Annotated in this window: 53 protein-coding genes (2 of these 53 running past the window's edge); 30 read left to right on the forward strand and 23 right to left on the reverse strand. The window is 69.5% G+C overall.

The window, feature by feature from the left end; all coding sequences use genetic code 11:
* On the forward strand, positions 1–858 hold the 3' portion of the coding sequence (locus tag EDF69_RS12125; RefSeq protein ID WP_132881863.1) for an NAD(P)H-dependent flavin oxidoreductase. The gene continues 231 nt to the left of window position 1, outside the view; the window shows 858 of its 1,089 coding nt (coding positions 232–1,089); the start codon falls outside the window, past its left edge; its stop codon occupies positions 856–858.
* A gap of 77 nt (positions 859–935) precedes the next feature.
* On the opposite strand, the gene EDF69_RS12130 is transcribed toward EDF69_RS12125, so the two are convergent.
* Positions 936–1,871, reverse strand: a complete 936-nt coding sequence (locus tag EDF69_RS12130) for a threonine ammonia-lyase (protein WP_132882056.1) — start codon at positions 1,869–1,871, stop codon at positions 936–938.
* Between the two features lie 177 nt (positions 1,872–2,048).
* Between EDF69_RS12130 and EDF69_RS12135 the strand changes: the two genes are divergently transcribed.
* The 4 genes from EDF69_RS12135 (at position 2,049) to EDF69_RS12150 (ending at position 5,920) form a co-directional block, all read left to right on the forward strand.
* A complete protein-coding gene (locus tag EDF69_RS12135) occupies positions 2,049–3,278 on the forward strand; it encodes a type III PLP-dependent enzyme (protein ID WP_132881862.1) in 1,230 nt (409 codons plus the stop codon).
* A 109-nt stretch (positions 3,279–3,387) separates the two neighbouring features.
* A complete protein-coding gene (locus tag EDF69_RS12140; protein ID WP_132881861.1) occupies positions 3,388–4,446 on the forward strand; it encodes a 1,9-bis(guanidino)-5-aza-nonane synthase in 1,059 nt (352 codons plus the stop codon).
* A 104-nt stretch (positions 4,447–4,550) separates the two neighbouring features.
* A complete protein-coding gene (locus EDF69_RS12145; protein WP_132881860.1) occupies positions 4,551–5,534 on the forward strand; it encodes an alpha/beta hydrolase in 984 nt (327 codons plus the stop codon).
* 116 nt (positions 5,535–5,650) lie between these two features.
* Positions 5,651–5,920, forward strand: coding sequence for a PEP-CTERM sorting domain-containing protein (locus tag EDF69_RS12150; protein ID WP_132881859.1), 270 nt, complete (start codon positions 5,651–5,653; stop codon positions 5,918–5,920).
* Positions 5,921–5,950: 30 nt separating this feature from the next.
* On the opposite strand, the gene EDF69_RS12155 is transcribed toward EDF69_RS12150, so the two are convergent.
* The 12 genes from EDF69_RS12155 to EDF69_RS12210 all read right to left on the reverse strand — a co-directional run bounded on the left by EDF69_RS12155 (position 5,951) and on the right by EDF69_RS12210 (position 21,220).
* Positions 5,951–7,837 carry an XrtA/PEP-CTERM system amidotransferase gene (locus EDF69_RS12155; RefSeq protein ID WP_132881858.1) on the reverse strand — a complete coding sequence of 629 codons (1,887 nt, stop codon included), beginning with the start codon at positions 7,835–7,837 and terminating at the stop codon, positions 5,951–5,953.
* Positions 7,837–9,366, reverse strand: a complete 1,530-nt coding sequence (gene xrtA / locus EDF69_RS12160) for an exosortase A (protein WP_132881857.1) — start codon at positions 9,364–9,366, stop codon at positions 7,837–7,839. The genes EDF69_RS12155 and xrtA overlap by 1 nt, the downstream gene beginning before the upstream one ends.
* Positions 9,363–10,547 carry a TIGR03087 family PEP-CTERM/XrtA system glycosyltransferase gene (locus EDF69_RS12165; protein ID WP_132881856.1) on the reverse strand — a complete coding sequence of 395 codons (1,185 nt, stop codon included), beginning with the start codon at positions 10,545–10,547 and terminating at the stop codon, positions 9,363–9,365. The genes xrtA and EDF69_RS12165 overlap by 4 nt, the downstream gene beginning before the upstream one ends.
* Positions 10,547–11,617: a FemAB family XrtA/PEP-CTERM system-associated protein gene (locus EDF69_RS12170; RefSeq protein ID WP_132881855.1), complete on the reverse strand. Its 1,071-nt coding sequence runs from the start codon at positions 11,615–11,617 to the stop codon at positions 10,547–10,549. Before EDF69_RS12170 ends, EDF69_RS12165 begins: the two co-directional genes overlap by 1 nt.
* A complete protein-coding gene (locus tag EDF69_RS12175) occupies positions 11,614–12,453 on the reverse strand; it encodes an XrtA system polysaccharide deacetylase (protein WP_132881854.1) in 840 nt (279 codons plus the stop codon). The genes EDF69_RS12170 and EDF69_RS12175 overlap by 4 nt, the downstream gene beginning before the upstream one ends.
* Before the next feature lie 10 nt (positions 12,454–12,463).
* Positions 12,464–13,549, reverse strand: coding sequence for an AAA family ATPase (locus EDF69_RS12180; protein WP_132881853.1), 1,086 nt, complete (start codon positions 13,547–13,549; stop codon positions 12,464–12,466).
* A 13-nt stretch (positions 13,550–13,562) separates the two neighbouring features.
* Positions 13,563–15,182 carry a hypothetical protein gene (locus tag EDF69_RS12185; RefSeq protein WP_339538429.1) on the reverse strand — a complete coding sequence of 540 codons (1,620 nt, stop codon included), beginning with the start codon at positions 15,180–15,182 and terminating at the stop codon, positions 13,563–13,565.
* Positions 15,179–16,081 (reverse strand): AAA family ATPase, encoded by a 903-nt coding sequence (locus EDF69_RS12190; RefSeq protein ID WP_132881852.1) that lies wholly within the window; start codon positions 16,079–16,081, stop codon positions 15,179–15,181. The genes EDF69_RS12185 and EDF69_RS12190 overlap by 4 nt, the downstream gene beginning before the upstream one ends.
* Positions 16,078–17,607 carry an XrtA system polysaccharide chain length determinant gene (locus EDF69_RS12195; RefSeq protein ID WP_132881851.1) on the reverse strand — a complete coding sequence of 510 codons (1,530 nt, stop codon included), beginning with the start codon at positions 17,605–17,607 and terminating at the stop codon, positions 16,078–16,080. The genes EDF69_RS12190 and EDF69_RS12195 overlap by 4 nt, the downstream gene beginning before the upstream one ends.
* Before the next feature lie 10 nt (positions 17,608–17,617).
* Positions 17,618–18,256 carry an XrtA/PEP-CTERM system exopolysaccharide export protein gene (locus EDF69_RS12200; RefSeq protein ID WP_132881850.1) on the reverse strand — a complete coding sequence of 213 codons (639 nt, stop codon included), beginning with the start codon at positions 18,254–18,256 and terminating at the stop codon, positions 17,618–17,620.
* Positions 18,257–18,449: 193 nt separating this feature from the next.
* On the reverse strand, positions 18,450–19,688 hold the full coding sequence (locus tag EDF69_RS12205; RefSeq protein WP_132881849.1) for a pyridoxal-dependent decarboxylase, exosortase A system-associated: 1,239 nt from the start codon (positions 19,686–19,688) through the stop codon (positions 18,450–18,452).
* A complete protein-coding gene (locus tag EDF69_RS12210) occupies positions 19,685–21,220 on the reverse strand; it encodes an acyl-CoA ligase (AMP-forming), exosortase A system-associated (protein ID WP_132881848.1) in 1,536 nt (511 codons plus the stop codon). Before EDF69_RS12210 ends, EDF69_RS12205 begins: the two co-directional genes overlap by 4 nt.
* Positions 21,221–21,333: 113 nt before the next feature.
* Between EDF69_RS12210 and EDF69_RS12215 the strand changes: the two genes are divergently transcribed.
* The 3 genes from EDF69_RS12215 to EDF69_RS12225 are packed head-to-tail and all read left to right on the forward strand — an operon-like array spanning position 21,334 to position 23,203.
* On the forward strand, positions 21,334–21,606 hold the full coding sequence (locus EDF69_RS12215) for an acyl carrier protein (protein WP_132881847.1): 273 nt from the start codon (positions 21,334–21,336) through the stop codon (positions 21,604–21,606).
* A complete protein-coding gene (locus EDF69_RS12220; protein WP_132881846.1) occupies positions 21,603–22,424 on the forward strand; it encodes a hypothetical protein in 822 nt (273 codons plus the stop codon). Before EDF69_RS12215 ends, EDF69_RS12220 begins: the two co-directional genes overlap by 4 nt.
* Entirely contained in the window at positions 22,409–23,203 is a 795-nt protein-coding gene (locus EDF69_RS12225) for a hydrolase 1, exosortase A system-associated (RefSeq protein ID WP_132881845.1), read from the forward strand. Before EDF69_RS12220 ends, EDF69_RS12225 begins: the two co-directional genes overlap by 16 nt.
* 18 nt (positions 23,204–23,221) lie before the next feature.
* Here EDF69_RS12225 and trxB read toward each other — a convergent pair whose 3' ends face one another.
* Positions 23,222–24,190, reverse strand: a complete 969-nt coding sequence (trxB, locus tag EDF69_RS12230; RefSeq protein WP_132881844.1) for a thioredoxin-disulfide reductase — start codon at positions 24,188–24,190, stop codon at positions 23,222–23,224.
* A gap of 158 nt (positions 24,191–24,348) precedes the next feature.
* Between trxB and EDF69_RS12235 the strand changes: the two genes are divergently transcribed.
* The 12 genes from EDF69_RS12235 to EDF69_RS12290 all read left to right on the forward strand — a co-directional run bounded on the left by EDF69_RS12235 (position 24,349) and on the right by EDF69_RS12290 (position 38,162).
* Complete coding sequence (locus EDF69_RS12235) at positions 24,349–24,951, forward strand: peptidylprolyl isomerase (RefSeq protein WP_132881843.1); 603 nt, start codon at positions 24,349–24,351, stop codon at positions 24,949–24,951.
* A gap of 106 nt (positions 24,952–25,057) precedes the next feature.
* Positions 25,058–26,902 carry a glycosyl hydrolase family 28-related protein gene (locus EDF69_RS12240; RefSeq protein ID WP_132881842.1) on the forward strand — a complete coding sequence of 615 codons (1,845 nt, stop codon included), beginning with the start codon at positions 25,058–25,060 and terminating at the stop codon, positions 26,900–26,902.
* A 166-nt stretch (positions 26,903–27,068) separates the two neighbouring features.
* Positions 27,069–29,444, forward strand: coding sequence for a TonB-dependent receptor domain-containing protein (locus EDF69_RS12245; RefSeq protein WP_132881841.1), 2,376 nt, complete (start codon positions 27,069–27,071; stop codon positions 29,442–29,444).
* Between the two features lie 142 nt (positions 29,445–29,586).
* Positions 29,587–30,348 (forward strand): TSUP family transporter, encoded by a 762-nt coding sequence (locus tag EDF69_RS12250; protein WP_132881840.1) that lies wholly within the window; start codon positions 29,587–29,589, stop codon positions 30,346–30,348.
* A 65-nt stretch (positions 30,349–30,413) separates the two neighbouring features.
* Positions 30,414–31,136, forward strand: coding sequence for a phosphocholine cytidylyltransferase family protein (locus EDF69_RS12255; protein ID WP_132881839.1), 723 nt, complete (start codon positions 30,414–30,416; stop codon positions 31,134–31,136).
* Entirely contained in the window at positions 31,136–32,263 is a 1,128-nt protein-coding gene (locus EDF69_RS12260) for a hypothetical protein (protein WP_132881838.1), read from the forward strand. Before EDF69_RS12255 ends, EDF69_RS12260 begins: the two co-directional genes overlap by 1 nt.
* Positions 32,264–32,309: 46 nt before the next feature.
* Positions 32,310–33,440 (forward strand): CDP-alcohol phosphatidyltransferase family protein, encoded by a 1,131-nt coding sequence (locus EDF69_RS12265; RefSeq protein ID WP_132881837.1) that lies wholly within the window; start codon positions 32,310–32,312, stop codon positions 33,438–33,440.
* Positions 33,437–34,780: a lipopolysaccharide biosynthesis protein gene (locus EDF69_RS12270; protein ID WP_132881835.1), complete on the forward strand. Its 1,344-nt coding sequence runs from the start codon at positions 33,437–33,439 to the stop codon at positions 34,778–34,780. The genes EDF69_RS12265 and EDF69_RS12270 overlap by 4 nt, the downstream gene beginning before the upstream one ends.
* 70 nt (positions 34,781–34,850) lie before the next feature.
* Positions 34,851–35,324, forward strand: a complete 474-nt coding sequence (locus EDF69_RS12275) for a DUF2141 domain-containing protein (RefSeq protein WP_132881834.1) — start codon at positions 34,851–34,853, stop codon at positions 35,322–35,324.
* A gap of 215 nt (positions 35,325–35,539) precedes the next feature.
* The gene (locus tag EDF69_RS12280) at positions 35,540–36,499 is read left to right on the forward strand and encodes a diacylglycerol/lipid kinase family protein (protein WP_165889944.1); all 960 of its coding nucleotides are present in this window, start codon (positions 35,540–35,542) and stop codon (positions 36,497–36,499) included.
* Positions 36,499–37,419, forward strand: a complete 921-nt coding sequence (locus tag EDF69_RS12285; protein WP_132882054.1) for a hypothetical protein — start codon at positions 36,499–36,501, stop codon at positions 37,417–37,419. Before EDF69_RS12280 ends, EDF69_RS12285 begins: the two co-directional genes overlap by 1 nt.
* Positions 37,416–38,162 (forward strand): nucleotidyltransferase family protein, encoded by a 747-nt coding sequence (locus tag EDF69_RS12290; protein ID WP_132881832.1) that lies wholly within the window; start codon positions 37,416–37,418, stop codon positions 38,160–38,162. The genes EDF69_RS12285 and EDF69_RS12290 overlap by 4 nt, the downstream gene beginning before the upstream one ends.
* On the opposite strand, the gene EDF69_RS12295 is transcribed toward EDF69_RS12290, so the two are convergent.
* A complete protein-coding gene (locus EDF69_RS12295) occupies positions 38,159–39,196 on the reverse strand; it encodes a glycosyltransferase family 2 protein (protein ID WP_132881831.1) in 1,038 nt (345 codons plus the stop codon). The genes EDF69_RS12290 and EDF69_RS12295 overlap by 4 nt on opposite strands.
* A gap of 77 nt (positions 39,197–39,273) precedes the next feature.
* Between EDF69_RS12295 and EDF69_RS12300 the strand changes: the two genes are divergently transcribed.
* Positions 39,274–41,100 carry a cation:proton antiporter gene (locus EDF69_RS12300; protein WP_125960410.1) on the forward strand — a complete coding sequence of 609 codons (1,827 nt, stop codon included), beginning with the start codon at positions 39,274–39,276 and terminating at the stop codon, positions 41,098–41,100.
* Positions 41,097–41,714 (forward strand): OmpA family protein, encoded by a 618-nt coding sequence (locus tag EDF69_RS12305; RefSeq protein ID WP_132881830.1) that lies wholly within the window; start codon positions 41,097–41,099, stop codon positions 41,712–41,714. Before EDF69_RS12300 ends, EDF69_RS12305 begins: the two co-directional genes overlap by 4 nt.
* Positions 41,715–41,721: 7 nt before the next feature.
* Here the strand turns inward: EDF69_RS12305 and EDF69_RS12310 are convergent, their stop codons facing one another.
* From EDF69_RS12310 to EDF69_RS12320, 3 genes are read right to left on the reverse strand one after another with little or no spacing between them, the layout of a single operon-like run.
* Positions 41,722–42,210 (reverse strand): GAF domain-containing protein, encoded by a 489-nt coding sequence (locus EDF69_RS12310; RefSeq protein ID WP_132881829.1) that lies wholly within the window; start codon positions 42,208–42,210, stop codon positions 41,722–41,724.
* A gap of 30 nt (positions 42,211–42,240) precedes the next feature.
* The gene (gene arfB, locus EDF69_RS12315) at positions 42,241–42,666 is read right to left on the reverse strand and encodes an alternative ribosome rescue aminoacyl-tRNA hydrolase ArfB (protein ID WP_125960413.1); all 426 of its coding nucleotides are present in this window, start codon (positions 42,664–42,666) and stop codon (positions 42,241–42,243) included.
* A 12-nt stretch (positions 42,667–42,678) separates the two neighbouring features.
* Entirely contained in the window at positions 42,679–43,329 is a 651-nt protein-coding gene (locus EDF69_RS12320) for an RluA family pseudouridine synthase (protein WP_132881828.1), read from the reverse strand.
* A gap of 89 nt (positions 43,330–43,418) precedes the next feature.
* On the opposite strand from EDF69_RS12320, the gene EDF69_RS12325 reads away from it, so the two are divergent.
* A complete protein-coding gene (locus EDF69_RS12325) occupies positions 43,419–44,303 on the forward strand; it encodes a M15 family metallopeptidase (protein ID WP_239555457.1) in 885 nt (294 codons plus the stop codon).
* Positions 44,304–44,337: 34 nt separating this feature from the next.
* Here the strand turns inward: EDF69_RS12325 and wrbA are convergent, their stop codons facing one another.
* Together wrbA and EDF69_RS12335 are read right to left on the reverse strand one after the other, a co-directional pair.
* The gene (gene wrbA, locus EDF69_RS12330) at positions 44,338–44,940 is read right to left on the reverse strand and encodes an NAD(P)H:quinone oxidoreductase (protein ID WP_132881827.1); all 603 of its coding nucleotides are present in this window, start codon (positions 44,938–44,940) and stop codon (positions 44,338–44,340) included.
* 115 nt (positions 44,941–45,055) lie between these two features.
* Positions 45,056–45,754: a pirin family protein gene (locus tag EDF69_RS12335; protein WP_132881826.1), complete on the reverse strand. Its 699-nt coding sequence runs from the start codon at positions 45,752–45,754 to the stop codon at positions 45,056–45,058.
* Positions 45,755–45,880: 126 nt separating this feature from the next.
* Here EDF69_RS12335 and EDF69_RS12340 point away from each other — a divergent pair, with 126 nt between their 5' ends.
* From EDF69_RS12340 to ctrA, 3 genes are all read left to right on the forward strand, one after another.
* Entirely contained in the window at positions 45,881–46,789 is a 909-nt protein-coding gene (locus EDF69_RS12340; protein ID WP_125960418.1) for a LysR family transcriptional regulator, read from the forward strand.
* Positions 46,786–47,811, forward strand: coding sequence for an AI-2E family transporter (locus tag EDF69_RS12345; RefSeq protein ID WP_132881825.1), 1,026 nt, complete (start codon positions 46,786–46,788; stop codon positions 47,809–47,811). Before EDF69_RS12340 ends, EDF69_RS12345 begins: the two co-directional genes overlap by 4 nt.
* A gap of 134 nt (positions 47,812–47,945) precedes the next feature.
* Complete coding sequence (ctrA, locus tag EDF69_RS12350) at positions 47,946–48,647, forward strand: response regulator transcription factor CtrA (RefSeq protein WP_125960420.1); 702 nt, start codon at positions 47,946–47,948, stop codon at positions 48,645–48,647.
* Positions 48,648–48,727: 80 nt separating this feature from the next.
* Here the strand turns inward: ctrA and EDF69_RS12355 are convergent, their stop codons facing one another.
* The gene (locus tag EDF69_RS12355; protein ID WP_132881824.1) at positions 48,728–48,964 is read right to left on the reverse strand and encodes a hypothetical protein; all 237 of its coding nucleotides are present in this window, start codon (positions 48,962–48,964) and stop codon (positions 48,728–48,730) included.
* Positions 48,965–49,082: 118 nt separating this feature from the next.
* On the opposite strand from EDF69_RS12355, the gene EDF69_RS12360 reads away from it, so the two are divergent.
* From EDF69_RS12360 to EDF69_RS12375, 4 genes are all read left to right on the forward strand, one after another.
* Positions 49,083–50,900 carry an ABCB family ABC transporter ATP-binding protein/permease gene (locus EDF69_RS12360; protein WP_204991375.1) on the forward strand — a complete coding sequence of 606 codons (1,818 nt, stop codon included), beginning with the start codon at positions 49,083–49,085 and terminating at the stop codon, positions 50,898–50,900.
* A gap of 90 nt (positions 50,901–50,990) precedes the next feature.
* Positions 50,991–51,650: a peptidylprolyl isomerase gene (locus tag EDF69_RS12365; protein WP_132881822.1), complete on the forward strand. Its 660-nt coding sequence runs from the start codon at positions 50,991–50,993 to the stop codon at positions 51,648–51,650.
* 33 nt (positions 51,651–51,683) lie between these two features.
* Positions 51,684–52,709, forward strand: coding sequence for a tRNA preQ1(34) S-adenosylmethionine ribosyltransferase-isomerase QueA (queA, locus tag EDF69_RS12370; protein ID WP_132881821.1), 1,026 nt, complete (start codon positions 51,684–51,686; stop codon positions 52,707–52,709).
* A gap of 186 nt (positions 52,710–52,895) precedes the next feature.
* Positions 52,896–54,239, forward strand: coding sequence for a site-specific DNA-methyltransferase (locus EDF69_RS12375; protein ID WP_132881820.1), 1,344 nt, complete (start codon positions 52,896–52,898; stop codon positions 54,237–54,239).
* A 157-nt stretch (positions 54,240–54,396) separates the two neighbouring features.
* Here EDF69_RS12375 and EDF69_RS12380 read toward each other — a convergent pair whose 3' ends face one another.
* Positions 54,397–54,999 carry a plasmid pRiA4b ORF-3 family protein gene (locus EDF69_RS12380; protein ID WP_132884633.1) on the reverse strand — a complete coding sequence of 201 codons (603 nt, stop codon included), beginning with the start codon at positions 54,997–54,999 and terminating at the stop codon, positions 54,397–54,399.
* On the reverse strand, positions 54,996–56,190 hold the 3' portion of the coding sequence (gene tnpC / locus EDF69_RS12385) for an IS66 family transposase (RefSeq protein WP_425336666.1). Its footprint extends 368 nt past the window's final position; only the last 1,195 of its 1,563 coding nucleotides appear in the window; the start codon falls outside the window, past its right edge; it ends in the stop codon at positions 54,996–54,998. The genes EDF69_RS12380 and tnpC overlap by 4 nt, the downstream gene beginning before the upstream one ends.

The raw sequence follows: 56,190 nt of genomic DNA on the forward strand, positions 1-56,190 counted from the left end.
TCCTCTCGGGAGGCGACGTGGCTGAATTGGCTCGCCCCGTTGTTCGCGGAGTTCGGCGCAGAACCCCCGGCAGCCTTGCGAACCATTTACAAGAGCTTCGCCGACGATCCCGACATGCTGACGATGCTGCTCGCGCTCGCGCCGCCTGTGGTCAGCTTTCACTTCGGCTTGCCGCCCGCGGACGTGCTGGCGGCGCTGCGAGCACGGGGTGTCTACCTGATGGCGACCGCTACCAGCCTTGAAGAAGCACGCGCGATCGAGGCGGCAGGAATAGACGCCGTGGTTGCGCAAGGAATCGAGGCTGGCGGCCATCGTGGCATCTTCGATCCCAACGCGCCCGATGACGCGCTCGGCATGGTCGCGCTGACGCGGCTGCTGGTGCGGAACACGGGGCTGCCGGTTATCGCTGCCGGGGGGATGATGGACGGGGCGGGCATCGCTGCCGCGCTCGATCTGGGTGCGGCGGCAGCGCAGCTCGGGACGGCGTTCGTGCCATGCCCGGAGTCCGCCGCCGACGCTGCGTATCGGGCGGCGCTCAGCGGTCCGGGCGCATATCACACGGTTATGACATCGCTTATTTCCGGTCGCCCCGCGCGCGCGCTGGCCAATCGCTTCACCGCTTTGCGCGAGGAGGTGGGCAATCACAGGCCGCCCGACTACCCCATCGCCTATGATGCCGGAAAGGCTCTTCACGCGGCTGCTAAGGCTCGGGGCGAGCATGGTTTCGGTGCGCAATGGGCGGGGCAAGGTGCGCCGCTCGCCCGCGCAATGCCCGCCGCTGATCTGGTTCGCACCCTGCGGGAGGAACTCGCAAGTTGTAGGGCCGGAAACCGTCTGCATTCGCCGGATGCCGTTTAGAAACCGGACTGACCGGAAACCACCAGTTTCGGTCGTTCAATGCTCGCCCGAGAAGCGGTCGTGGATGGTTTCACGCCCTAGCCTTCTTCCGCCAGCACCGCCGCATAGGCGTGCGGGTCGACGTTCCCGCCCGACAGCAGCACGAGCATGCCTTCCGACGGCGCCAGCTTGCCGGCGAGCAGCGCCGCAAGCCCAACCGCGCCGCCGGGCTCCACCACCAGGCGTAGCTGGCGCGCGGCCCAGCGCTGGGCGTGGCGGACCTCGGCTTCGCTGACGGCGACGCCGGTCGCGCCGCGGCGCGCGATCACCTCGAAGGTGAGCGGCGACACCCGCTGCGTCTGGAGCGCGTCGCATGCGGTGTCCGGCGCGTCCGGCGCCACCGGTTCGATCCAGCCGGCCTCCAGCGAGGCACGCATGTCGTCCCAGCCCTCCGGCTCGACCACCGCCAGTTCCGCGTCCGGCAGGGCAAGCGCGAGGCCGGCGGCCAGGCCGCCACCGCCGCAGGGCGTCACCACGTGGCGCACGGACCCTAGACCCTGCGCCTCCATCTGCTGCGCGGCCTCGATGCCGGCGCTCCCCTGCCCCTCGATCACCCAAGGATCGTCGAAGCTCGGCACCAGCGTCGCGCCGCGCGCGGCGGCGAGTTCGCCCGCGATCCGCTCGCGGCTTTCGCTGCGGCGGTCGTAGCGCACCACCTCGGCACCGAGCGCCAGCGTCGCCTCCCGCTTCACCTCCGGCGCGTCGGCCGGCATGACGATCGTCGCCGGCATCCGCAGCCGCCGCGCCGCCCAGGCGACTCCCTGCGCGTGATTCCCCGACGAGAAGGCGACGACACCCCGCGCGCGAGCCGCTTCGTCGAGCGCGGTCAGGCGATGCCAGGCGCCACGGACCTTGAACGCACCGATCGGCTGAAGCGATTCGGCCTTGAACGCGACCCGGCGCCCGCGGATTTCGGCCATTAAAAGCGGTGTCGGGGGAAGGATTTGGGCGATCTTTGCAGCCGCGTCCCGCACTCCGGCGCGTGTGGGCTGTCGCACGATGGTCACATTTCGTCTCCGCAGCGGCCGTGATGCGAGTCAGGCGCTTTACACGCCGGTTCACCGACCCTATGTGCGCCATCCGCTGCCCCATGGGACTTCCAACCGCAAGGCAGCTCTTGTGTCGAACTACCCCGTTGGAGGTCCCTTGAATTGGCCGAACACCATAGCGCGCTGGGGCTAGCAATCGCCCACTCTGACGTCGTCCGCGGCGTCGACATCGCCCAGCGTGCCCCGGTCCAGCCGGTAACGCTCGTCCGTCCGCACGCCGCGCGTCGGGCCGCCCGATTCTTCGTCGAGAAGTTTCCGGGCCGGTCGATGTATGCGGTGAAGGCGAACCCGTCGCCGGATCTGCTGCAGATCCTGTGGGACAGCGGCATCACGCATTTCGACGTCGCCTCGATCGCCGAGGTGCGGCTCGTCTCGCGCACGCTTCCGGAAGCGACCCTGTGCTTCATGCACCCGGTCAAGGCCGAGGAAGCGATCGCCGAGGCGTATTTCACCCACGGCGTGCGCGTCTTCTCGCTCGACACGACCGAGGAGCTGGAAAAGATCGTCCGTGCGACCCGCGGCGCCGAGGACCTGACGCTGTGCGTCCGGCTGCGCGTGTCGTCGGATCACTCGAAGCTGAGCCTCGCGTCGAAGTTCGGCGCGGCGCCGCACGAGGCGAAGGAACTGCTGTTCGCGGCACGCCAGGCGGCGGACGCGCTCGGCATCTGCTTCCATGTCGGCAGCCAGGCGATGTCGCCGGAAGCCTATGCCAATGCGATGGAGCGCGTGCGCGCCGCTATCGTCGAGGCAGCCGTGACGGTGGACGTGATCGACGTGGGCGGCGGTTTCCCTTCGACCTACCCGGGCATGGAGCCGCCGCCGCTGGAGCGCTATTTCGAGACCATCCACCGCGCGTTCGAAAGCCTGCCGGTGTCCTATTCGGCCGAGCTGTGGGCCGAGCCGGGCCGGGCGCTCTGCGCCGAGTACAGCTCGCTGGTGGTGCGCGTCGAGAAGCGCCGCGGGGCCGAGCTCTACATCAACGACGGTGCCTATGGCGCGTTGTTCGATGCGGCGCACATCGGCTGGCGCTTTCCGGTGCAGCTCCTGCGCGAGCCGGAGTCGGACGCCAAGGACGTGGGCTTCAGCTTCTACGGGCCGACCTGCGACGACATGGACCACATGGCGGGTCCGTTCGAGCTGCCGGCGGACATCCGGGCGGGCGACTATGTCGAGATCGGCATGCTCGGCGCCTATGGCTGTGCGATGCGGACGGCGTTCAACGGCTTCGGTTCGGAAGAGACGGTGATCGTCACCGACGAGCCGATGGCCTCGCTCTACGTCGCGCTGGAAGCGGCCGAACGCGCGAAGCGCTCGAACGTCATCAAGCTTTAACGGCCGCAAGGCCTACCTATATGGGCGGCGGGCGCTGACGGCCTCCGCCGCCCTTGACGGGTTTCGTGCGTCCCCTTGAACGACGCCGGTCCTGACTATTGGGAACATCATGACCGACACCAAGATCAACGACAAGCGCAAGGCTGAGCTGCTCTCGTCCGTCGTCGAGCACATCGACATCAAGAGCTTCGACGCGCGTCCGATCATCGATTCGATGCAGAAGATGAGCTTCACCAGCCGCGACCTGGCGCGCGCGACCGGCATCTACAACCAGATGCTGGAAGACCCGAACTGCTCGATTTTCCTGGTGATCGCGGGCTCGACCTCGGCCGCCGGCTGCATGGACCTCTATGCCGAGCTGGTGCGCAACAACATGGTGGACGGCATCGTCGCGACCGGCGCGACCATCGTCGACATGGATTTCTTCGAGGGCCTCGGCCACAAGCACTATCAGGCGCTGGAGATCCCCGACGACGACACGCTGCGCTCGCTCTACATCGACCGCATCTACGACACCTACATCGACGAGGAAGACCTCCAGAACGTCGACCACACGATCTTCGAGATCGCCGAGACGCTGGAGCCCCGCGCCTACAGCTCGCGCGCGTTCATCCGCGAGATGGGCAAGTATCTCGTCGAGCACGGCAAGAAGGAGAACAGCCTCGTCAAGCTCGCCTACGAGCATGACGTGCCGATCTTCTGCCCGGCGTTCACCGATAGCTCGGCGGGCTTCGGCCTCGTGAAGCACCAGGTCGACGCGATGAAGGCGGGCAAGCCCTACCTCACCATCGACTCGATCGCGGACTTCCGCGAGCTGACCGACATCAAGATCGCAGCCGGCACCACCGGCCTGCTGATGATCGGCGGCGGCGTGCCGAAGAACTTCATCCAGGACACGGTCGTCTGCGCGGAAATCCTGGGCCACGACGACGTCGAAGTGCACAAGTACGCGGTGCAGATCACCGTCGCCGACGTGCGCGACGGCGCCTGCTCGTCCTCGACCCTCCAGGAGGCGGCGAGCTGGGGCAAGGTCAACACGGGCATCGAGCAGATGGTGTTCGCGGAAGCGGGCTCGGTCATGCCGCTGCTGGCGTCCGACGCCTATCACCGTGGCCACTGGAAGAACCGTGCGAAGCGCGGCTGGGCCAAGCTGTTCGGCGGCAAGTAAGCCGGTCCGACTGGAAGGAACGAACCCGCCCGGGCATGTCCCGGGCGGGTTTTTCTTTGGGCTTCGTCGCGGTACCTGTCGTTCCAAAGACAGGGAGAGGCACCATGACGATCGACCGCCGCACGCTGCTCGGCACCGCACTCGCGCTGCCGGTCGCCGCCGCCGCCAGCCAGGGCGCGCAGGCACAGACCCGCACGGGCATGACGCCGTGGCCGCCGGCGGAGCACTTCCGGCTGTGGCCCGGCAAGGCACCGGGCGCGCCGGCCAAGCTCCCTACCCCCAGGCCCGAGATGAGCGGCAACCCGGCGCAACCGGAACTGTGGATGCGCGGCACCGCCGATCCGATCGTGGCGGTGTTCCGGCCGGAGCGGCCGGATGGTCGCGCGGTGCTGTCGATCCCGGGCGGCGGCTATGGCTTCGTCTCGCTGGAGAACGAAGGAATCGACGTCGCCAGCGTGCTCAATCCGCTGGGCGTCACCGTGTTCGTGCTGAGCTATCGCCTGCCGGGGGACGGCTGGGCCAACCGCGCGGACGTGCCGCTGCAGGACGCGCAGCGCGCGATGCGGCTGATCCGCGCCAATGCCGGGCGCTATGGGATCGATCCCGCCAAGCTCGGCGTGCTCGGCTTTTCGGCGGGCGGGCACCTGGCCGCATCGCTGACCGTCGGCCATAACGACCGGATCTACACGCCGGTGGATGCGGCCGACCGCCAGTCCGCTCGCCCGGCCTATTCCGGCCTCGTCTATCCCGTGACCAGCCTCTCCAGGCCGGGGACCCATAGCGGGTCGGGCAATAACCTGCTCGGGCCGAACCCGGACGAGGCGACCCGCCGCCGCTATGACACGCCGCCGCGCATCACGGGCGCGACCCCGCCCCTGTTCCTGGTCCATGCCATCGACGACCCGCTGGTGCCGCTGGAGCAGAGCCTGGACGTGCTCGCCGCCGCCCGCGCCGCCAAGGTGCCGGTGGAGGTGCATTTCTTTGAAAAGGGCGGGCACGGCTTCGGCGCGAAGCACCTGCCGGAAACAGCGCCCGGGCGCGGCTGGCTCCGATTGTTCGACCTTTGGATGCAGCCACACCTCAGCTGAAGTGCGCGTGGGCCTGGGTCCCAAGCTGGCACAGCCGCGCCGTGCACAGCGTAAACCGCTCGTTTACTCGATTTCTTCGTCGCTGGTATTCCGCCGGAAACGACAGGGGAATCGAGATGAAGCTTTCGACCATGATCTGCGTGGCGCTGATCGCTACCGCAAGCACCCCGGCATCGGCCACCGGTTGGTGGTGGTGGGGTGGTTCCAGCGGCGGCCACACCGGTTCCAGCGGCGGCAACACCGGCTCGACCGGTGGCCACAGCTCCACCGGCGGCACTGGTTCGTCGGGCGGCACGCCGGCACCGGTCCCCGAGCCGGCCACCATGCTGCTGCTGGGCGGCGGTGCGGCAGCGCTCGCCTTCGCCCGCAAGCGCCGCGCGAAGTAATCGGTGGGGCGGCTGCGGCCGCCCTGCCCCTCAACCGAACAGGCGCCGCATCGACCGGTCGAGCATGACCAGCTGCCAGAGGGTACGGCCATGCTCCGCCCGGCCGGTACGATGATCGGCGGCGAGCCGCTCGACCGCGACCGGATCGAACCAGTTCGCCAGCACCGGTGAGCGCGCAAGCGTCGCCGCCTCGGCCGCGAGCGCGTCGCGGAACCAGGCGCTGACCGGAGTCACGAACCCCATCTTGGGCCGATAGAGGATCTCCTTCGGCAGCCAGGGTTCGAGCGCCTTCTTCATCAGCCACTTGCCCTGCCCGCCGCGCAGCCGAAGGGCTGGCGTCAGCGTGGCCGCGAACGCCACCAGCCGATGATCGAGCAGCGGCTCGCGCGCCTCCAGGCTTACCGCCATGCTGGTGCGATCGACCTTGGTGAGGATGTCGCCGGGCAGCCAGTGCTGGATGTCGGCATATTGCGCGGCGTCCAGCGCGTCGCGCGCCGGGGCTCCGCGCATCGTCGCCACATAGCGCTGCTCGCCGCGGTAGCCGCCGAGCGCCTTGCGGGTCGCCCCCGTGTAGAGCCGGTCCCGCGTTGCTGGTGTCGTGACCCCGACCGCCCGCGCGTAGGCGGTCGCGCCATCGTCGGCGAGCGCGAGCAGCGTCGTCTTGGCGCGCAGCGGCCGCGGGGCCCAATCGGCTTTTGGGTAAGCGCTGCCGAGGGCACCGAAGAGCCGCGAACGCCAGTGCGCCGGAAGCATCCCGCGCACCCGCTCCTCGGCGGAGTGGAAGCGATAGCGGCGGTAGCCGGCGAACGCCTCGTCCGCACCATCACCGGACAGCGCCACCGTCACCGTCTCCCGCGCCAGCGCGCAGACCTGGTAGGTGGCGAGCGCCGAAGCGTCGGCGAAGGGCTCGTCGAACGCATCGACCAGCGTGTCGATCAGGCCGAAGTCGTCCGAGGCGACGGCGCGGGTCCGGTGCTCGGTGGCGAAGCGGCGGGCGACCAGATCGGCATGGGTCCGCTCGTCGTGATCGGCCTCGTCGAAACCGATGGTGCAGGTCTTGACCGGCTGGCGGCTGGCCTCCGCCATCAACGCGACGACCGCCGAGCTGTCGACGCCGCCGGAGAGGAATGCGCCGAGCGGCACGTCGGCGACCATGCGCGAGCGCACGGCCTCGCGCAGGTGGTGCACCAGCTCCGCGGTCAGGTCGCGGGTCGAGCCCTTGGCGCGCTGCGAGAAATCCACGTCCCACCAGCGCACCGGCTCCGGCACCCGCCGGCCGCGCTCCAGCAGCAGGAAGTGGCCGGCAGGCAGCTTGCGCACGCCCGCGACGATGCTCGCGTCGTCGGGCACATAGCCGAGCGCCATGTAATCCTCGATCGCGCCCAGATCGGGTGCACGACGGACCAGCGGATGGGCGAGCAGGCCCTTCAATTCCGACGCGAACGCGACCGCGCCGTCCGACAGCTCGACATAGTGGAGCGGCTTCACGCCCAGCCGATCGCGGGCGAGGAACAGGCTGCGCGCCTCGGCATCGTAGAGCGCGAAGGCGAACATGCCGTTCAGCCGCGACAACAGCCCCGGTCCCCAGGCGCGCCAGCCGTGGAGCAGCACCTCGGTATCGCCATCGGTGGTGAAGCGGGCGCCGAGGCCCGCGAGTTCGGCGCGCACCTCGCGGTAGTTGTAGATCTCGCCGTTGAAGACGACGACGTGGCTTTCACCGGGCGTCGCCATCGGCTGCGGGCTTCCGGCAACGTCGATGATCGAGAGCCGCCGGTGGCCGAGCCCGACGCCGGGTGCCGTCCAGATGCCCGATCCGTCGGGACCGCGATGCGCGAGCGCGTTGGTCATGGCCGTGATCCGCGCGGGCTCGATCGGCTTGGGAAGCGCGGGATAATAGAGGCCGGCGATGCCGCACATCAGCGCGCACTCCCAGCGACCGAGGCGACTAGCCGGTCGATCGGACCTGCTGCAGCGAGGAAGTCTTCGGCCACTGCGCGTGCCGCCGGACCGCCGCCATGCGCCGACACCAGCACGGCGACGGCAAGCGGCGAGCCGCCGAGCAGCTTCACCTTGAGCGTCTCCAGCTTGACGCGGCGGGCGCTGCCGGTCGTGACGTCGCCCAGCCGGTACCAGGTGAAGGTCTGGCGTTCGACCGGACCAGGCGCGGTCATGCGCACGCCACTGCTGCCGGCGAGCGGCGGCAGGTCCTCGATGCGGACCCAACGATCGTTCTCGCGGATCGCGCCCTGGCCGAAGCCGACCAGTTCCTTGCCCTCGTGCTGGCCCGCATAGATCGCCACCGCCAGGTCGACCCGGCGGCCTTGCGCGTCGGCATAATGGCCCAGCAACAAGCGATCCGCTCCCGGATAGTTGGGCGCCCAGGCGGGTGCGTCGTCGGCCGCCACCTGGCGCCAGCCGGGCACCGCCGGCAGGGCCGAGCGGGCCGGCAACGGCGCCGCTCTGCCCTCGCCGGCCCAGCCCCAGCCGGCGAACAGCAGCGCGATGGCCAGTACCAGCGCGGTTGCGAGCGGCAGCCGTAGCGTCCAAGTGACCGGCGCCTGCAGCGCGGCGGGATCGAACCTGGGTGCGTCGGGGTCGCGATCGAACCAGTGCCAGCCGATCGCCATCACCGCCGCCATCACCAGCGCGAAGAAGACCCAGCCATAGACGATGTGGTCGAAGCCGGTGGCCGCCTCCACCGAGGTCAGGTGCGCGGCATAGATGGTGCCCGCCGCGCGCACGCCGTTCGCGAGCACCGGCACGATCAGCGCCATCGCCAGGAACGCCGCGCGCCGCTGCCAGCGGACGTAGCAGACGTTGGCGACCAGCACGCCGTACGCCGCCATCGCGATCACGAACTTCGTGCCCGAACAGGCCTCCGCCACTTCGAAATAGCCGTTCGGGATGGTGATCAGCACGCCATCGACGACGGCGGGCACGTTCAGCAGGTGGAGCAGCCCCATGGTCTGGCGGACGGTCAGCGCCTGGAGCGGCATCTCCAGGAAGTCGCCGAACGGCACCAGGAACGCCATGTAGCCGAGCGGAAAGGCGAGCCCTCGCGCGACGTTCGGGCCGAGCAGCGCCACCACCGCGCCCGCGAGCATCGTCACCAACCCGGCGTGGCGGAACAGCGCGACGGCCGCTGCGTCGCCGACGAGCCAGACGAAGGCGCCGACCGCCACCGCCAGCAGGCCGGGTCCCCACGCCTGGGGGTGCAGCTGCGCCAGCTCCCGCCGTCGCTGCCACACCAGCCAGGCGAGGATCGGCGGCACGAACAGGCAATGGCCATAGGTGGTGGAGTTCCACCAGATGCCCAGCATGTGCGCGACGTCGCGGCGGAAGATCAGCAGCAACGCGGCCCAGGTGCCGGCGAGACAGGCCAGCGAGGTGAGCCATCGCGAGGCGAGGCCAGCGGTGAGTGGCGGCGATGCGATCGTCCCGCTCATGCCGCCTGCCGCTCCAGCAGCGCATCGAGCGGTGCCAGCTGCGCGTCCCAACCATAGCGGCGCTGCACCTGCGTGCGCGCCCGGGCACCGATTTTGGACGCCTCGGCGGGATCGGCGAACAAGTTCGAAATGGCGTGTGCGAAGTCTGTCGGCGCGCGGGCCACGGAAAGGCAGCCGTCGTGGTCAATCCCCTCCGCCGCTTCCGACGAGGCGACCACCGGACGCGCCATGGCCATTGCCTCTAGCACCTTGTTCTGGACACCGCGGGCGATGCGCAGCGGCGCGACCACCACGCTTGCCGCAGCGAGCCAACCGCGCACATCCGGCACCTCGCCGGTCACGAGCACGCCCGGCTGCCCGGCAAGGGCGCGGACGGTCGGGGCCGGCGCCCGCCCGACGATCGCGAAGCGTGCGCCGGGATGCCGTTCCCGGACCTGGGGCAGCACGGCCTCTGCGAACCAGGTGACTGCTTCGACGTTGGGGCGATAGTCCATCTGGCCGGTGAAGACGATCAGCGGCCGGGCTTCGCAGACCGGCTCGGCCGCGGACGGATCGTAGAAGGCCGTGTCGATGCCGTTGCCGATCGCTCGCACGCGCGGCGCTCCCGTCGCTTTCCGGAACAGCGCGGCCTCTGCCTCGCTCACGAACAGGCTGGCGTCAGCGCGCTCGGCAACCTTGGCCTCGAACGCCTGGAGCAGCCGCGCCTCGCGTGCGAGCAGCCAGCGCATCGGCCCCGTCGCTTCGCCGGCATATTGGGCGAACTTGGCGGAATCCATGTCGACGAAATCCATCACCACCCGCGCGTTCGTATCGGCAGGCAAATATTGCGCCATCTGGCCGGAGAAGACGTAGATCGCCTCGATCGGCTCGCGTGCCAGTACGTCGCGTACCGCCGCGCGCATCGCGGCGGCATCGAACGCGGTGAGCGAGAACGGGCGACGGGTCGCCAGCGCCTCGGCGACGGCGCGCGTACGCCCCTTGCCGCGCCACAGGATCGTGCGGCTGGCGGTCGCCTCCACGAGTTCGGGACGCGGCCGGAGATCGCGGCGATCGTCGGCAAAGGCGCAGAGATGGACCCGGTGGCTGCGGGCGAGATGCCGCAGCACGTGCCAGCCGCGGATCTTGTCGCCGCGGTCGGGCGGGAACGGCATCCGGTGCGCCAGGAACAGGATCGATCCCATCAGCCGAGCCCGCGCGCGATCCAGGGGCCGACGCGGTTGGCGACCGCGAGCGGCAGCCGCTGCCAGGCGGCGATCTTCAGCCGATACTTCGGGTTGAGCGGGCTGGCGTCCCGGGGCGCCGCGCCGTCGCGGGTCCAGGTCGCATAGGCGAGCGGTTGGGGCGTGAAGCCCCAGTTCTTCTTGAACGCAGCCGGCCCGGTGCCGGCCTTGGACCGGCCGAAGTCGAAGGCGGTGCAGCCGCGATCGCGGGCGTGCTGCATCAGGGCGAAGTACATGGCGTCGTTGGCGCGCAGCGCGCGCGCGGCGCGGGTCCCGCCGCCCCAATAGGGATAGACGGTGCCGCGCCAATAGAGGCTGAGCACGCTCGCGACCGGGCTCCCCTCATGGCGCACGGTCAGGATGTCGGCGCCTTCCGGTCCGAACGCGTCGAGGACTTCGCGGAACAGCGCCGGCGGGAACACCGGCGTGCCCAGATTGCGAACGGATTCGCCATAGACAGCGAAATGCTCCGCTAGGTCCCGGCGGCTTCGGCCGGTTGCGACCTCGAAGCCGGTGGCGAGCGCCTTGCGGACCTCGGCGCGTTGCTTGCGGGGGATGGCGGTGAGTTCAGCGGCGTCGTCCGCGGCGATCGGACGGACGAAGCCCAGGTAGCGGCCCGCGTCCACCGTCCAGCCGGCGCCAACGGGCGCGGGGCCGCCGCGCAGCTCGATCGTCGGCGCGCCTTCTGCCTCCGCGGTCGCGAGCGCCTGCTCAATCAAGGCTGCCTGCGCCGCTTCATCGTCGCCGAGCGGACCGCCCGCGACGCCGAAGCCGGTCGAGACCAGCGCGGTGCCGAACAGGCGCGATCGCACGGTGGTGAGCGGCAGGATCGCCGCCAGCGTGTCGCCGCGCTCCGCCACCAGCATCGCGAAGCGCTGGCCGGTCGCCCGCGCCGTCGCCATGCCCCAGGCGGGCAGGTGAAAAGGCGTGCCCCCCGGCTGCTCCGCCACGAAGCCGGCGATGCGCGCGCGTTCGGCCGCATCGTCCAGCCGGGCGGTTCGGACGGTCACTCCCGCGACGAGTTGCGTCACGCGCGCTGCGCCTCCGCGGCCACGATGGCGTCGGCACGTCCCCAGCGGTGCCGGCGCAGCAGCCGGCGCAGCTTGCCCTCCATCGCGCCCAGGCGGGCGTAATGGCGCACGCGCGACCGCATCGGCGCACCGGCCACCCGGGGCTGGCCGGCGTCGATCTCCCACGGGTGGAAGTAGAACATGGCGGGGCGCCCCTCCCCGGCATTTGCCTGCACCACCGCGCGTTCGGTGATGGCACCCGGCAGCAGCCGGAAGAAGCCACCGCCGGCCGGCACCTGCCGCCCGAGCACGCGCGCGGTGGTGATCGGCCATTCGATCAGATCACTGTCGGCAAGCGGGCGGAAGGGATGCGGCGGCGCGTCCGGCCAGCCATAATGGTCGTGGCGGACCGGGGCCACGCTCGACGAATACAGATACCCCGTCTCCGCCAGCACCGCGTGCGCCCAGGGGGTGCGCGCGTCGATCGAGAAGCTGGGCGCGCGATAGCCGGTGACGGCGACCCCGCCCGCATCCTCCAGCGCGGTCCGCGCCCGCGCGACATCGGCCCGGAACTGGTCGGGGGTGAAGGTGAAGACGCGTTGGTGATCCCAGCCGTGGCTGGCGACTTCATGCCCCGCATCGGCGATGCGGCGGATCAGGCCGGGGGCACGCTCCGCCACCCAGCCGAGCGTGAAGAAGGTCGCGCGCGTGCCCGTTTCGGCAAACAGCGCCAGCACGCGATCGGTATTCGCCTCGACCCGGCTTTCCAGGCGCGGCCAGTCCTCGCGGGCGATCACCGTTTCAAAGGCACCGACCTGGAACCAGTCCTCGACGTCGACCGACATGGCGTTGCGCATGGGCGGCGGCTCAGGCGGCGTTGCCGCGCAGCCGGTCGATGTTGGGCCGGCGCTCCTCGCCCTCCACCCAGTCGACCAGCAGCATCAGCACGCGGCGCAGCGTCTCGTCCTGATCGGCAAGGCGCGCCTCCAGCTTGGCGATGCGATCGTTGAGGGCCGCAAGCTCTGCGGTCTGCGCGCTGCCCGGCGAGGGCACGGCGTGGAGCACGCCGCGCGCCGGGCGGGCGGTGTCGGGCGATGGCGCAGCGGCGGGCACATGCTCCTCCGCCTCTTCCGAGTGGCCGACGTCCTCCGCCAGTTCGACGCCGACCGCGTCGATCTCGGCCGCGTCGAAGCGCTCGATCTCCTCGACGCCGCCCATCAGGAGCACGCGGCTCATCAACAGGTTCAGCCGGCGCGGCACGCCGCCCGACCAGCGATGCAGCGCCTCAATCGCCTCGGGCGTGAAATCGGGCCGGCCGTTCCAGCCGACCAGCGACAGGCGATGGACGATGTAGGGTTCGACCTCATGCGCCTCCATCGGATCGAGATGGTGCATCGCGATCACGCGCTGGCGCAGCTGCTCGACGCGGCCGGAGCCCTGCAGGCGCTCGCGGAACTCGGGCTGCCCGAGCAGGAAGATCTGGAGCAGCGCGTGGCCGCCGGCCTGGAAGTTCGACAGCATCCGCAGCTCTTCGATCGCGGAGAGCGGCAGCGACTGCGCCTCGTCCACCACCAGCAGCGTGCGGCGGCCGGCGCGCGCGACCGCGTGGAGCCCGCGCTCGATCGCGGACAGCAGCTGCGCCTTGGAAAGCCCCGCCGGATCGGTGCCCAGGCCCGATGCGATGACCTGCAACAGGTCCTCCGGCTCCAGCTGGGTCGTCACCAGCCGGATGACGTTCAGGCGAGCGGGATCGATGGTGGAAAGGACGTGGCCCAAGAGCGTGGTCTTGCCCGCACCCGGCTCGCCGGTGATGACGATGAAGCCCTCACCCTCGCTCAGGCCATAGGTGAGGTACGCCATCGCCTTGCGATGGGTGCCCGTGTCGAACCAGAAGGCCGGGTCCGGCGTGAGCTGGAAGGGCTTGCCCGAAAGGCCATAGAAATCGTCGTACATCGTCCCGGCCTCCTCAGAAGCGGTAGCCGAAAGCGAGCAGTGCCTGGGCGATCCAGGCGCTTTCGCTCCGTTCGACATCAAAAGTGTACAGCCCGGCCGAAAAGGTCCCATAGGCCCGGCCGAAGTTGCGATAATAGGCGCCCTGGGCGCCGCCGCCCCAGCTGTCGAGCGCGCCGTCGATCCCGCTGGTGAAGTAGTTGGCGTAGAGGTCCGCGGTCACCCCCGAACGCGAATCCAGCGCCCGCTGGGCGAACGCCTGCGCGTAGTAGCTCTCGTCATTGCTGCGGTAGATGTCGGCACCCGGCACCTCCGGCAGGAAATAGTGGCGGTTGCTGTAGCCTGCCCCTACCCCGAGCCGGGTATTGCCGCGGCTGACGGCATAGACCGCATCGACCCCGCGCGCGCGGTAGACCGCGGTGGAGATCGACTGGAACACCGGGGTCAGGCAGGTGCCGGGCTGCGGAACGCCGCCGGGCGTGGTGCCGCCGCTGAACACGCAGCCGCTGTAGCGGTTGCCGAACGGATCGGTGCCGCCGTTGTAGAAGCTGGTCGGCAGCGATGCGAGCCCGCTGGTCAGCTGCTGGCCGAAGGTGGTGACCGTGTCATAGACCCGCACCTGAAGACCGGCATTGGGTGCGGTCTGCCACGTCAGCGATCCCGTGTAGATCATGCTGCCGTAGCGCTGGCCGATCCGCGCCTCCAGCTGGAAGCGCGGGCTCGGGTGCCAGACGACGCCCGCGTCCCAGATCACGCCATCGACGTCATAGGCCAGGCGGATCGGAGAATCGGGATCGGTCACATAGCGGCCGTTCCCGTCGACGACGGGGAAGCCCTGTGCGTCCAGCAGCGGATCGCGCTGGCCGACCTCGATCTTCTCCCAGCCGATGCCGCCGACCACCGCCAGTTCGCGGCTCACCGGCATCAGCGCGTCGAGGCGCAGGAACTTGCCCTCGTAGAACTGGTCGAGCTGGCTCGTGTCCTCCCGCACCAGCCCGCCCGAAAGCGTGAGGCCGACCGGCAGCACCGTGCCCGGCCGGGTCGAAAGACTGCCGGTCAGCTGGTGGCTGGTGGAATCGTCGTAGAAGTCCAGCTCGCGACCGGTCTCGTCGCGGAACAGGTCCGGCGCCTCCACCTTGGTGTAGCCGAGACGATAGGCGGCGTTGACCGCGACCGGGCCGGCCCTTGTCGAGAGCGTCGGCCCGCCGTAGAGCGAGTAGACCTGCGTGCTGCTGCCGTCATAGCCGGCGAGATAGGCGGGCGAGCCGCCACCGATGCCGGCGCGGGTGCGCGTCGCGAGCGCCCCCGCCTCGACCGAGATGGTGCGGGTGAGCTGCGCATTCGCCCGGGCGAGGCCGGAATGGACGTCGCTGTCGCGGGCGTCGTCTCCCCATCCGATGGTGCGCTGGTACTGATAGGACAGCTGCACCTGCACCCGCCGGCTCTGCACCACCGCGTCCACGCCGGCGGTCAGCTGGGTATAGGTGAGCACATCGTCGTTGGTGAGGTCCGCCGACAGCACCTGGCCGACCTCGATATAGGGCGACACCTCGACCCGGCGTCCCTGCGCCTGAGCCGGATCCGGCATCGTCAGCACCAGCACGCCCGCACCGGCCAGCCATGCGGCTCGGTTCACGCCTCTTCCTCCGCTTCGTAATAGCTGCCGAAGCGCCGGCCGCGCGGCTGGAGGGAGACGGCGTTCAGCAGCAGCTGCACCGTGTCGCAGCCATCGAGCAGCGCCACCGCCTCGCGCAGGTCGCTCTCGCTGGTGCGATCCGCGCGCACCACGACCAGCACCTGGCCGACATGCTCCGCAAGCGCCGTGGCGGTCGACGCCGCGAGGACCGGCGCCGAATCGAACACCATCAGGCGGCGCGGATTCGCCCGCTCCAGCCGCTGGAGCAGGGCATGGGCACGGTCGCTCGCCAGCAGCTCCGTATCATTGTCGCTGCGGGCGCCGGCCGGCAGCACCGACAGGTTCGGCACGTCCGTCGGGATGATGCAGCCCTCGACGTCGATCGTCGGGTCAGCGAGCGCATCGAGCAGTCCCGGCCCGCTCGGGATGCCGAGCGTGTCCGGCACGTCGGGCTTGGCGAAATCGGCGTCGACCAGCAGCACTTCCAGGTCGCGCTCGGCCGCAAGCGACAGCGCGAGGTTGACCGAGCAGAAGGTCTTGCCCTCGTCGGGCTGGGCCGAACAGACGAGCACGCTGCGCGAGCGGGTGGCGTCGCCCTCCCGCGCGGCGAGCAGCAGCTGGCGCTTCACCAGGCGGAATTCCTCGGCCAGCGCAGAGACGGGGCCGCCGGGGACGAGCATGCCGCGCTCCGCCAGCCGCACCCGGTCGATCGGCTCGGGTGCGCGAGCGGGAACCGAGGGGGCGGCGGGTTCGGCCGGGTTTGCCGCGGGCGCAGGCGCCGGGCCCATCGGGCGCAGGCCGGCGCCCGGCTGGAAGCCATAGCGCTCGACGGCGCGCTCGAGCAGCGAGCCGCGACGGCGCGGGGGCGGCGGAGCGCCGTTGATCGGATCTCCCCTCATGCCGCCGCGAGCCCCCGCATCAGGAACTCGACGGCGATCAGCGCGACAAAGGCGACGCCCAGCGCCGCGGTGGCCCCGGTGAACAGCTTCAGACGCCGCTGCCGCAGCTGCTGCTGCGTCTGCGTCAGCACCTCGCCGATCGAGCCGATCACCGGCAGGCCGCTCGCCCGCTCCAGCCGCGCGGCGGTGGAGAAGCCAGACCGCAGCTTGCCGAGCGCGAAGGCGCTGGCGACGCCACCGCCCAGCCCGACGATCAGCACCCCGAAGAGCAGCAGCGGCCGATTGGGGGAGGCAGGCACGCTCGACTGGCTGGGCGGATCGATCAGGCTGAACTTGACCGCATCCGTCTCGTTCTGGACCTGGCGGCGCAGGCGGACCTGCTCACGGTCCGCGAGCAGCTGGTCGTACTGCGTCTTCATGGCCGCGATGTCCTGATCGAGCTGGGCCTGCTGGGCGGCGGCTGCCGGATCGCGGGCCATGCGGGCCTGGACGCCGGCGAGCTGCGCCTCCAGCTGTCCCTTGCGCTGCGACAGCTCGGCCACGCGGGCGGCGCGTTCGGTGCGCATCGACTGGAGTTGAAAATAGAGCGGGTTCGTCTGAGCCGCCGATCCGCCGCTGCGCGTCACCGGCTCATTGCGGGCCGCGGCGCGTGCGGCGGCAAGCTGGCGGTTGAGCGCGATCATGTCCGGATGCTGGTCGGTCCAGCCGCGCCCGCGGCCTTCCGCCAGCTGGCCCTCGATCAACGCAACCCGCGCCCGGGCCGGGCCGGCCGCGACATTTCCCGCGTCGCCTGCGACCGTCGCCGCCGTGGCGGCAAGCTGGTTGTTTACCGCGGACAGGCTGGTGTTCGCCGCGGCAAGCTCGCCGTCGATCTGTGCGAGCTGTTCGCGTGCCTGGCTCATCCGCTCGTCGAGCGAGCCGGTGCCCGGCAGCAGGTTCAGGAACTGCGCCTGAAAGCCCTGCCGCTTCGCCTCTACCTGCGCGATCTGCTGCTGGCGGGCGCCCAGCTGCTGGTCGAGGAAGCGCAGCGACTGGCTGGTCGCATCGCGCCCGCTCGCCAGATTGTCCTCGACGAACAGGTCGATCATCTTTTGCACGACTTCCCGCGCCAGCCGGGGATCGCCCAGTGTCGCCGAAATCTCGAACAGATTGTCCTGCTGCGCGACGATGCGGATCGCCTGTTGCAGCATCGCGATGCGATCGTTGACGTCGCGATCGCTCGCGATGGTTTTCGCCAGGCTGGTGCCGCGGACGACCTTTTCGAGGTTGTAGGCGGAGGCGAGCGTCTGGCGGACGCGCTCGATGTCCTCCGCCTGCTGGTCCTGAATGCCGCCCGTGGCGGTGCTGGTGGGCAGGATCGAACGCAGCTGGACCGACAGGCGCGCGGTGGAGGTGTAGCGATTGGGGATCTGCGACACGGCAAGCCAGCCGACCAGGCAGATCGCCCAGGCTACGCCCAGCGCCACCCAGCGGCGGAGCCACACCAAGTGCGCGGCGACCCGCAGTTCGTCGAAGAGACCCTCCACCAGCGGCCCTTTAGAACATGGTTTCCGGGATGATAATAACATCCCCCGGCGCCAGCCGCACGTTCGCGGAAGTGTCGCCGTCCTTCAGCAGGCTGGCGATGCGCAAACCATATTCCTGCTGCTTGCCGGTCGTCCGGTCATAGCGCACCAGCCGCGCGCGATTGCCGGCCGCGAACTCGTTCACGCCGCCAACCGCGATCATCGCGTCGAGCAGCGTCATGTTGGCGCGATACGGCAGCGATGCCGGCTTTTCGGTGGCACCGACGACGCGCACCTGCTGGCTGTAGGTGCCGGAGAAATTCTCCACGATCACCGACACCAGCGGGTCCTTGATATACTCGCCGAGCGCGAGCTTCATGTCCTGGGCGAGCATCGCCGGCGTCTTGCCAACGGCGGGCATGTCGCTGATCAGCGGCGTGGTGATGCGGCCATCGGGGCGGACCTGCACCTTTGCCGACAGCTCGGGGTTGCGCCACACGAAGACGTTGAGCTGGTCGAGCGGGCCGATGACGTAATCCTCGCCCGGCGTCTCCTGCGCGGTGACGAAGGGTGCGGCCGGCAGTTCGGGGCGGGTCGCGGCGCATCCGCCCAGCAGCATCGCTGCCGTGGCCATGATGCCGGCCGCCGCCGGGAAGCTGTGCACGCGCATATCGAACCCCTCGCTCCATCACCCGCCGCCCAAAGGGCGCAGGATCGTTGCCGCCCTATACCCGGCCTGGTAAAGATAGGGTTAGGTGGAAACCGGCGGCTCCCCAGGGTCGGCGTGCCATATCGGGAAGTTTCCCGATGCCCGCCTGCCGCACTCCAGCCCCCCAGGCCGTTCGGAAGCGGCTCAACGGCCCTCAGGTCCGGCGGTTCCCCTGGACCACCAACTCGCGCGCCGCCGGGTGGCCGAGAAAGGCGGCGGGGCTGGCAGTCGCGCCATAGGCCCCGGCCAGGAAAATCGCGATGAGATCGCCTACGGCGACTTCGGGCAGAGCGACCTTGTCGGCGAGCCGGTCGAGCGGTGTACACAGGCAGCCCACGACGGAGGCGGTCTGGATCGCGGGCTCCGCCATGCGCCCGGCGGCGGCAAGCGGGTAGTTGCGGCGCACGACCGTTCCGAAATTGCCGCTGGCGGCGAGCTGATGGTGCAGCCCGCCGTCGACGATCACGAACCGCTCGCCGCCGCTCTCCTTCACGTCGATGACGCGGGTGAGGTACACGCCCGCCTCCCCCACCAGCCATCGCCCGAGCTCGATCGCAAACGCGCTGTCGACCAACGTGGCGGGGCGCGCCGCCAGCGCTTCGCCGAGCGCGGCGCCGACCGCCGCAACGTCGACGGGCAGGTCGCCTGCGAAATAAGGGATACCGAAGCCGCCGCCCAGGTTGACCAGCGGAGGCGCCGCTCCGGCTGCGTCCGCCAGCCGGGCAGCGAGCGCCACGGTGGCGGCCTGGGTCTCGATGATCGCGGCGGTGTCGAGCGCCTGGGAGCCGGCAAAGATGTGGAAGCCGCGCCACGCTGCCCCGGAGGCAAGGATCGTGCGGACCAGCGCCGGCACGCGCGCGGCATCGACCCCGAAGGGAGACGCGCGCCCGCCCATCCGCATGCCCGAGCCGCGCAGCTCGAAGTCCGGGTTCACCCGCACGGCCAGCCGCGGGGGGATGCCGAGCCGCTCGCCGATGGCGATCGCGCGGGCGACCTCTCCCTCGGACTCCGCGTTCAGGGTGGCGCCGACCTCAATCGCCGCCGCCAGTTCGTCGTCGCGCTTGCCGGGGCCGGCGAAGCTGATCTCGGCGGCAGGCTTCACCGCCAGCGCCTGCGCCAGTTCCCCGCCCGAGGCGACGTCGAGCCCGTCGACTAGCGGCGCGATGCCGGCGAGCAGTTCGGGATGCGGGTTCGCCTTGATCGCATAGTGGATGCCGACCTCCGCCGGCAGCGCGCTTCGCAGCACGTCCACCCGCTCCGCGACAAAACCCAGGTCGTAGACGAACAGCGGCGTGTCACCCGCGCGGGCGACCAGCGCCTCGGCATCCTCGCCGCCGATCGCCAGCCGCTGCTGCCCGGCAAAGGCGGGCGGGATCGGACCGATCGGCTTCATTGCGGCGTCTCCTGGAACTCGGCGAGCACGGCGGCGCGCAAGCCGCTGCGGTCGAGCTTGCCATTGGCGTTGCGCGGCAGCGCATCGCGCCAGCGATAGTAGGCGGGCTGCTGAAAGGCGGGAAGCTCGCGGCGCAGGCGCTCGCGCAACGCTGCCTCTGCCGCCTCGACCGGGCCGTTGGCACGGGCCACGACCAGCACTGCCTGGCCGAGCCGCGGATCGGGCACGCCGAACGCCGCCGCTTCCGCCGCTTCCCCGCCCGCAAGCACCGCCTCCTCCACCTCGGTCGGGCTGATGCGGTTGCCGGCGCTCTTGATCATCTCGTCGTCGCGGCCGACGAAGCGGAGCAGGCCGTCCTGCCCCTCCACGACCGTGTCGCCGGACCAGACGGCGGTGCCGCCGTGCTCGGCGAAGGCAGGCGCGGGACGGAAGCGCTGCGCGGTCCGCTCCGCATCCTGCCAATAGCCCTGCGCCACCAGCGGGCCGGCGTGGACGAGTTCGCCCGGCTCACCCGGCTGCGCGCGGCTGCCGTCGGGGCGCACCACCAGCACCTCGGCAAAGGGAATGGCGCGGCCGATCGCGTCCGGTGCGCCGTCCACCAGCGCGGGATCGAGGAAGGTCGAGCGGAATGCCTCGGTCAGGCCGTACATCGGGTAGAGATCGGCCTGCGGAAACCGCTGGCGGAGCGCACGCACCATCGAAGTCGTCAGCGCGCCGCCCGAATTGGTGAGCCGGCGCAGCTGTGCCGCCGTTTCGGCCGGCCAGTTCGCCTCCAGCAGCTGCGTCCACAGCGGCGGCACGCCGGCCAGGCTGGTGATCCCCTCGCGCTCCACCGCCTTCACCACGTCTCGCGCGGTCAGATAGTCGAGCGGCACCACGCAACCGCCCGCCGCCCAGGTGGAGAAGAGCTGGTTCTGGCCATAGTCAAAGCTGAGCGGCAGCACCCCCAGTACGCGGTCGGCGGGCACGAGGCGGAGATAATGGGCGACCGAGATCGCGCCGAGCCACAGGTTCGCGTGGCTGAGCATCACGCCCTTGGGCCGCCCGGTGGAGCCGGAGGTATAGAGGATCGCGGCAAGCGCGTCCGTGTCGCCGCGCGACGGCGGTAACGCCCCCGCCGCATGGGCGAGCGCCTCCTCCTCCAGTGCGACCTCGCAACCCTCCGGGACGTCGCCCGCTTCCAGCAGCCCGGCACGCGTCGGCTGGGTCAACAGCAGCGCGGCGCCGCTGTCGGCGAGGATATGCGCCACCTGCGCCCGCTTGAGCACCGGGTTGATCGGCACGTGCACCAGCCCGGCGCGGACGGCGGCGAGCGGCATCAGGCAGGCCGCGCGCGACTTGGGCAACCAGCTGGCGACGCGACTGCCAGGCGCCAGCCCCCGCACGTGGAGCCAGTGCGCGAGGCGCCCCACCGCCGCCTCCAGCTCGGCGTAGGAGAGCGTGCCGTCCTTGCCGGCCAATGCAGGCGCCGTCGGGCTTCCCCGCAACGGCAGCGTGTCCAGGGGTTGGGGCACAGGATCGAGTGGAACCATCGGCGAGCGCATAGCCGATGCCATCGCCAAAGCCACGCCCGCATCACGCCCGCAGCTTGGCTTTCGGGCCTGCGACGACTAACAGCGGGTCCAATCAGCAAGAGGAAAATCCCTTGGTTCCGGAACAGGCGAACGAGATCGAGAACACCGTGCGGGCCGTGCTGCGGGACGTGCTGGGCCTGTCGGCCGAGCGGGTGGCGGCGTTCGACGCGGAAACGCCGCTGTTCGGCGCGCTGCCGGAGCTCGACTCCATAGCGGTCGCAGGCGTGCTCACCGAGATCGAGGACCGGCTGGGGATCCTGATCGAGGACGACGACATCGACGGCGATACGCTGGCGACCTTCGGCTCGCTGACCCGCTTCGCCATGGGCAAGGCGGTGCATTGATCGACCGCTACGACTGGCCCGGCGGCACGGAGGCGATGCTTCGCTTCGGTCCCGCCAGCGGGCCGGTCGTGGTGCTTGCCCTGCCGCCCTTCGAGGAGGCGAACCGCACCCGCACGCTGATGGTGTCGGTGCTGCGCCAGCTGGCCGATGTGGGCATCGGCGGCGTGCTCCCGGACCTGCCGGGTCAGGACGAGAGCCTGGTTGCGACCGAAGACGCCACGCTGGCGGACTGGCGCGCCGCGTTTGCCGCATGCGTCGCGACGCTGCCCCAGCCTCGGTTCACCGCGAGCATCCGCGCCGGTGCACTGGTCGACGGCGAAGCGGACGTTCAGGCGCGCTGGTCGCTGTCGCCGCAGACCGGTGCCGAGCTGTTGCGCGAGCTGAACCGCACCGCGCGTTCGGCCGGGACGCCGGACGGCGTGAGGCCGTTGGGAATGACGCAGGGCACCTCAGGATACAACCGTATCCCTGCGCAGGCAGGGATCCAGGGCCAAGCAGAACAACGGCTTGCGGAGCAGAGAAACCCTGGGCTCCTGCCTGCGCAGGAGCACGGCGACGGGGTGCGCGAGGGTGCCGCAGGAGCCGCGATCGAGATCGCGGGCAACCGGATCGGCCTTCGCCTGCTTGATGCGCTCGCCGGGGCGGACATCGGCACGCCGGACAGGATCGTCCGGCTGGAGAGCGATGCCCGCGCGGCCGACCGCCGCCTCCCCTATCCGCCGCCCTGGCGGCGCGCCGAGCCGGACGCGGATCCCGCGGTCGCCCAGGCACTTGCCGCCGACATTACCGACTGGGTGCGAACGTGGCGCGCCGCCTGATCGAGTTCCCCTGCGCTGGCGAGCGGCTTGCCGGGACGCTGGACGCGGCGCCGGGCAGCACCGGACTGCTCGTCGTCTCGGGCGGCAACGAGCTGCGGATCGGCGCGCATCGGGGCATGGCCCTGCTCGCGCAGCGGATTGCGGCCGGCGGGTGGCCCGTGTTCCGCTACGACCGGCGCGGCATCGGCGATTCGACGGGCGAGAACCGCGGCTTTGCCGACAGCGGTGCGGACCTCGTCGCCGCCGCCGCGGCGTTTCGCGCGGAGGCACCCGGCGTCTCCCGCATCCTGGGCTTCGGCAACTGCGATGCCGCGACGGCGCTGGCCCTGTTCCATCAAGCGGCGGGTATCGACGCGCTGCTCCTCGCCAATCCGTGGCTGGTCGAAAACGAGGGCGACACGCCCCCACCCGCCGCAATCCGCGCGCGCTATGCCGAGCGGCTGCGGGACCCGAGTCAGTGGCTCCGGCTGCTGCGCGGGCAGGTCGATTTGGGCAAGCTGGCACGTGGCGTGCGCGCGCTCGCGCGCCCGCGGTCGCGCGGACTTGCCGACCAGGTCGCCGCCAGCCTCGCCAAGAGCGAGGTCCCGGTCACGCTCCTGCTTGCCCGACGCGACAACACGGCGATCGCCTGCGCCGACGCATGGCGCGGTCGCGCGTTCGACGCCGTGCGGGGCCGCATCCCCGTGCGGGAACACGACACCGCCAGCCACAGCTTTGCCCGCGCCCCTGACGCGGAATGGCTGCACGCGCGGGTGCGAGAGGCGCTGGCAGGCCTGTAGCCTGCCCGCGCCCGCCGCTTATTCGGCCGCTTCGGCGATCTTCTCGAAGTCCGCCTCGGCCAGGAAGCGCTCGGCATCGAGCGCGGCCATGCAGCCGGTGCCGGCGGCGGTCACGGCCTGGCGATAGACCTTGTCGGTGACGTCGCCGCACGCGAACACGCCCGGCACGTTCGTGCGGGTCGAGCCCTTCTCCACGACGATATAGCCGTCCTCGTCCAGCTCGACATGGCCGCGGAACAACTCGGTCGCGGGATGGTGCCCGATCGCGACGAAGCCGCCGTCGACCTCGACCTGCGACAGCTCGCCGGTGACGGTGTCCTTGAGCTCGATGCCGACCAGTCCGACGTTGCCGCCGCCGTCGATGAACCGCTCGACCTTCTTGTTCCAGAGCACGCTCACCGCGTCGTGCGCGAACAGCCGTTCCTGCAGGATCTTTTCCGCGCGGAAGCTGTCGCGGCGGTGGATGATCGTCACGTCGGGCGAGTGGTTGGTGAGGTACAGCGCCTCCTCGACCGCGGTGTTGCCGCCGCCGATCACCGCCACCTTCTTGCCGCGGTAGAAGAAGCCGTCGCAGGTCGCGCAGGCGCTGACACCCTTGCCCTTCAGCGCCTCCTCGCTCTCCAGGCCCAGCCAGCGTGCCTGGGCACCGGTCGCGATCACCAGCACGTCGCCTTCATAGACGTCGCCACCGTCGCCGATCAGGCGGAACGGGCGCTGGCTCACGTCCACTTCGACGATGGTGTCGTACATCATCCGCGTGCCGACGTGCTCGGCCTGGGCCTGCATCTGCTCCATCAGCCAGGGGCCCTGGATCACCTCCGCGAAGCCGGGATAGTTCTCGACGTCCGTCGTGGTGGTGAGCTGCCCGCCGGGCTGGATGCCCTGCACCACGATCGGGTTCAGGCCGGCGCGCGCGCCATAGATGGCGGCGGAGAGCCCGGCCGGGCCGGAGCCGAGGATCAGCATGCGGGTGGTGTGGGTGGTCATCTCTTTTCCGTCTCGAAACTGTCGCGCCATTAACGGCACGGCGGGTGTGACCGCAACATGGGGATGCTGCCCGGGCTGTCCCAGCAAAGAAAAGCCTCGGTCGCGCAAAGCCGCTCCCTGGCTGGCGCCGTAGCGGCCGAGCGCATAGGCTGTGCCCCATGTTGAAACGCCTGCTCCTGCTCGTGGCGGCGCTGTGCGCCGCGCCCGCCCTCGCCCAGACGCCTGCCGCCGCGCCTCCCGCGGCCGAAACGGCACGCGTGAAGGTGGAGACCAGCGAGGGCAGCATCGTGCTGGAGCTGGAGAAGAGCCGCGCGCCGATCACCACCGCCAATTTCCTGCGCTACGTCGACGAGAAGCGGCTGGACGGCACCGTCTTCTACCGTACGGTGCGGGTCACCCCGACCTTCGGCTTCGTCCAGTTCGGCGTGCAGAACGCCCCCAAGCGGGTGCTGCCACCGATCAAGCATGAGCCGACCACCCAGACGGGCGTGCACCATGTCGACGGCGCGATCTCCATCGCGCGCCTGGCGCCCGGCACGGCGCAGGGCGACTTCACCATCAGCGTGGGCGCGCAGCCCTCGCTGGACGCCGACCCCAGCCGCGAAGGCGACAACCTCGGCTACGCGGCCTTCGGCCGGGTGGTCGAGGGGATGGACGTCATCCACCGCATCCTGAACGCGCCGGTGAGCGAAGGCGGCCACTTCAAGGGCGAGATGATCGCCGATCCCGTCCGCATCCTGTCCGCCCGCCGGATCGACTGACCTCCCGCTTCGGCGGAGCCGGCGCACCGGCCGCCGCAAGCCGCGTGCCTCGCTCGGCCGCGCCGCCGAGAGGGAACGTCGTTTCCGTTGAACGAGTTTGCCCTTCATGTCCGACGCCTCGAACCGCCTTCGCTTCACCCGCCGTTCGCTCCTGCCGCTCTCGGGGCTCGCCGCAGTGGGCGCCTTTGCGGCCACGCATTCGAGTGCCGGCGGCGGGGCCGGCGCCGAGGGCGAGGATGCCGACTGGCCCAGCTGGGCGCCGACCCGGCGCGCCCTCTATGCCGGCTTCGCAGCCGCGCGCAGCAAGGGACGCGACATCCGCAGCTTCGGCGCGACACTCGACGGCAAGACCGACGATACCGCGGCCCTCGAGAAGGCGATCGCCAGCGGGGTGAAGGTACTGCTGATCCCGGCGGGCGCGATCCGCGTAACCCGCCAGATCAAGCTTTCGGCACCGATCACGATCCTGGGCGCGGGCGACGCGTCGGTGATCCGGGTGGAGGGCAAGGATACCGGCCTGTTCACCGCAGCGCCCGCCAGCGGCGACCCGGCCGACTTCCTGCGCGACATCCATATCGACAGTATCCGCGTGGTGCGGCCCGAACCGCTCAAGCCGCTGGGGCTGATCCTGGTCGGCAACAATCTGCGCAACGTCTCGGTCACCCGCTGCTCGACCGACCGCATGGGCGCGCTGCTGGTCACGCACCTGCGCAAGGTGAACCGCAACTACAACAAGGGGCGCGAGGAGATGGTGGACCCGGCCGTCGCTGCGGGCTTCCATCCGACCCGGCCCGACGACCTCAACGAGGACATCTTCGTCTACGACAATCGGGTCGATGCGGGCTCCTACATGAGCCAGGTCGTGCGGTTCAACTTCGCGCGGCGGGTCGCCGCCGTCGGCAACGTCGGCCGCTTCGCCAAGGTGAGCTGGTGGGGTGGTGGCGCCCGCTACCGCGAAGGCGGCGCCCCACAATTCATGCGCCGCGTGCGCGAGGTCTACATCACCCACAACAAGTTGTCGGGCGGGAACGGCGGCGTCTATGGCAACAACGGCGACGGGATCCTCGTCGCCTACAACGAAATCGATTCCATGACGGACGTGGGCGTGGATTTCGAGGGCTGCTTCAATGCGCTTGCCCACCACAACATCGTCAAGAACGTCGGCAACTTCTGCTACGTCACCTTCTACGCGGCGAAGAACATCGTCTTTCGCGACAACTACGGCAGCCAGGACGGCAGTGGCTCCACTCTCCACATCCGCTTCGGCAAGGGGCGCTATGGCAAGCCCAGGGGCGCGTCGCTGCTGGCCCTGAGGAGCTCCGGCTTCCGCCGCAACGACGGCAGCATCGACGTCCAGTTCCTCAACAACCATCTGGTGTGGGCCGGGGAACGCGGCGCCGGCACCTGCACCGCCAGCTATTTCAGCCGGATGCTGGTGCAGGGAAACCGGTTCGAGAACGTCGGCTGCGACTTCTCCTATCTCAGCACCGGGGAGTTGCAGATGCTCGACAACCGCCTGGTGTTCGACAAGCCCGCCGGCGATCCAGTGCGCATGCTGGGCGGCGGCGCCACGCGGACCGTGATCCGCGGCAACGAGGTGCGCGTCTTGGTCCCGCAGGCCGAGGAGTCGATCGGCATCCGCGCACGCCCGCTCGGGGCCAACCCGACCATCGAGGTGAGCGACAACCGCTTCATCCTGGGCAACGGGGTGGCACCGCTGCCGATCGCGTTGTTCGTGCCGTCCAAGACCGCCGCGCGCTATCGCGTGACCGGCAACAGCGTCGGGCCGATCTACGCGATGGCGCCCGAGCAGGTATCGGCGTCGGCGAACAAGGATCCCGCCGGGCGCCCGGTGACTCCTGCGCCCCTCCCGACGAAATACCTCCCGAAGCCCAAGGAGCCCAAGGAGCCGGAGGCCCAGGAACCGGCGGAAGAAGCGCGCGAGGACTAGCGCCCCGCCCTTCCACAACCTGCCTCCTGCCGCGCCTGCCCAGCCCCGCCGAAACGGTGCCATCGCCCGTCCGATAGCCCTGCTTGTCGCTGGTAAAGCAGCATCCATGTTGATACTCCACTAAATCGGTGGAGATTGGCGCGGATAGACAACAGGGAGGTTGATTGTGCCGAGTTCGCTTGCGGTGATACTGGCGTTGCAGACCACGGCTCCGCTGGCGACCACGGCGCCGCCCATCCCGGCGGCCGAAGCCGTTGCGGCAGCCGAGGTGCAGGAGGCGCCTGCCGCCGAACCCGCTGGAGGCGAGGACGTGGTGGTGACCGCCCGTCGTCGCGCCGAGCGGGCGCAGTCGGTGCCGATCGCGCTGTCGGTGCTCGGCGCCGAGCAGATCGCCCGCACCGGCACCTTCACCATCCAGCAGGTGTCGCAGCAGGCGCCGACGCTGCAATATACCTCGTCCAACCCGCGCAACACCGCGCTCAACATCCGCGGCCTGGGCGTATCGTTCGGCCTTGCCAACGACGGCCTGGAGCAGGGCGTCGGCTTCTATGTCGATCAGGTCTACAACAGCCGCCCGGCCGCCTCCGCGTTCGACCTGCTCGATATCGAGCGGGTGGAGATCCTGCGGGGGCCGCAGGGCACGCTGTTCGGCAAGAACACCACCGCAGGCGCCGTCAACATCACCACTAAGTCGCCGAGCTTCACGCCCGAGGGCGAGTTCGAGGCGTCGGTCGGCACGCAGAAGTTCGGGCAGATCAAGGCGGCGGTGACCGGGCCGATCAGCGAGACGCTGGCGTTCCGCGTGGCGGCGGGCAAGACCACGCGCGACGGGTTCGTGCGGAGCACGCTCACCGGCCGCAACGTCAACGACCTCGACAACTTCGCCGTCCGTGGGCAGCTGCTGTGGCAGCCGAACGACGACGTGCGGGTACGCCTGATCGCCGACTACAACCTCTCCGATGCCGATTGCTGCACCCAGGTCTATGCCGGCTTTGGCGAGACGCTGCGGCCTGCCAACCGCCAGTTCCCGGCGCTTTCCGCCGCGCTCGGCTACCGTCCGCCGAGCCTCGACCCCTATGACCGGCTTGCCGACGCGGATGGCAAGCTGAAGGCGCGGTCCGAGATCGGCGGCATCTCGGCGATCGCGGATGTGGACCTGGGCAGCAGCACCCTCACCTCGGTCAGCGCCTATCGCTGGTGGGACTGGCAGCCGGCGAACGACCGCGACTATACCGCGCTCGACATCCTCCCGCAGTCGGCGAACCCGGTGCAGCAGGATCAGCTGAGCCAGGAGATCCGGCTCGCGTCCAACGGCCAGAACCGGCTCGACTACACGCTCGGCCTCTATGCCTATTACCAGGAGCTGCGCGGGCAGAACGTCACCGAATGGGGTTCGGACGCCGCCTTCTGGCTGCTGGGGACGCAGACGGCGAACGGCACCGCGATCCCGTCCAACCTGCTCGACGGCTACATCACCACCTCGTCGGCGCTGTCGACCATCCAGAGCTATGCGGCCTTCGCGCAGGTCACGTGGCACATCACCGATACGCTGCGGCTGACGCCGGGGCTTCGCTACACCTATGAGCACAAGACCGCGGACTACGAAGCGGTCGTGTCCGGCGGCCTCCAGACCAACGACCCGGCGCTCCAGGCGGCAAAGCTCTCGATCTTCCGTCCGCAGGCCTATGACGTGAAGTTCAGCGACGACGCGCTGACCGGCGACATCAACCTGTCGTGGCAGGCGCGGCCGAACCTGCTCGCCTATGCAAGCTATGCCCGCGGCTTCAAGTCGGGCGGCATCAACCTGGCGGGCCTGCCGTTCAACGCCACCAACAACCCCGCGCTCGATCGCGCGATCGTCAGCCCGGAAAAGTCGCAGTCCTACGAAGTGGGCATCAAGAGCCAGTGGTTCGGGCGCAAGCTCACGGCCAATTTCGCCCTGTTCCGCACCGACGTGGACGATTTCCAGGCGAACGTCGTCGATACCGGCCCCGGTGCGCTGCGCGGCTATCTCGCGAACATCGATTCGGTGCGGTCGCAGGGCGCGGAGCTGGACCTGGTGCTGGCGCCGGTCTCCGGCCTCTCGGCCTATCTGCGCACCGCCTTCACCGACGCCGACTATGTGTCCTTCGACAATGCCCCGTGCCCGCTCGAGCTGATCGCATCGGGGACGACGGTGTGCGACCTTTCGGGGAAGGATCTGCCGGGCACCTCGCGCTGGGCCTTTTCCTATGGCGCGGAATATCGCCGCCCGACCGGCCTGAACGGCGACGCCTATGTCGGCATCGAGGGCCAGTCGCGCACGGGCTATTTCGCGGATGCGTCGGATTCGAAGTACCTCCGCATCGACGGCTACACGACCATCAACCTGCGCGTCGGCTTCGCCGCGGACGCCGGCTGGGAAGTGTTCGGGCTGGTCCGCAACCTGTTCGACAAGGACTATATGACCCTGCTCACGCCGCAGTCGGGCAATTCGGGCATGTTCTCCGGCGTGCCGGGGGACCCGCGCACCGCCCAGGTGACGGCACGCTATCGCTTCTAGAAAAAAGGGGCGATGCCGGCGCGGTGGACGCGCTCCCCCCGCCGCGCCGGCGTCCGACCGCCCGGACCAGTTTAAACCATATCTATGTTGTTGAGCGAACTCCGCCACGGCATGGTCGAACCGCAACAACAGGGAAGATGCCGTGGATCCTTCGTTCAGCGTAGAAGCGTTGCTGCCGTTCATTGCCGTGGGATTCGGGGCCCAGATCGTCGACGGGGCGCTCGGCATGGCATTCGGCGTCATCTGCAACACGCTGCTGGTGGCGGTGATCGGGCTGCCGCCGGCGCGCGCGTCCGCCAACGTTCACGTGGTCGAGACCTTCACCACCGCGGTTTCCGGCATCAGCCACGTCCTGTCGGGCAATGTGGACAAGAAGCTGTTCCTGCGGCTGCTGATCCCCGGCGTCGTCGGTGGCGTGAGCGGCGCCTTTCTGCTGACCAACCTGGATGGCGATGCGGTGAAGCCGTTCGTGCTCGGCTATCTGGTGGCGGTCGGCATCTACCTGCTGATCCGCGGCATCCTGTTCCCGCCCAAGCACGCCAAGCCCAAGGTCGTCGAGCCGCTGGGCCTCGTCGGCGGGTTCCTGGATGCGGCGGGCGGCGGCGGCTGGGGCCCGATCGTCACCTCCAACCTGCTCGTCCAGGGCGTTGAGCCGCGCAAGGTGGTGGGCACCGTCAACAGCGTCGAGTTCTTCCTGACGCTCACCGTCTCGGCGACCTTCATCTACCATCTGGGCATCCGCGACTTCGCCACGGCGACGCTCGGGCTGCTGATCGGCGGCATCGTCGCGGCGCCGTTCGGCGCGGTGATGGCCAAGCGCATCCCGACCAAGACGATGCTGATCCTGGTCGGCACGGTGCTGACGATCACCAGCACCTATGGCTTCATCCGCGCGCTCGGCTGAGGCGGCGGAGCGCCCCTGGCGCCGGCGAAGCTGACAAGCGCAGGCCCAGCGGCTAAGGCGGGACCATGAAAGCGGTCATCCTGAGCGCGGGCTATGGCTCCCGGCTGCTGCCCCTCACCATGGAAATCCCCAAGTGCCTGGTGAAGGTGCAGGGGCGCGAGATCCTGCTGCAACAGCTGACCGCGCTGGCCGAAGCGGGGATCGAGGAAGCCGCGGTCGTCGTCGGATATCGCCACCGGCAGGTGCGCCAGTTCGTCGCCGAACGCGCCCTGCCGCTGCGCGTCTCGACCGTGTTCAATCCGTTCTGGTCGGTGAGCAACAGCATCGGCAGCGTCTGGGTCGCCCGCGCGCACCTGCTCGAGCCCTTCTGCCTCCTGAACGGCGACACGGTGTTCGAGCAGGCGGTGCTGAGCGAAGCCCTGCGCCAGCCGCCGCCCGGCATCGGCCTGGTCGTGGAGCCGATCCGGGGCCCCGTGCTGGACGACATGCGGGTCGCCGTGGCGAACGGCCGCGTGACTGCGGTTGCCAAGGACCTGGACAGCGCGCGCACCACCCACCGGTCGCTGGGCGTCATCACCAGCACCGGGGATGACGGCGCCTATGCCCGCGCGCTGGAAACGGTGATCGAGCGCGACAGCGGCCATGCCGCCTATCATCACGCGATCGTCGCCGAACTGGCGGCGACCGTCGGCGTCACCGCCATCGAGCATCACGCCGGCAAGTGGCAGGAGATCGACCGGCCCGAGGACATCGACACCTGGGGCACGGCGCAGGGGACGCCTGCCTGATGCGCGACCGGGTCGCCTTCCTGTTCCTGGGCGAAACACTGCTGATCCCGCACCTCTTCCCGATCGTGGAAGCGCTCTCGGACCTCGCGCCGGAGCTGCCGCAGGACCTGTGGGTCAGCACGTCGATGCACGAGGCGCTGATCGGCGGCTGGCTGGCCGAGCGGCCGCACGCGCCGATCCGCATCCGCCGCGCGCCCGGCTTTCGCACGGTTGCGGTCGACGCGGGTACCAACCCGCCGCTCCCGCCCAAGCTGCCGATGCTCGCGCGGCTCGCACCCCGGCTGGCCCGGGTGCCCGTCGCCGTCTGCGCCGAGCAGACGAGCCTGTGGCTCCCGCGGGTGCTCCCGATCCTGCCGACGCGCTTCGTGAAGACCTCGCACGGGGTAGGCTCGATGAGCGCGCGCGACGATCGCCGCCGCCGCGCGGCCTGGCGAACGCTGGTGCCGAGCGAGCGCGAGCGCCAGACCTATCTGGTGCGAGGCATGCCGCCGGAGCGGATCGTCGCCTCCGGCTATGTGAAGGCGGGATTCCGCCAGCGCAGCTATGCCACGCCGGACTTCGCAGAGGACCGCCCGGTCCTGCTCTACAATCCGCACTGGCAGCAGCACCGCTCCTCCTGGTGGCGCTGGGGCGAGCAGGTCGTCCGGCGGGTGCTGGCCGAGGGCAAGTGGAACCTGATCTTCGCGCCCCACCAGCGGCTCGTCGAACGCGCACCCGAGGTTCGCGCGTTGTGCGAGGAACTGAAGGGACGCGGCGACACGCATTGCGACTACCAGAGCTTCGCCGCGGTGGACGGCAGCTACACCGCCGCCGCCGACGTCTACCTGGGCGACACGTCCAGCCAGGTGCTGGAATTTCTGGTGCGGCCGCGTCCGTGCGTGTTCCTGAACGCGGGCGGCGCACACTGGCAGGACGATCCCTCCTACGCGATGTGGGTCGCCGGCGAAGTGGTGGACAGCCTCGACGGCGTCCTGCCCGCCCTGTCGCGCGCCGGGACCGAGCACCCGCGCTTTGCGGATGCGCAGGCAGCGCTCGCAAGCGATTCGCTGGGTGACACGAGCGGCGCCGCACCGACACGTGCCGCATCCGAAATCCTCCGCGTATTGGCGGAGCGCCACTCGGGATGACGGCTTTCCTCTCGCAATCGGCGCACGATCGGGTATCGGCCCGAATATGACACCCAAGGATGCCCAGCCCCGGCCGGCAGTCACGCCCGTCGGCAGCAACCCGACGCCGCTGTGGGGAATGACCAACGAAGAGCGTGTGCGGCGGATCGCCGCCTCGCGCGATCTGGCCTTCACCGACCAGCCGACCGGCCCGACGATCCTGGTCAACCTGCGGTTCGCGTCCGATCCCGTCTGGATCGCGCACCTGACCGGCAGGCCGGGAACGCTGGTGAGCCGCAACGGCGTGCCCGCGCTCGCGCACGTGACGAACGCCGCGCAGCGTGAGGCGGTGCTCGCCGCGATGCAGGCGCAGGCGCCCGTCTCGCCCGAAGCGGGCATGGACGAAATCCGGGCCGAGGCCGAGGAAGGCATCTTCAACGAGGCGCTGCGCAAGCGCGAGCAGCCGTTCGTCGAACTGCTGGTGCCCGAGGCAGTGCCCGGCATCGAGCGGGCGAGCTACACCGGCGCCTACAAGGGGGTGACCGACCTCCTCACCAAATATCTCTGGCCGGAATGGGCCTTTGCCCTCACCCGCATCGCCGCGCGGCTGGGGATCACCCCCAACCAGGTGACGGCTGCCGGCAGCGTGCTGTGCATCATCGCGACGATCGCCTTCTGGCACGGATGGTTCTGGACCGGCCTTGCCACCGGGCTCGTCTTCATGGTGTTCGACACCGTGGACGGAAAGCTCGCGCGCTGCACCATCACGTCCTCCAAGCTCGGCAACGCCTGGGACCATGGCGTCGACCTGGTCCACCCGCCCTTCTGGTGGTGGGCCTGGGCCGCCGGCTGTGCCGATTACGGCCGGCCGCTCACCGACCAGATGTTCTGGCTGGTGATCGGCACGATGCTGTTCGGCTATGTCGCGCAGCGGCTGATCGAGGGCGCGTTCATCGTCCGCTTCGGCATGCACATCCATGTGTGGGAGCGGTTCGACAGCTGGTTCCGGCTCATCACCGCGCGGCGGAACCCGAACATGGTGATCCTGTTCTTCCTGCTGCTGGTGCAGCGTCCCGACTGGGGCATCATCGGGGTCGCGGCCTGGACCGCGATCTCGCTGGTGGTGCACCTCGTCCGGCTGTTCCAGGCGATGTGGGCGGCCCGTCACGGCGAAAGGATCACCAGCTGGCTCGCGTGAACCCGTTCGCCGCGCGCACCGGCACCCCGCGCAAGGGGCTCGGCAGCGTCGCGCACAATCTGGGATGGCTGCTCGCCGGGCGCGGCGTCACCGCCGTGCTGTCGCTCTTCTACCTGGCGATCGTCACGCGCACGCTGGGCGTGACCGACTTCGGGCGCTTCTCCATCATCGTCGGCGCCTCGCAAGTGCTGGTCGCGCTGGTCGGCTTTCAGACCTGGCAGATCATCGTCCGCTACGGCACCGCCCACCGTTCGGCGGGCGACCTCGATCGGCTGGGGCGGCTGTTCCGGGCCTGCACCGCCCTCGACGCGACGAGCGCGGTGGTGGGCGTGGGCGTCGCCGCCACGATCCTGAGCCTGTGGGGCGAGATGCTGGGCATCGGCCCGACGCTGTGGCGGGCGACCTTCATCTTCACGATCATCCAGCTGCTGTCGCTGCGCTCGACGCCGCTCGGCATCCTGCGGCTCAACGACAATTTCTCGCTCGCCGCACTGGCGGACAGCGCGACGCCGGTGGTGCGCCTGGTCGGCGCGGGGCTGGTCGCGCTGATCCACCCGACGCTCCAGGGCTTCCTGGTGGCGTGGATGGCGGCCGAGCTGCTGACGGCCACTGCCTATTGGCTCATGGTCGCGCGGACCGGCAACCTGCGGCTGATGCGCCGCCACGGCCCCGGCCTGCGCGCGGTGGTGACCGACAACCCCGGCATCGTCCAGTTCGCGGTCAGCACCAACGCCAATGCGACCTTCACCCTGTCCAGCAAGCAGTTCCCGCTGCTGCTGGTGGGCGGCGTCGCCGGCACCACCGCGGCGGGCGAGTTCCGGCTGGCGGTGCAGCTGGCACAGGCGATGACGAAGCTGTCGCAGCTCCTCGCCCGCGCCGCCTTCCCGGAGATCGTGCGCTCGATCGATGCGGGCGGCCTGCGCAAGGTGGGCAAGTTCCTGGTGCGCTCGGTCTCGGTCGCGACGCTGGTCGCCGCGCTGGTGTTCGGGCTTCTGCTGCTGGGGGGCCAGCATGTGCTGGCGCTGGTCGGCGGATCGGAGTTCACCAACGCCTACTCCAGCCTGTTGTGGCTGACGGCGGCCGGCTGCATCGACCTGTGCACGGTGGGCTTCGAGCCCGTGCTGATGGCGGCAAATCGGGCCGGCAGCGCCTTCTTCGTCCGGCTGGCTGCCACGGGCACCATGTTCGCGGCGGCATTCCTGCTCTCGCCCAGCATGGGCGCGAACGGCATCGCGGCCGGGGTGCTGATCGCCTCGGTCGTCACGGCCGTGCTGCTTGCGCTGATGCTGGGCCTCGCGATCCGGCGGGACCGGCTGCGGACCGAAGGAGCGGTGGCGTAGCCCCCGACCATCTCCCGTTCATCCGGGCAGGCGCATAGCGAACGCCCAGTTGTTGCAACGAGAGTCTTCGATGTCGCGTACCGCTCTTGCCGCGCTTGCCCTGCTCGCGGGCGCCACTGCCCTCTCCGCTCCCGCCCAGGCTGCGCCGGCCTGCGTCGGCACGCCGGGGAACGGCAAGGTGAAGCTGGAGGTTGCCGCCACCAGCTTGCGCAGCGCCGATGGCGAGGTCGCCTTCACCGTCTATCCGGACGACAGCAGCCGCTTCCTGAAAGGCGGCGCCAAGCTCGCGCGTGCGCGGGTCAAGGTGACGGCGCCGACCACCCGCGCCTGCTTCTGGCTGGCGCCCGGCCATTATGCGCTCGCCACCTATCACGACGAGAACGGCGACCATAAGTTCAACCGCACGACGCTTGCGCCCAAGGAAGGATACGGCTTCTCCAACGATGCGCCGACCACCTTCAGCCTGCCCGCGTTCAAGGCGACGCGCTTTCCGCTGCCCGCCAGCGGCGGCAGCATCGCCATTCGCACGCGCTATGGCCGATAAGTCGTAAAAGCCGGGCGCTTCCCCGGCGAAAGCGTGCGATAGGGGTTGCCGAAGGCGGCGGTCGCCACAAAACTGCCACGATATGGGCGCGGACGGGCCAATCGTGCGGTGCATGGGCCCGCCTCCCGTTCAAGCATCGTACCCCGGGGGCGCGTTTGAAGAAGATTACCTCGGAACCGGCAGAGCAGATGGCGTCCCCTACTCCCCCTGGAACGATGGTCCCGGACCGTGGCGCACGCCGCGCCGGCCATCCGCGCACCGGGATCATCAGCAACAGCCGAAGCCATCGCAACCGCACCCGCGGTGCCGAGGCGGCGGTGGTGCCGGCCGATACGCCCAACCTCCTGTACCGCGGCCCCCGGACCCACCCGGCGCTGGCTCAGGCGCTGCGCGAATTCCGGGACGCCGGCATCGAGCTGCTGGTAGTCGACGGCGGCGACGGCACCGTGCGGGACGTGCTGACCTGCGCGCAGGAGATTTTCGGCGACGCCCTGCCCCGGCTGGCCGTCGTCCCCTCGGGCAAGACCAACGCGCTCGCGCTCGACCTCGGCATCCCGAACGACTGGACGGTGCAGGACGCGCTGGAGGCAGGCGTCCATGGCGGAGCCCGGGCCCGTGCGTCCGTGGAGATCCTGCGCGGCGATGCGAGCAAGCCGGAGCTGTGCGGCTTCCTGTTCGGGGCCGGTGCGTTCGTGCGCGCGACCGAACTGGCGCAGCGCACGCACAAGGCGGGTGCCTTCAACAGCTTTGCGGTCGGCATCTCGCTGTTCTGGGGCGTCGCCCAGACGATGTTCGGCGGGCACGCCAACGAATGGCGCGCGGGCGAGCCGATGCGGCTGCAGCTGGACGGGGGCACACCGGTCGACAAGACCTTCTACATCCTGTTCAGCTCGACGCTGGAGCGGCTGCCGCTGCGGCTCAAGCCTTTCGGTCACGAGCGCGCCGGGTTGAAGATGCTGGCGGTCGATGCGCCCCCCACTCGCCTCTCGCGCGCGGTGCCGGCCCTGCTGCGCGGCTCCGAAGCCGCGTGGCTGGAGCAAGCCGGCTACCGCCGCCATGACGTCCATTCCTTCACGGTCACGCTGGAGGGCGGCTTCATCCTCGATGGCGAACTCTACGACGGCGGCACCATCACCGTGCGCCAGGGCCGACCACTCCAGTTCGTGACGCCGTGATGCGCCCGCTGCGTCGTGCCATTGCCGACATGCTGGCGGCCGAGGTCCGGCCGGAGATCGTCGAGGCAGCCGCGGTCGTCGCCGGCCGGCTCGGCGGGTCGGCGGTGCTCTTCTACGGCTCGGTGCTGCGGACCGGCGACCTCGACGGGCTGCTCGACTTCTATGTCCTGACCGAAGGGCCGCCGGCGCCCGGCGTCCGCGGCATGGTGTCGCAGCGGATCTGGCCCGACATCAGCTTCGAGGAGGTTCGCGTCGGCGGCCGCATGCTGCAGGCCAAGGTCGCGACCATGCCGCTCGCCGTCTTTGCGGAGGCCGCGAGCGGGGAGCTGGCCGACACGACCATCTGGACCCGCTTCGTGCAGCCGAGCGCCCTGCTGTGGATCGCCGGCGCCGCGCAGGCGGAGGCGGAGGCGGTCGTGGACGCGATCGCGGCGGCTGCGATCACTGCCGCCCGCTTCGCCGCCGTGCTCGGTCCTGCCCATGGCGCGCCGGCCGCCTATTGGAAGGCGCTGTTCCGGGAGACCTATCGCGCGGAATTGCGGGTCGAGCAGCCGGGGCGCGAGGACCAGATCCTCGCCTATGACCCGCAACGCTATGCCGAGCTGCTCCTCCTCGCCTGGGAAGCAGCCGGGATCGAGGTGCGCCGCACGCCGGACGGGGTGTCGCCGATCCTGGACGCCGAGACACGGGCGCAGTTGCTGCGCCGCTGGCGGTCGCGGCGGCGGCTGGGCAAGCCGCTCAACGCGCTGCGGCTGGTGAAGGCCGCCTTCCTGCTCGATGGCGCCGCGCGCTACGGCGCGTGGAAGGTCGAGCGGCATACCGGCGTTCCCGTCAAGCTGACGCCCTGGGCCGAACGCCATCCGCTGCTCGCCGCACCCGGCGTGCTGTGGAAGGTCTGGCGCGCGCGGACGCGGGCATGAGCGCGTTCCACGCCCTGGTGCTCGCCGGCTCGCGCGGCGGTGCCGATCCGGTCGCGGACTATGCTGGGGTGCCTGCCAAGGCGCTGATCGAGGTCGGCGGCGTGACGATGCTCGCCCGGGTCGTCCGGTCGCTCCGCGCAGCCGGCGCCACCCGCATCGGCGTCTCCGTCTCGGATCCGGCAGTCGCCGCCCATGCAGAAACGCTCGGTGTCGAGGTGCTGACCGCCGAGGCCGGCCCCAGCCGGAGCACCCGCAGCGGGCTCGCAACCCTGGGCACGCCGCTGCTGGTCACCACCGCCGACCATGCGCTGCTCGAACCGGAGTGGATCACCGCGTTCCTGGCGGCGACGCCGGCGGGCGCGGACGTTACCGCGCTGCTCGCCCGCCGCGACGTGATCGAGGCAGCAGTGCCGGAAACGCAGCGCACCTATCTGCGCTTCGCCGATGGCAGCTGGTCGGGGTGCAACCTCTTTTACCTGGCGACGCCCAAGGCGAACGCGGCGCTCGACCTGTGGTCGCAGGTGGAGGCGGACCGCAAGCGGCCGTGGCGGATCGTGCGTCGGCTCGGCACCGGAACGCTGCTGCGCTATCTGGTCGGGCGGCTCACGCTCGATCAGGCACTCATGCGGCTCGGAGCCGCCGCAGGCATCTCGGCGCGCGCGATCGCAAGCCCGTTCGGCCTGGCGGCGGTGGATGTCGACAAGCCTGCCGACCTCGACCTCGTCCGCCGCCTGGTCGGCTAGCGCCGGAGGCCCAGCAGCACCGGCGCACTGGCGGTCAGCCACCCCCGCGCCGGACCGCGGATCAGTCCCCGCGCCAGCGGCGAGCGCAGGTAGGTCCGCACCGCCGCGGCCCGGCCCAGGGTCGGCATCGCGACGCGGCAGGCGAGCAGCCAGAACCAGCCCGTCGCCAGCGCCATCCCCTCGGGCGGGACGTAGCGGCTCTCCGCATTGCACGCGCGCAGGGTCTGGAGCCAGTCGGCGGCCCACCGCAGAAAGTCCGGCGGCGCCTCGACGCCCTTCAGCTTCGTCTTGCCCAGCATCGTGTGGCGGCGAAGATCCTCGGCGTCGAACCGCATGCCGAGCTCCGTAAGCGGCCCGGCGTAGAGCCCGCCCTTGCACTCGCGGATGCGGTCCTGCCGCTGGCACACGGTCTGGCCAGGATGCACCCGCCGGTCGACCAGCACCTGCGGCAGGTTCGCGAGCCTATAGGTCCGCGAGAGGCGGACGAAGAGCTCCAGGTCCTCGCACACGTCGAAGCTCGGCTGATAGGGATTTGCCTTGAGCACCTCGGCCCGGCCCATCACCGAGGATTGCTGAAAGGCCGACCGGAACAGCAGCCATGCCGCGATGTCGCCGGATTCGAGCGGCGGGACGCGCACGCCGCGCTTGCGCCGGCCGTCCTTGTCGATCTTGCCCGCGCAGCCGCCGACGAGGGCGACGTCCGGGTTGCGGGCAAGGAAATCGACCTGTGCACCCAGCCGCTCCGGCCGGGCGATGTCGTCGCTGTCGAGCCAGGCGATCAGCCGGCCCCGCGCGGCGTCCAGGCCGGTGTTGCGCGCGTCCGGGATGCCGAGGTTCCGGGCGTGCCGCACCACCCGGATGCGCGGATCGCCGAAGCCCTCGACAACCGCGACCGAGTCATCGGTGGAGCCGTCGTCCACCACCACCAGCTCGAAGTCGCCGAACCGCTGGCCCAGGATGCTGCGGATCGCATCCCCCACCAGATGCGCCCGGTTGTGGACCGGGATGAGGACGGAGACGGTCGGAGTTGCCATGCCGCGGGGATAGCCGCCTCCCCCGCCAAAGCCACGCGAATTTGCGACACCCGGCCCAGGTGGGTATCGCGGGTCGCATGGAACAACAGGCTCTCCTCTTCGCGCTGATCGGCGTGCTCGGCATCGGCGCGCAATGGGTCGCCTGGCGAACGGGCTGGCCCGCCATCGCGCTGATGCTGGTGGCGGGGATCTTCGCGGGTCCCGTCACCGGATTGATCGACCCGCATGCCGCCTTCGGCCCGCTGCTCGAACCCGCCATCTCGATCGCGGTCGCCGTGATCCTGTTCGAGGGCGGCCTCAGCCTCAACTTCCGCGAGCTGCGCAAGACCGAGGGCGCCGTCACCCGCCTGGCGCTGATCGGCATCCCGGTCGGCTGGGCGCTGGGTGCACTCGCCTGCTATTATGTCGCCGGGCTGGTATGGCCGGTCGCGATCCTGTTCGCCGGCATCATGGTGGTGACCGGCCCCACCGTGGTCCTGCCGCTGCTGCGCCAGAGCAACGTCGCGCCGCGGCCCCGCGCGATCCTGAAGTGGGAGGCGATCGTCAACGATCCCTTCGGCGCGCTCTGTGCGGTCATCACCTATGAATATCTCCGTCGATCGGAGGCGGGCGCGTCGCTGGGCGGCGTCATCGTGTCGCTGCTTGCGGCCGCCGTGCTCGCGGGCCTGATCGGCTATGCGGTGGCGCGCGCGATCGCCTGGGCGTTCCCGCGCGGGCATGTGCCGGAGTATCTGAAGGCCCCCGTCCTGCTGGTCGCAGTGATCGGCACCTTCGTGCTGTCGAACCTGATCCAGCAGGAAACCGGGCTGCTCGCGGTGACGGTGATGGGCATCGCGCTTGCGAACATGAAGCTCGACTCGCTGCGCGACGTCCACCCGTTCAAGGAGAACATCACCGTCCTCCTGATCTCCGGCGTGTTCGTGCTGCTCTCCGCCCAACTCGACCTGGAGGTGCTGCGCCGCTTCGAATGGCGCTTCGCCGGCTTCCTGGTCGCGCTGCTGCTGCTGGTGCGGCCGGCGACCGTGCTGCTGAGCCTCGCGTTCAGCCGGGTGCCGTGGAACGAGCGGCTGCTGATCGCCTGGATCGCGCCGCGCGGCGTCGTCGCGGTCGCGGTGTCGGGGCTGTTCGCGCTCCGGCTCGACCGGCTCGGCTACAGCGACGGCGACATTCTGGTGACCCTGTCCTTTGCGGTCGTGGTCACCACGATCATCGCCCATGGCTTCAGCATCCGCACGGTCGCCCGCTGGCTGAAGGTCACCGGCGCGAGCGAGCGCGGCCTGCTGATCGTGGGGAGCACCGACTGGAGCCTGGCGCTTGCTGAGCATCTGCGCTCGCTCGATGTGCCGGTGCTGGTGAGCGACAGCAGCTGGCAGCGGCTCTCCCCCGCCCGCCAGCGCGGCATCCCGACCTATCACGGCGAGATCCTGGCCGAGGCGACCGAGGAGCAGCTGGACCTCAGCCAGTTCCAGGTGCTGGCCGCAACCTCCGAGAACGAAGCCTATAATGCGCTGGTGTGCAGCGAGTTCGCGCCGCAGATCGGGCGCGACGCGGTGTACCAGCTGGGCGACGCGAGCGGCGATCCGCGCGCGCTGCCGGAGGCGCTGCGCGGCCGGGCGCTGTTCACCTCCGGCCTCGGCGTCGAGGAAATCACCGAGCGCGAGCGTGCCGGCTGGTCCTTCCGCAAGACCCGCATCAGCGAGCAGTTCGACTTTGCCGACGCCAAGGCGGTGCTGCCGGACGAGGCCGACATGCTGCTGCTGTTGCGCAAGAACGGGACGCTGCGCTTCTTCACGCATGCCACCCGCCCGACGCCGCAGCCCGGCGACGTGATCGTCTCCTACGCCCCGCCCCGCGTGCGCGAGCCGGAGACCCGAAACGAGAACCTGATTGGGGAGGAACGATGAAACGGACCTTGTGCCACACGGTGGCGGCCGGCGGGCTGGTTGCGCTCCTGGCGGGATGCGGCCCATCCCCGGACAACCGCGCCGACCCCGCCCCGCCCGAGAATAGCGCGGAGCTGGAGATCGCCAACATCGCCCCGGCGCCGGAGCCGACGCCCGAGGGCAAGTCGATCATCCGCCCGGAAACCGAACCGGACGCCGAACCCACGCCGCCGCCGCTCGAGCCGATCGAGCGGACCGTCCAGTTCCCCAAGGGGGTCGCCCTGGACGACGCAGCCAAGGCGGCGCTCGACACGCTCCTGGCCGAACCCGCGCTCCAGGCCGGCGGTCCCATCCGGCTGAGCGGCCACAGCGACTCGAAGGGTTCGGACGCGGATAACCTGCGCTCTTCGCGGCGCCGCGCGGAGGCGGTGCGCGATTATCTGATCGCGAAAGGCGTGGCCAAGGATCGCATCACCGTGATCGCGCTCGGCGAAAACCGTCCGGTAGCGCCCAACGCCAATCCGGACGGCAGCGACGACGAAGCAGGCCGGGCACGCAACCGCCGCGTCGACATCGCGGTCGCGCTTCCCGAGCCGCAGCCGAGCCCCACGCCGGAGCCCACTCCCGCGGAGTGACGCGGGGTCAGGCGCCCGCGATGCGGGGGGCGAGGCGCTGCATCAGCATCTCGCAGCCGGCGGCGTCCTCGGCATCGAAGCGCGCTGGCGAGGGGCTGTCGAGGTCGAGCACACCGAGCAGGCGGCCGTCGTGGACGATCGGCACCACCAGTTCCGAGCGGCTGGCAGCATCGCAGGCGATGTGCCCGGGGAAGGCGTGGACGTCCTCGACCCGCTGGGTCTCAAGGGTGGACGCAGCGGCGCCGCACACGCCCTTGCCGAACGGGATGCGGATGCAGGCGGCCTTGCCCTGGAACGGCCCGAGCACCAGCTCGTCGGCGACGTTGCGGTAGAAGCCGGACCAGTTGAGGTCGGGCAGATATTCCCACAGCAGCGCCGCCGCATTCGCCATGTTGGCGATCGCGTCCGGCTCGTCGGCGGTGAGCGCGTCGAGCGCGCTGGCGAGTTCGCGGTATAGCTCCTGCTTGGAGCCGGCGGCGATGTCGAAGACGTACATGGCGTTCCTTTTCCTCGTTGCGGCCGGCGCTCAGTCGAAGCGGACCTTGCCGCGCCCGGCCTTGACGGCGCTGCGGCCCTTTTTCTCATCCACCCGCCGCGCCTTTGCCGCGCGGCTGGGCTTGGTGGGCTTGCGCTTGCGCGGCACGAAGGTCGCCTCCCGGATCAGGGCGACCAGCCGCTCGCGCACTTCCTCTCGATTGAGAAGCTGGGAACGCGCCCCCTCGCTCCGCAAGACCAGCACGCCTTCGCGCGTCATCCGCGACCCCGCCAGCTCGGCCAGCCGGTTCTTCACCGCTTCGGGCAGGTTCGGGGAAGCCGCCACGTCGAAGCGCAGCAGCACCGCGCTGTCGGTGGTGTTGACGTGCTGCCCGCCCGGCCCGCTGGCGCGCGTGAAGCTTTCGACCAGTTCGTCGCTGTCGATGTGGATCGAGCGGGTGATCGGGATGGCTGCCATCCGGACGGCGCCTCAGTTGTCCCCGAAACCGGCCGCCGCGAAGCTCGGCGGCAGCGGCGCGGTCGCCTCCACCGGAGGCTTGCTGCCGCGGGGCACGGTGAGTTGCGCGGCGTGGAGCAGCATCGAGCCGCCCGCCCGGCCATAGACCGGGTCGCCCGCCACCGGCGCGCCCAGCCCCTCTGCGGCGTGGACGCGGATCTGGTGGGTGCGGCCCGTCTCCGGGAAGAAGGCGACCAGCGCGCGGCCGCCTTCGGCGCGCAGCAGCTTCCAGTTGGTGCGCGCGGGCTTGCCCTTCGGGTCACCGACCATGCGCCAGCCCGCCTCGGGACTGCTCACCTTGGCGAGCGGCAGGTCGATCGTGCCGGAGCTTTCCGCCGGCACCCCGTCGAGCACGGCCAGGTAGCGCTTCTGCACCAGCCCCGCCTCGAACGCCTGCTGGAAGCGGGCGTGCGCCTTGGGATTGCGGGCGAGCAGCAGGCAGCCGCTGGTGTCGCGGTCCAGGCGGTGGACCGGCGTCGGCAGCCGCTGGAAGCCGAAGGTCAGTTCGTCCAGCCGCGATTCGATGCTCGGGCTGCGGTCCCGCGGACGGTCGACCGGCAGGCCCGCCGGTTTGTCGATCACGATCGCTTCGCCATCGATGAAGAGCACTAGGTCATCCAGCATGCTGGTCCCTTGCCACCGCCGCCGCCGACATGCCAGAGCGCAGGCGCCGAAAGGCGGCAGCGCCGCCCCGTGCGGTTCAGGAGGTTGGATTGCGTAACTCCCTGCGGATGTCCGCTGCGCTGGTGCTGGCGCTTGCCGCCTGCTCGGCGCCCAGGCCCGCCCCCGTCGAGGCACCGGTGGTGCCGGCCCCCACGCCTGCCCCCGCAGCACCGCCGCCAGCCGTCGCCGTCAATCGCGCGCCCATTGCGCTGTGCGACCGCGGCATCGTCCAGCCGGGGCCGGACGGCCGGCTGTTCAACCACTTCCCATACCCGGACACGATGGAGACCGCGCTGATCCCGGCGCCGGAGGAGTTCGCGCCCGGCGGCAGCTGCCGCATCCATCCGGCGATGCTGGCCGACCTGCAGGCGCTGCTCGCCCGCGCCAACCAGGATCCGGCGATCGCGGGCAAGCTGCGCGCGGTGTCCTGCCACCGCTCGGTCCGCCTGCAGCGCCAGACCTTCTGCGGCGGCATCAACGCGGACGAGAGCAGCAGCTTTCGCGAGCGCGCCTGGGCCTCGGCCCCACCGGGCTTCAGCGAGCACGCGACCGGTTATGTCGTGGACTTCGGCACGCGCGACCGCGGCGGCTGCCCGGATGCGGAGGCGTGTTTCGCCGCCACCCCCGCGGGCCGCTGGCTGATCGCCCATGCCGCAGAGTTCGGGTTCGAGCAGTCCTTCCCCGCCGGCAACAAGCAGCAGGTGAAGTGGGAGCCGTGGCACTGGCGCTGGGTCGGTCGCACGCCGCACACGCCGGGTGCTGCAACCGCCCGCCGGGTGTTCGCGCCGGCCGCCGCGCGCTTTCCGGCCTATCCCAACCGCCCGGAGGACAAGCGGCTGCTGGCGCCGCGGCCTGCGGCACCTGCCGCTCCGGCCGCGACCCAACCGGCGGCGCCGGCTCCCGTGCAACCCACGGCGCCGACGCCGCAGGGCTGAGGCCCGCCGCTCCGGGAGCGGCGGGTACCCCGGATCAGGCGGTGAGCTTGGCGGCCGTCAGCGCGATGCGGCGGCCCTGGTAGCGCGCCGACTCGAGTTCCTCCGCGTGCGGCTGGCGGCTGCCGTCGCCGCCCGCGATGGTGGTCGCGCCATAGGGCGATCCGCCGCGCACCTCGTCCACGCCCATCTGCCCCTGGAAGCCATAGTCGAGGCCGACGATGGTGAGCCCATGGTGCAGCAGGTTGGTGATGATCGAGAACAGCGTCGTCTCCTGCCCGCCATGCTGGCTGGCCGTCGAGGTGAAGGCGCCGCCCACCTTGCCGATCAGCGCGCCGCGGGCCCAGACGCCGCCCGTTTTGTCCCAGAACGCCGCCATCTGGCTGGTCATGCGGCCATAGCGGGTGCCGGTGCCGACGATGATCGCGTCGTAATTGGCGAGCTCGTTGACGTCTTCCAGCACCGGATAGGGCTGGTCCATCACATAGTGGGAGGCGCGGGCGAGATCCTCCGGCACCGTCTCGGCAACGCGGCGGATGTCGACTTCGGCGCCGGCGCCGCGGGCACCTTCGGCGACCGCCTCGGCCATCTTCATGATGTGGCCGTAGGACGAGTAATAGAGCACCAGAACCTTTGCCATCGCATGTCTCCTTGCTTCTGCCCGCCCGTCGGGCTGGTATTCGGGGGCCTGCCTCAGGGAGGGAGAGATCGGCAGGCCCCCTTCCCCGGCCGCACGTCGCGGCCCGGGAAACTCGTTATTCGGCGTCGACCAGGACGATCTCCGCATCCTCCAGCGCCGTGATCGAGACGGTCGCACCGCCATCGATCGCCGCGCCGTCGCGAGCGTCGAACCGGACGCCGTCGATCTCCACCGCGCCGGTCGCCGGCACCAGATAGGCGTGGCGGCCCGCGCCCACCTCGTGGGTCAGGGTCTCGCCCGCCTTCAGCGTGGCGCCCAGCACCCGTGCGTCGGCACGGATCCGCAGCGCCTCCGCATCCTCGGCATAGCCGCTCGCCAAGGGCACGAACCGACCCGAGCGATCGTCGCGCGGGAACGGCTTGGCGCCCCAGGAAGGCGCGCCGCCCTTGAGCCGCGGCTCGATCCAGATCTGGAAGATCCGGGTCGTCTCCGGCTCCAGATTATACTCGGCATGGCGCACGCCGGTGCCGGCGCTCATCACCTGCACGTCGCCCGCCGCCGTGCGCCCGGTGTTGCCCATCGAATCCTGATGGGTGATCGCGCCGCTGCGCACGAAGGTGATGATCTCCATGTCGCGGTGCGGGTGCGGCGGGAAGCCGCTGTTGGGTGCGATCTCGTCGTCGTTCCAGACGCGGATCGCGCCCCATCCCATCCGCTTGGGATCATGGTAGTTGGCGAAGGAGAAATGGTGCCGGGCGTTCAGCCAACCATGGTCTGCATGGCCCAGGCCTTCAAAACTGCGCTTGTCGATCATGGGAAATTCCTTTCCGCTGGCATCGAGCCGTTGGTCAGAAGGTAGGCGCTCCCATCACCACGTAAACGGAAACGTTGGAAACTGATCGTTGCGGCGCTATAGCTGCAGGCACGGAGGTGCTGTCCGATGATGCTACCCGATTTCGAGGCCTGGGCGATCTTTGCGTCCGTGGTCGAACACCGTTCCTTCAGCGGTGCCGCGCAGGCGCTCGGAACGTCCAAGGCGACGGTGTCGAAAGCGATCAGCCGCCTGGAGACGCGGCTGGGGGCGACGCTGTTCCACCGCACCTCGCGCCGCCTGACCCTGACCGAGAGCGGCCGTGCGCTTTCCGAGCGCGCCGCCCGCATCCTGGCCGAAGCACGCGAGGCGGAGGAAGTCGCGCGCGATTCCAACAGCACGCCCACTGGCCGGGTGCGCCTGGCCGCACCGATGAATTTCGGCCTGACCCGCGTCGCCCCTGCCCTCGCCGACTTCCTGACCCTGTATCCCGGCATCGAGGTCGACCTGACGCTGTCGGACGCACCGACGGACATCGTCGCGGAGGGGATCGACGTCGCGCTTCGGGTGGCGGAACTACCGGACAGCAGCCTGCGGGTTCGCCGGCTGGCGCCGGTCACGCTCCATCTGGTCGCGGCGCCCGCCTATCTGGAGAAGCATGGCCGACCCGAACATCCGGCCGATCTCGCCCACCACGCCTGCCTGGCCTATACCAACGCCAGCCGGCCCTTCGTCTGGCAGTTCCGCCGCGGGAACGAGGAAGTGGCGATCCGGCCGGCCGGTCCGCTCTGCACCGACAGCGGCGAGGCGATGCTCCCTGCGCTCCGCGCGGGTCTCGGCATCACGCGCCTGCCCGACTTCATCGTCGACCAGGATCTGGCGGACGGCACGCTGGTCGAGCTGCTTCAGGATTGGCGGGAGACCAACATGGCGCTGCACCTCCTCACCCCGCCCGGCACGTTGCGGCCGGCCCGCGTCGAGGTGCTGATCGAGTTCCTGGCGGAACGCTTCCGCCAGCTGTGCGCGAGCCGCCAGTGAACCGGCTTCGCCCGGATGCGGAGGACGCCCGCTTCCTGCGCCGCGTCGTCCTGCTGATCCTGATCGCGGCGGTCGCGGTCGCGCTCTATCGCGCGCTCAACCTGTTGATCCTGGCGTTCGGCTCGATGCTGGGCGCGACCGTGATCCACGCGCTGGCGGACATCTACGGGCGGCGCCTGCGCGTGCCCGAGCGTGCGCGGGTGCCGGCCGGCATGGTGACGGTACTGGCCTCCGTCGGCTTCCTGGTGTGGCTGTTCGGCTATCAATTCGGATCGCAGGTGAACGCGCTGGTGCTGGCGCTGCCGGGCCTGCTCTCCGACCTCGCCGCCTGGATGTCGCACTCGCCCGTCGGCGCGCGCATCGTCGAGGCGGTGGAGGCGGCCTTTGCCGGCTCCCGCATCGCGCAGGACATCGGCGGGCTCGTCCAGGGCTCGGGCGAACTGCTGCTGAACTGCATCCTGCTGCTCGCCGGCGCGATGTTCTTCGCCGCGGATCCCGGGATCTACCGCCGCGGCGCGCTGCTGCTGATCCCGCGTTCCAAGCGCGACGCGTTCGCGGATGCGCTCGACGACACGGCGGAGACGCTGCGGCTGTGGCTGCGCGCGCAGATCATCCTGATGACCAGCATGGGAGTGCTGATCGGCGTCGGCCTCTGGATCTCGGGCGTGCCGTCCGCGGCCGCGCTCGGGCTGCTGGCGGGTCTCAGCGAATTCATCCCCTATGTCGGCCCGACCGCGGCGATGATCCCCGCGCTGGGGCTCGGCGCCACCCAGGGCACGGGGCCGCTGATCGGCGCACTGGTCACCTATGCGGTCGTGCGCCTGCTGCAGACCAACTTCATCACGCCCTTCGTTCAGGCGCGCGTGATCGCGATCCCGCCTGCCATCACCCTCTTCGCGATCATCGCGATCGGGATGGTGTTCGGCCTGTTCGGCCTCTTCTTCTCGGCGGCGCTGCTGGTGGTGATCTTCACGCTGATCCGCAGCCTCTACCTGCGGGAGACGCTTGGCGAAGACGTTTGATATCTCACCTACGTACGCGTTCGACGTAAGAGAGATTTAGGATCGCGTTAACCTTTTGCCTTCACTTCGGTTTAGGTTAATGATTGTCCTACGGCGCGCCGCCTCCGGTTCGCTCGCCGCACAGGGGGACTGCGATGCGCGTTTTGTTGATCGAGGACGAACCCACCACCGCCAAGGCGATCGAGCTGATGCTCGAGGCCGAGGGGTTCAACGTCTACACCACCGATCTCGGCGAGGAGGGGCTCGATCTCGCCAAGCTCTATGACTACGACATCATCCTTCTCGACCTGAACCTGCCCGACATGCACGGGTACGAGGTTCTGAAGAAGGTCCGTGTTGCCCGGGTGCAGACGCCGGTCCTGATCCTGTCGGGCATCAGCGAGATGGACACCAAGGTCCGCTCGTTCGGCTTCGGCGCGGACGATTACGTGACCAAGCCCTTCCACCGGGAAGAGCTGATCGCCCGCATCCACGCCGTGGTGCGCCGCTCCAAGGGCCATTCCCAGTCGGTCATCAAGACCGGCAAGCTGGCGGTGAACCTGGATGCCAAGACGGTGGAGGTCGACGGCAACCGCGTCCACCTGACCGGCAAGGAATATGCGATGCTGGAGCTGCTCTCGCTCCGCAAGGGCACGACGCTGACCAAGGAGATGTTCCTGAACCATCTCTATGGCGGCATGGACGAGCCCGAGCTCAAGATCATCGACGTGTTCATCTGCAAGCTTCGCAAGAAGCTCAGCACCGCCTGCGACGGCGAGAACTACATCGAGACGGTGTGGGGCCGCGGCTATGTGCTGCGCGATCCCAACGAGCAGCCGACGGCACAGGTCGCCTGATCCCGGCTGGGCCGGACACGGAAAGGGCCGCGGCTTTCACCAAGCCGCGGCCCTTTTCGTTCGGCCCGCCGGAGCGCCGGTCAGCCGCCGCGGCTCGGCTGCGGTGGTTCGTTGCTGGCGAGGCGTGCGCTCTGCTGCTGGCAGGCGGCGGCGATCGTCGGGTAGCTCAGGTCCGTGTTGCGGACCAGCGCGTCGGGCATGGCCGCCTGGCACGACTGGATGCTGCTATAGGTCGCCGGCTCGACCCGCGCGCTGCGGCACTGGCTGGAATCATCGGCACAGCCCATGATCGCGATGACGTACAAGATCGAGCTCATTCGACTTCCTTTCGGGGAGTCAAGCGATTGAGATTACATCCGGTTCCCTCGGCCCTGCACGGTCGGGACTTGCCCGGTCCGTTGCGCAGCGGGCCCGGACATCCCAAATCGGGATCCGATGCCTCCTGATACTTCTGCTCCCGCCGCATCCCAGCGGCCGATGATCGCGACCCTCCGGCGCTTCCTCCCCTACCTCTGGCCAAAGGGTCAGGCGGGGCTGAAGCTGCGCGTCGTGGGCGCGCTGCTGCTCGTGGTCCTGTCGAAGCTGGTGCAGGTCTATGGCGCACCCTTTGCGCTGCAGAACGCGATCGACACGATGAGCGCCGGCAGCCGCGACGCGCTGTGGCTCGTGGTCGCGCTGATCGTCGGCTATGCGGCCGCGCGCTTCGGGGCGACGCTGTTCGACAACCTGCGCAACATGGTGTTCGAGCGCGTGGGCCAGGATGCCGCGCGCCGGCTGTCGGGTACGGTGTTCCGCCACCTCCACGGCCTGTCGCTGCGCTTCCACCTCGAACGCCGCACCGGCGCCGTCACCAAGGTGGTGGAGCGCGGCACCAAGAGTATCGACACGATGCTCTACTTCCTGCTGTTCAACATCGCGCCGACGGTGCTGGAACTGGCGCTGGTGCTCGGCATCTTCGGCGTCCGCTTCGGCGGGTGGCTGGTGGTGGGCACGGTGGTGATGGTCGCCGCCTATATCCTCTTCACCCGCTGGGTCACCGACTGGCGCAACGCCCTGCGCGAGCGGATGAACGACCTCGACACGGGCGCGGTCGCGCACGCCGTCGACTCGCTCCTGAACTTCGAGACGGTGAAGTATTTCGGCGCCGAGGACCGCGAGGCCGAGCGCTACGAGCGTGCGGTCGCCGACTATGCGGCCGCGGCGGTGCGCAGCGAGAACAGCCTCGCCCTCCTCAACATCGGCCAGGCGCTGATCACCGGCGTGATGCTGGCCGGCGGCATGGCGCTGGTGGTGTTCGGCTGGGCGAGCGGGCGCTTTTCCCCCGGCGACGTGGTGCTGGTCTCCACCCTCCTCACCCAGCTGTTCCGCCCGCTCGACCTGCTCGGCATGGTCTATCGCACGATCCGCCAGGGGGTGACCGACATGGGTTCGATGTTCGACCTGATCGACACGCCGACCGAGGTGCGCGATGCCCCTCACGCCCCTGCGCTCGCCGTGTCGCAGGGCCATGTCCGCTTCGAGGACGTGCGCTTCGGCTATGATCCGGAGCGGCCGATCCTGAAGGGGATCGACATCGACGTGCCGGCCGGCACCACGCTGGCGGTGGTGGGTCCGTCGGGTGCGGGCAAGTCCACGCTCGCACGGCTGCTGTTCCGCTTCTACGACCCGACTGGCGGCCGCATCACCATCGACGGGCAGGACATCGCCCGCGTGCGGCAGGATTCGCTGCGCGCCGCGATCGGCATCGTTCCCCAGGACACGGTGCTGTTCAACGACACGGTGGGCTACAACATCGCCTATGGCCGCGCCGGGGCAACGGCGGACGAGATCGCCGCCGCCGCGCGCGGTGCGGCGATCGCGCCGTTCATCCAGGGCCTGCCGGACGGCTACGACACCCGCGTCGGCGAACGCGGGCTGAAGCTTTCGGGCGGCGAGAAGCAGCGTGTCGCGATCGCCCGCACCCTGCTCAAGAACCCGCCCGTGCTGATCCTGGACGAGGCGACCAGCGCGCTCGACAGCCGGACGGAGGCGGAAATCCTCTCCACGCTGGAGGCGATCGAGCAGGGCCGCACCACCATCGTCATCGCCCATCGCCTGTCGACCGTGGTTCACGCCGACCGCATCGTCGTGCTGGAGGCGGGCCAGGTGGTGGAAAGCGGCACCCATGGCGAACTGCTGCGCAAGAACGGCGTCTATGCGGAAATGTGGGCACGCCAGGCAGCCGAGCGCGAGGAGGCGCTCGCCGCCGCCTGAGACGGGGGCGTCGGGAGCGAAAACGCGCCCCTACCCCCGCCGCGGGAAATCCTCTAAGCCCCTGGCCGAGAACTTATCCCCGGGGTGGAAATGCGCCTGTTTGCCGTTGTTTTCGCGTTGTTCGCGTCCTTGTTCGCGCTGCCCGCCGCAGCCCAGCTGATCGATGTTCCCGGCCGCGCGGCACCGCCCGCGACGACGGACAAGGAGAACCTGTGGCTGCTCGACCTGTCGAGCGGTGGCCGCGTCACCATCTGGCTGCGCCCGGATGTCGCTCCCAAGGCGGTCGAGCGGGTCAAGACGCTCACCCGCCAGAAGTTCTACGACGGCCTGCCCTTCCACCGCGTGATCGAGGGCTTCATGGCCCAGGGCGGCGATCCCAAGGGCGACGGCACCGGCGGATCGGAGCTTCCGGACCTGGAGAAGGAGTTCAACTACCTGCCCCACGTCCGCGGCGCCGTCGCCGCCGCGCGTGCGCAGGATGAGAACAGCGCCAACAGCCAGTTCTACATCATGCTCGCGCCGCGCCTGGCGCTGGACAAGAAGTACACGGTGTTCGGCCGCGTGCTCGACGGCATGCAGTATGTCGACGCGATCCAGCGCGGCGAGCCGCCGGCGAACCCGACCCGCGTCGTCCACGCCTATATCGCCGCCGACAATCCCCCGCCGTACCAGCCGGCACCGGCCGCTGCCGCCACCGTTCCGGCCGAGGACCAGAACCTGACGCTGCCGTCCGGCCCGGCCAAGCGCTGACCCATCCACGCCGGTCGTTCGGCGGACGCTGAGATGAATGTAGACGATTTCGACTTCGAACTGCCCGCGGGGCGCATCGCGCTTCGCCCGGCGGCGCCGCGCGATGCCGCACGCATGCTGGTGCTCGACGACGCCGGCACGCGCGACGCGGTGGTAACCGACCTTCCCGACGCGCTCCGCCCGGGCGACCTGCTGGTCTTCAACGACACCCGCGTCATCCCCGCCCAGCTGAAGGGCCGCCGCGGCGAAGCACGCATCGGCGCCACCCTGCACAAGCGCGAGGGACCGCGCGCCTGGCGCGCCTTCGTGCGCAACGCGCGACGCCTGCGCAACGGGGACGTGATCGATTTCGGCGTCGGCGTGTTCGCAACCGCCGGCGAGCGCGGCGACGACGGCAGCGTGCTGCTGGAGTTCGCAGGCGACGAGCCGGTCGAACTGCTGCTGGAACGCGCCGGCCGCATGCCGCTTCCGCCCTACATCGCCTCGAAGCGCGAGACCGACGCGCGCGATGCCGAGGATTACCAGACGCTGTTCGCGCGGGAGGCCGGCGCCGTCGCCGCCCCCACCGCGGCGCTGCACTTCACGCCCGGCCTGATGGCAGCGCTGGAGGCGCGCGGGATCGGCCATGCGACGCTCACCCTCCACGTCGGCGCCGGCACCTTCCTGCCGGTGAAGGCCGCCGACACCGACGAGCACCGCATGCATGCCGAATGGGGCCGACTCGACGCTGCAACCGCCGATCGGCTCAACCAGGTGCGCCGCGACGGCGGCCGCGTGATCGCGGTCGGCACCACCAGCCTGCGCCTGATCGAAAGCGCCAGCGGCGAGGATGGCATCATCCGCCCGTTCGAGGGCGACACGGCGATCTTCATCACGCCGGGCTATCGCTTCCGCGGCATCGACGGGCTGATGACCAACTTCCACCTGCCCCGATCGACGCTGTTCATGCTGGTATCGGCACTGATGGGGCTCGACCGTATGAAGGACGCTTACGCCCATGCCATTCAAAATGGCTACCGTTTCTACTCCTACGGGGATGCCTCGCTGCTCCTTCCGTAGAGGGCTTTCCGGTGGGTGGCCGGTGGGTGCCTTCGAAAATGCTGTTAGCTGCTGCGCGTGACAACCGCGCCGGATCGCGCGCCATATCTGATCGTCGTGACTTAGGGCGAAAGCGGCCTTGCGTTCCTGACCCGTTCTCATAAACAAGGCCTCATTCTGGTTACCAAAAAAAACGGAGCGCAATGCATGGCGACAGGGATTACCGCTAAAGAGCAACACAGCAAGGACGCCCTCACCGCGCACGTTCCCCACCGTGATCGCCATCCACTGCCAAGCGGCATGTCGGAGCCGTTCCTGTCCTATGACAACCGGTTGAGTGAAGCCCGAGTGCTTGAGAGCTTTCCAGTCTCGTTCTCGAAGTTTGACGGGGGCAAGTGGTCGGACGCCGCGCTGGCGTCCAATGCAACCGTGCTCTGCGATAACCTGGCTGGTCTGAGTGCCCTCGCTCGTTCCGGTGAGAAGGTACGTCTCATCTACCTTGACCCGCCCTATAACACGGGCCTCGGTTTTCACTCTCGCAATCTCCAGCACGCCTACAAGGACGACCGCTCAACGGCAGGTTACGTCGAGTTCATGCGTCGGCGGCTGATCCTCATGCGTGAGTGCCTAGCAGACGACGGATCGATCTACGTTCACATCGGCCATCAAATGCTAGGCCACCTTAAAGTACTGATGGACGAGGTGTTTGGAGCTAAGAACTTCCGTAACATCATTGCACGTCGAAAGTGTTCTTCAAAGAATTTCACCTCGAATAGTTATTCTAATATCCATGATTATCTCCTCTTTTACACTAAGAGCAAATCCTATGTCTGGAACCAGCCCGGTCAGAAGCCGAGCGAGGAGTGGTTGAACAAGGAATACCCCAAGGTCGATGCCAACGGTCGTTACAAGCTGGTGCCTGTCCACGCGCCGGGTACCCGCAACGGTGAGACTGGCATGCTTTGGCGAGGCAAGAGCCCGCCGCCGGGAAAGCATTGGCAATACGCGCCCTCCAAGCTGGACGCACTTGACGCGCAAGGGCACATTCACTGGAGCAAAACCGGAAACCCTCGTCGCAAGGTCTATCTTACCGACGACAAGCTCGTGCCATTCACCGACCAGTGGGATTGCTTCCGCGATGCTCATCACCAAAGCGTTGGTATCACCGGCTATCCCACGGAGAAGAACATCGACATGCTCCGCATGATCGTCGGCGCGAGCAGCAATCCTGGCGATTTGGTAGTGGACCCGTTTTGCGGGTCGGGCACCACTTTGGCGGCGGCGGACGATCAGGGTCGCCGATTCATCGGTTTCGATGAGAGCTTCGTAGCTGTTCAGGCTACACTCAACCGGCTCCGCTTTGGCGTCAAGCCAATGGGCGATTACGTTGAGCGCGAGCCTGCTGAGCAGCGACAGGGAATGCTAGCTACGCTATCCGACGTTTCCCGCGAGGAGGTCGCGAGTTCGCCTAACCGCGAGTTCAGCTTTCTCGTGGACAGCGAGCTATTTGGCGACTTTCGCGAGGAGATCGAGCGCATCGCGGAAGTCTGACTTCTCTTCGGCAGTCTCAGGCTCCCCCTTCAACCATTCCCGCGTGACGCGCACCTTTGCCAGCTTAAGGGTCGTCACGCGGACGTTGCCGTCCCACTCGCCGTCGATGTTGCACGCCTCTTCCCAGGTGTGTAAGCGTGGCCGGTAGGCCGCCTTGTTATTGCGGCCGGCTCTTCTGGTAGGCGAGCTTGCCAGCATGGCGGCGGATGGCGATGGCGGCGACGGCGCGCCGGGTGAAGCGTTCGTCGATGTCGTCAGGGTTGTAAGGGCCGCCATACCAGTTGCGCAGTCGGTCGTGTTCCTCGTGAGTGGGGTCGCCCATGGCGTCGAGGAACATCTCGTATCCGGGCAAGCCACCGACATCCTCGGGTGGACAGCGCCGTTCGCCGGCGACGAAGCGCGGGTATTTGACGTCAGGCTCGCCGGGGCCGACCGTTTCCACGGTGATGGTGTGCCGCCAGTCGTCGCCCATGTCGTAGGTGTAGACGAGTTCTTTCATGCCCCGGTCGAGGAGGGCGGCGAGCTTCACGTTCTTGGCGGCCGCCATGCCGCTTTCCGACCACATCGGGTCCGGCACGCCGTAGCGGTGGTCGCCGGCCTCGAAGTGCCAGAGATGACAGTTCTCCCAGCCCATCGCAGCCTGGACGACATCGTGGAGCATCTTGAGGCTGGCGGTGACCGGCACGTCGACCCGGCGCCAGATGGCGGGTTCGATGTTGTCCAGGACGAGGTGCAGGCGGGCAACGGTTTCGGCGCTCATGCCGCCAGCCTGGCAGGTTCGCGAGCCCAGTTCCACGGCATGAGCTCGTCCCAGCGGCTGGCGGGCCAGTCGTCGGCGACCCTGGCGATGACGTCGGCGATGTACGCCTGCGGGTCAACGCTGTTGGCCTTGCAGGTCTGGATGACGGTGTAGATCGCGGCGGCACGCTCGCCGCCCGCCCTGGAGCCGGCGAACAGCCAGTTGCGGCGACCAACGGCGACGCCGCGCAGGGCACGCTCGGCGATGTTGTTGTCGATCTCCAGGCGGCCGTCGTCGAGGAAGCGGCACAGTGCCGGCCAGCGTTTGGTGCCATAGGCGATGGCCTTGGCCATATCGGACTTGGGCGACAGGCGACGAAGGGCAGCGTCGAGCACCTCGCGCAAGGCGCCGACCAACGGCTTGGTTCGGTCCTGTCGCACTCGGTGCCGGACATCCGGTGGCTGGTCGCGCACCTCGGCTTCGACGGCATAGAGCGCGCCGAAGCGCTGGAGGATGTCGGTGGTCAGCGGCGTGGGGATGCGCTCGTGCAGGTCGAACACCTTGCGCCGGTAATGCGCCCAGCACGCTACCTCGGTGACACCGCTGCGGTACAGCCCGTCATAACCGGCATAGGCATCGGCCTGGAGGAAGCCGCGGAAGCCGGCGAGATGCGTCTGCGGGTGCGCGGCGGTCCGGTCGGGTGTGAAGCGATACCAGGTCGCGGGCGGCGCCGTGCTGCCGGACGCGCGGTCATCGGCCGCGTATACCCACAGCCGCCCGGTCGCGGTCTTGCCTCGGCCCGGGTCGAGCACCGGCACCGGCGTGTCGTCCGCATGGATCTTGTCTGCGGTCAAGACAGCATCACGGATACGGCTGACGACCGGGTCGAGCAGGACTGCGGCCTGCCCGGTCCAGCCGGCAAGGGTGGAGCGGTCGATGTCGAGGCCCTGCGCCGCCATCATCTCGGCCTGACGATAGAGCGGCAGATGGTGGTCGAACTTGGAAACGACGACATGCGCCAGCGTGGCGAAGGTCGCCTTGCCCCGCGCCACGGCGCTGACCGGCGCGGGTGCCTGCACGATTTTCTCGCAAGCCCGGCAGCTATATTTGGGGCGAACGTTGCGCACGACCCGCCAGTGGACCGGCATGACGTCGAGCATCTCGTGCGTATCCACGCCCAAGCGACGCAACATGCCGCCACAGTCCGGGCAG

This window comes from Sphingomonas sp. JUb134, assembly GCF_004341505.2.
Classification (GTDB): Bacteria; Pseudomonadota; Alphaproteobacteria; order Sphingomonadales; family Sphingomonadaceae; genus Sphingomonas.

What these genes read in the sequence shown, in the direction of transcription:
- EDF69_RS12150 (WP_132881859.1), top strand. Translation starts at nt 5,651, where the DNA reads ATGAAGCTTTCGACCATGATCTGCGTGGCGCTGATCGCTACCGCAAGC.
- EDF69_RS12335 (WP_132881826.1), bottom strand. Translation starts at nt 45,754, where the DNA reads ATGATCGACAAGCGCAGTTTTGAAGGCCTGGGCCATGCAGACCATGGT.
- EDF69_RS12255 (WP_132881839.1), top strand. Translation starts at nt 30,414, where the DNA reads ATGAAAGCGGTCATCCTGAGCGCGGGCTATGGCTCCCGGCTGCTGCCC.
- EDF69_RS12365 (WP_132881822.1), top strand. Translation starts at nt 50,991, where the DNA reads ATGCGCCTGTTTGCCGTTGTTTTCGCGTTGTTCGCGTCCTTGTTCGCG.
- EDF69_RS12295 (WP_132881831.1), bottom strand. Translation starts at nt 39,196, where the DNA reads ATGGCAACTCCGACCGTCTCCGTCCTCATCCCGGTCCACAACCGGGCG.
- EDF69_RS12175 (WP_132881854.1), bottom strand. Translation starts at nt 12,453, where the DNA reads ATGCGCAACGCCATGTCGGTCGACGTCGAGGACTGGTTCCAGGTCGGT.
- EDF69_RS12380 (WP_132884633.1), bottom strand. Translation starts at nt 54,999, where the DNA reads ATGAGCGCCGAAACCGTTGCCCGCCTGCACCTCGTCCTGGACAACATC.
- EDF69_RS12310 (WP_132881829.1), bottom strand. Translation starts at nt 42,210, where the DNA reads ATGTACGTCTTCGACATCGCCGCCGGCTCCAAGCAGGAGCTATACCGC.
- EDF69_RS12375 (WP_132881820.1), top strand. Translation starts at nt 52,896, where the DNA reads ATGGCGACAGGGATTACCGCTAAAGAGCAACACAGCAAGGACGCCCTC.
- EDF69_RS12210 (WP_132881848.1), bottom strand. Translation starts at nt 21,220, where the DNA reads ATGGTTCCACTCGATCCTGTGCCCCAACCCCTGGACACGCTGCCGTTG.
- EDF69_RS12200 (WP_132881850.1), bottom strand. Translation starts at nt 18,256, where the DNA reads ATGCGCGTGCACAGCTTCCCGGCGGCGGCCGGCATCATGGCCACGGCA.
- EDF69_RS12180 (WP_132881853.1), bottom strand. Translation starts at nt 13,549, where the DNA reads ATGTACGACGATTTCTATGGCCTTTCGGGCAAGCCCTTCCAGCTCACG.
- queA (WP_132881821.1), top strand. Translation starts at nt 51,684, where the DNA reads ATGAATGTAGACGATTTCGACTTCGAACTGCCCGCGGGGCGCATCGCG.
- EDF69_RS12290 (WP_132881832.1), top strand. Translation starts at nt 37,416, where the DNA reads ATGAGCGCGTTCCACGCCCTGGTGCTCGCCGGCTCGCGCGGCGGTGCC.
- EDF69_RS12355 (WP_132881824.1), bottom strand. Translation starts at nt 48,964, where the DNA reads ATGAGCTCGATCTTGTACGTCATCGCGATCATGGGCTGTGCCGATGAT.
- trxB (WP_132881844.1), bottom strand. Translation starts at nt 24,190, where the DNA reads ATGACCACCCACACCACCCGCATGCTGATCCTCGGCTCCGGCCCGGCC.
- EDF69_RS12235 (WP_132881843.1), top strand. Translation starts at nt 24,349, where the DNA reads ATGTTGAAACGCCTGCTCCTGCTCGTGGCGGCGCTGTGCGCCGCGCCC.
- EDF69_RS12280 (WP_165889944.1), top strand. Translation starts at nt 35,540, where the DNA reads ATGGTCCCGGACCGTGGCGCACGCCGCGCCGGCCATCCGCGCACCGGG.
- xrtA (WP_132881857.1), bottom strand. Translation starts at nt 9,366, where the DNA reads ATGAGCGGGACGATCGCATCGCCGCCACTCACCGCTGGCCTCGCCTCG.
- arfB (WP_125960413.1), bottom strand. Translation starts at nt 42,666, where the DNA reads ATGGCAGCCATCCCGATCACCCGCTCGATCCACATCGACAGCGACGAA.
- EDF69_RS12275 (WP_132881834.1), top strand. Translation starts at nt 34,851, where the DNA reads ATGTCGCGTACCGCTCTTGCCGCGCTTGCCCTGCTCGCGGGCGCCACT.
- EDF69_RS12340 (WP_125960418.1), top strand. Translation starts at nt 45,881, where the DNA reads ATGATGCTACCCGATTTCGAGGCCTGGGCGATCTTTGCGTCCGTGGTC.
- wrbA (WP_132881827.1), bottom strand. Translation starts at nt 44,940, where the DNA reads ATGGCAAAGGTTCTGGTGCTCTATTACTCGTCCTACGGCCACATCATG.
- EDF69_RS12190 (WP_132881852.1), bottom strand. Translation starts at nt 16,081, where the DNA reads ATGAGGGGAGATCCGATCAACGGCGCTCCGCCGCCCCCGCGCCGTCGC.
- EDF69_RS12320 (WP_132881828.1), bottom strand. Translation starts at nt 43,329, where the DNA reads ATGCTGGATGACCTAGTGCTCTTCATCGATGGCGAAGCGATCGTGATC.
- ctrA (WP_125960420.1), top strand. Translation starts at nt 47,946, where the DNA reads ATGCGCGTTTTGTTGATCGAGGACGAACCCACCACCGCCAAGGCGATC.
- EDF69_RS12240 (WP_132881842.1), top strand. Translation starts at nt 25,058, where the DNA reads ATGTCCGACGCCTCGAACCGCCTTCGCTTCACCCGCCGTTCGCTCCTG.
- EDF69_RS12145 (WP_132881860.1), top strand. Translation starts at nt 4,551, where the DNA reads ATGACGATCGACCGCCGCACGCTGCTCGGCACCGCACTCGCGCTGCCG.
- EDF69_RS12155 (WP_132881858.1), bottom strand. Translation starts at nt 7,837, where the DNA reads ATGTGCGGCATCGCCGGCCTCTATTATCCCGCGCTTCCCAAGCCGATC.
- EDF69_RS12205 (WP_132881849.1), bottom strand. Translation starts at nt 19,688, where the DNA reads ATGAAGCCGATCGGTCCGATCCCGCCCGCCTTTGCCGGGCAGCAGCGG.
- EDF69_RS12300 (WP_125960410.1), top strand. Translation starts at nt 39,274, where the DNA reads ATGGAACAACAGGCTCTCCTCTTCGCGCTGATCGGCGTGCTCGGCATC.
- EDF69_RS12285 (WP_132882054.1), top strand. Translation starts at nt 36,499, where the DNA reads ATGCGCCCGCTGCGTCGTGCCATTGCCGACATGCTGGCGGCCGAGGTC.
- EDF69_RS12140 (WP_132881861.1), top strand. Translation starts at nt 3,388, where the DNA reads ATGACCGACACCAAGATCAACGACAAGCGCAAGGCTGAGCTGCTCTCG.
- EDF69_RS12360 (WP_204991375.1), top strand. Translation starts at nt 49,083, where the DNA reads ATGCCTCCTGATACTTCTGCTCCCGCCGCATCCCAGCGGCCGATGATC.
- EDF69_RS12260 (WP_132881838.1), top strand. Translation starts at nt 31,136, where the DNA reads ATGCGCGACCGGGTCGCCTTCCTGTTCCTGGGCGAAACACTGCTGATC.
- EDF69_RS12165 (WP_132881856.1), bottom strand. Translation starts at nt 10,547, where the DNA reads ATGGGATCGATCCTGTTCCTGGCGCACCGGATGCCGTTCCCGCCCGAC.
- EDF69_RS12265 (WP_132881837.1), top strand. Translation starts at nt 32,310, where the DNA reads ATGACACCCAAGGATGCCCAGCCCCGGCCGGCAGTCACGCCCGTCGGC.
- EDF69_RS12305 (WP_132881830.1), top strand. Translation starts at nt 41,097, where the DNA reads ATGAAACGGACCTTGTGCCACACGGTGGCGGCCGGCGGGCTGGTTGCG.